This is a genomic window from Hymenobacter montanus (assembly GCF_014699115.1).
Taxonomy (GTDB): Bacteria; Bacteroidota; Bacteroidia; order Cytophagales; family Hymenobacteraceae; genus Hymenobacter; species Hymenobacter montanus.
Genome location: NZ_JACXAD010000030.1, coordinates 1 through 57,671 on the forward strand (window position 1 = coordinate 1; position 57,671 = coordinate 57,671).

Here is a 57,671-nt window from a genome sequence, read left to right on the forward strand (position 1 = left end):
TCCTGCGCGGGGATCCGGACAAGAAGTACTTCTTCGACCTGGCCACCGACCGCGTGGCCCAGGACATGGCCCAGCAGTTGGGCCAGATCAAGCAGGCCATGCGCTACAGCCAGGCGTTCGTCAAGGAGATGGACATCCAGAACGGCGTCATGAGCGAGAAAGGGCAGCGGCTCCTCGCCAAATACCAAAACGGCGACTTTAATGCCGTGCTCAACGAAAAGCCGCAGGCGCAGCCAGGCATCGTCGCCACTAGGAAAGCTTCCGATGATGCTTATTCCAGCCTGCTTGAGTAGCATCCTGGAGGTAGCGTAGGCCAATGCCTTGGCAACAATGTCCAATGTCCATGAGCTGAGCCGCTTGGCATGACAGACTGCAAGGCTGCCACAATCCACATTATCACTAAAACCTGCGCCCATAGGGCGTTCCACCCTCATTGTCTTAATTAAAATGACCACTCGCGGTAAAATATTAATCGGAGCACTTCTCGTAGTCGCTCTTTACTTCGGAATCAACAAGCTAATTTCCAGTGGCGCTATATTCAAGAAAGCGGCGACGGAGTCGGTGCTGCTCACCTCGATCGAGCTGCCGACGGCCAGCGGCACCTCCGGGGTGAACACCGTCGTGCCCCTGGCCCCGCTGCCCTCCGCCACCCCCGCCGCCACAGGCACCCCCCTGACTTGGGAAGTCATGGCCTGGAACAGCCAGATGGCCGCCATGCTCGCCAACGGCGGACCCCGCACCACCGCCGGCTCGGCCATGGCCGCCCACGGCATCGACCTGCGCATCCTGCGCCAGGACGACGTGAGCAAGATGCAGGCCGACCTGGTCAAAAACGCCCTCGACCTGCAACAAAACCCCAACACCCCCGGCCTGCTCGTCAGCATCATGGGCGACGGCCTGCCCGCCTTCTCCGCCGTCCAGCAACAGCTCCACAAAGCCGGCACCCAGCTCCAGCTCATCCCCTACAGCGTCGGCAAGTCCTTCGGCGAAGACAAGCTCATGGGTCCCAAACAATGGCTCGACAACCCCAAGCTGGCCCTGGGCAAAACCATCGCCTGCTACCTGCGCGACGGCGACCAGAACATCGCCCTGAAGTGGTGCGCCGACAACGGCCTCAAGGTCAACCCCGACGAAACCACCTATGACCCCCAGGCCGTCAACTTCATGGCCGCCGCTGACTTCCTCGTCGCCGCCGAAAAGTACATCCTGGGCAAACCCGAACAGCGCGCTAAGGTCGTCGAGGGCAAGAACACCGGCGTCATGGTCGACGTGGTGGCCGACGCCGTGGCTACCTGGACCCCGGGCGACGTGAACATCGCCCGCCAGAAGGGCGGGCTGGTGAGCATCGTCTCGACCAAGGACTACTCCAACCAGATGCCCAACATCCTGGTCACCACCAAGCGCTGGTACGACGCCCATCCCAAACAGGTCGAGGGCCTGATGCTGGCCTTCGCCCAGGCCGCCGACCAGGTCAAGGCCCACCCCGAGGCCCTGGCCCGCGCCGCCGACATCTCGGCCGCCGTGTATGGCGACGCCGACAAGCCGGGGGATTACTGGCGCAAGTACTACCTGGGCGTGGCCGAGGCCGACCGCACGGGCCAGGTCGTCGAGCTCGGGGGCAGCAAGGTGTTCAACTTTGCCGACAACCTGACCTTGTTCGGGCTCAACCCGGGGGGCACCAACATCTACGCGTCGGTCTACAAGGCTTTTGGGGATGTGCAGAGCAAGCTCTACCCCAAGGAGCTGCCGAGCTACGTGCCCCTGGAGCAGATGCTGGACCTGGCCCCGTTGCGCGCGCTGCAGGCCCGCTACCAGGGTAAGGCCGTGGCCCCGGCCGAGGGCCAGCCTTTCGCCGCGGGCGAGGAGATCCGCCGCCCGGTCAGCAAGCGCGCCTGGCACATCGCCTTCCACTCGGGCCAGAGCACCTTCACCCCCGAGGCCGAGCGGCAGCTGCGCAGCTTGTTTGACGACCTGGTCGTGGCCGGGGGCCTGAAGGTGGCCGTGCACGGGCACACCGACAACGCGGGCGACCCGCAGGCCAACCAGCAGCTGTCCGAGGACCGGGCGATGGCCGTGCGCCGCTGGCTGGAAGCCAAGAGCCCGAGTGCGTTCCCCGAGGGGCGGATCCAGGTCTATGCCCACGGGGCCAGCGAGCCGCTGGTCAGCAACGCCACTGCGGCCGGCAAGGCCCAGAACCGGCGCGTCGAAATCGTCCTCGGTAACTAAGCCCGCCGCCTTTCCCACCGTGGCTTCCGCTCCGCGGGCGAGAGCAGGAAGCCACGGCGGGAAAGACCAGCTTACCCCCGCCGTATTTTCACTAAGCAGGCTGACCATCCTTTAACATTCCCGTCCCGCTTCCCCGCTTGGTCGACTTCTCGGCCAGTAGCGAATGGAGACCGGGCGGTCCTCTTCGCCATGAAAGAGCTGTTCTCCCCTAATGCCAAGCCGCGCCCAGCGGTCTTCCTGCCCATGGTCGGGTGCCAGGTCCTGCTCTTGCTGCTGCTGTGGCTGTTCTACCCCCTGCAACTCTTCCCCAGCCTGGGCGAGGTCCTCGCCGCCCTGCAAGACCTGCTCACCACCCAGGGCCTGCTCCAAGAACTCTGGGCCAGCCTCACCTGCGCCCTCGGCGCCCTGGCCCTGGCCACCCTGCTGGCCCTGCTGCTGGCCTACCTCACCGCCCTGCCCTTCTTCCGCCCCCTGGCCTATGCCGCCTCCAAGATGCGCTACCTCACCCTGACCGGCCTGACCTTCTTCATGGCCCTGCTGCTCAGCTCCGGCCACCAGGTCAAGCTCGCCGTCCTCGTCTTCGCCGCCACCGTCTACCTGGTCACGGGCATGACCAGCGTCATGCTCAGCACCTCCCAGGAAGAAATGGACCACGCCCGCACCCTGGGCATGGGCGAGTGGCGCAGCTTTCTGGAAGTAGTTGTGCGTGGCAAGCTGGCCGACATGCTCGAGGTTGTGCGCCAGAACTTCGCCATCATCTGGACCCTGATCACGCTGGTCGAGACCCTGTATCAGTCCGAGGGCGGCATCGGCCTGCTGCTTTACAAGCAGAACCGCTACCTGCACCTGGACGGCGTGCTGGCCATTCAGCTCGTGATTCTGGCCACCGGCGCCACCCAGGACTATGTCTTCTCTCTGCTCCGACGCGTCTTCTTTCCCTACGCTCAACTTTCTGTGGCCAAGTAATGGCCTCTATTGAGGGCTGGGGTGGGCAGCAGTAGTTGAATTATCGTTTACTCGCGGACTCGCAAAGTCCGCGTTACGGGGCTAGGTACGTGTGCGGCCATTGCCCCCACTCATCTACTAAGCCGGCTTTCACTGGGTTCTCTAGCACGTAGTTGATGATGCGCTCTAACTCTCCCGGGCGGACTACATGGTCATAGCTCTCGGGCTGCCAAAATGTCCCGCTGCGGGCCAGCAGCTTGTTGGCTTGCGTGGCGGTATACCCCTTCAATCGCTGCATAGTCCTAATCAGGGGTGGGGCGGTCTCCGGCAACTCCACTACCATATGGACATGGTTTGGCATCAGGCAATAGCAGCGCAAGTCGTAGTTTTTCCATGAAAGTAATGCAGCGACTGCGCCACCAGCCCCGCGATAGCAGGGTGCCGCAGCCACGTCGGGCCGAACTCCCCCTTAGCCAGCTGTGTGTCGAAGCACCCGAAGTATTTTTTCTGCTCGGCGTAGGCCTGGGCGGAATCTAACGTGAGGCGATTTAGGCCCAAGTCCGTTTCGGCCTGAAGCTGGGCTATCACCTCGCGGGGCAGGCTGCCCGCTAGCCGAAACGTGAGAAAAATCGCCTCGCCCGCCGGCAAGCGATGAGGCAGATTCCGCTTATAGTAAATCAAGTTCGACACAAGGGCAAGATAGCCCCCGTAGCGTGGACTCTGCGAGTCCGCGCGTTGCACCACCCGTCTTCAATCCCTTTACTCGCGGACTCGCAGAGTCCACGCTACTGCTATGACTGCTCATACCTACGATTACAAAGACCCCATCCTCACTCTAAGCGGCATCTCCATGGCCTTCGAGGGCGAAGTCGTTCTGCGCGACATCAGCGCCCAAATCCTCGACGTAACCCGTCCGGGTATGAGCCAGGGCCAGGTATTGGGCTTCTACGGCCGCTCGGGCATCGGCAAGTCGGTGCTGTGCCGCATCATGGCGGGGCTGATTGCGCCCAGCGCGGGCACCGTGGCAGTGGGCCCGGCCCAGCAAGCCGTGCTGCCCGGAATGGTTGGCTTCGTGCAGCAGCGCTACCCGCTATTTAACCACCGCACCCTGTACGATAACCTGCTGCTGGCCGCCGCGCGTAAGCATGCCCCCGCGGCGGCCCGCCAGCACGTCGATGCCTACCTGGAGCGGTTCTGCCTCGCGCCCCACCGCCGGAAGTACCCGGCCCAGCTCTCGGGCGGGCAGCGGCAGCGGGCCGCCATTGCCCAGCAGCTGCTCTGCTCCGAACACCTGATTCTGCTCGATGAGCCCTTCTCCGGGCTCGACGTGGCCATGATTGACGAGGTGAAGAAAATAATAATCGAGGTGACAACCATGGACGAGCTGAACACCGTCATCATCGTCTCCCACGACATCGTGACCACCACCGCCCTGGCCGACCGCCTCTGGCTATTGGGCTACGAGCGCGACGCGGCCGGGGCCCTCGTGCCGGGCGCCACCATCAGCCCCCAGCACCAGTACAACCTGGCCGAAATGGGCCTCGCCTGGCACGAAAACGTGGAAGCCGAGCCGGTGTTTGGGCAGTTCGTGGAGCACATCAAGAATGAGATTCGGGGGAGTTAGCGAATCTCGCGTACTTGCCAATCAGGTGGAAGACGGTTGGAAAGATTGTAAAGAGTGAACAGCAGACCCCATCTATTCAAGGCCGCAGATAGCCGCTGGTCTAACGTGGTTTTGAGCTGTTGATGTACGAGTCGGCGCAACGTACGCTTGCTACCAACAATAGGAACTGGTTCTTCTGGTGGTTCAATTAAAAATAGAATCACCTCGATAGCTGGCTTCTGCGTCATACAAGCCATCGGCCGCAACGAATCATCGCCTAAACGCTCGGCCAAGGTCAGGCCAGCTAGCGTACCGACGGTTTTCAATAGGAGCGTTTTATAAAGCTCAGTCTCACGGTCACCCTTCGCTATTTTTCGCTTTCGGTCGTCCTTTACTTCAATAAGTTGAAGACGCTTAGGTTTACCAGGCAGTCGGCATACAATATCCATTGCCCGAATACCTTGTGCATCATCATCGGCCGATTCTTCTCCTAAGATAATGCGCCGATAAAAGCCCGCTTCTTCATCTATGGATGAATCTTCCTCTTGGTCATACTTTACTACCTTCCAATTTGATGGAAAATCAAATACCAAGCATTCACCCGTTTCCTTGTTTTTCTCAACGATTTTCGGCATGGCGCTCCTGGTCTTCCCGAACGAAAATCTCTTCTAAGTCATCGGCTTGTTCTAGCTCAACTTCTAGCGCAACCACATCAGGCAAATACTCAAAGTTATGGGCAGTAACAACGGTGGTAGAATACCCGGGCTGCGCGTTCAACCCAAAATACTTTATCGGCAGCAGCTTAGCGTCTTTCTGTCGCGACAGGATGTGAAATTCTTTTAGCAAACCCATACTGTGCGTGGCTAAAATTATTTGAAATCCTTGGCGTGCTAATTCAGCTAATACCGTTGCCATTTCTCGCAGCAGCTTAGGGTTTAAGTTAGCCTCGGGTTCATCCCAGAAAAGCACATTCTCAGGTGTTAATACACCATTGCGCAGTAACCTTTCCAACATTGCAAATTTGCGAATACCTTCAGCAACCATATTCATTTCTAAGCGCCCTGAATTGGAAATCAAATAAAATCTCTCCCCTTCCAATTCTATCCGACCACCTAAAATTCTCTCCAGCGATTTCAGGGCTTTTGAGGCAACTGGGTTTAACTCACGCAGAGGGATTTCATTTAGCAAATCTAGAAGCGAAGGATAAGTATCATCTATTGGTAGGAGACGCTTTTCATAAATTGCCCGTAACCATGCCAAAGTGAGTACCTCTTTAGGTGGAATAAAAATGGCACGAGATAAATCGGTTTGCTTCGGATATTTTTTTACGCTGACAGGCTGCTTACCGCCCGGGGTAGGATTTTTAGCAGTAGACAAAAAATTAAAAACAAGATTTTCAATAGAAGAGCCTTTGAATTCAGCAGTTATTGAAGCCGGATTCTTTTCCGTTCCCCATCGCACGAGCTTTCCTAGTTCTTCTGGTTGCAAAACGTCTTTCAGGCGTTGGGATAAGTAGACCTCCCAATTACGGGGCCCTGGTGCTAAGATTTCATCACCCAAAATTCTTGCCGTCACCCGAGCAGCTACATACCCTAGCTTCAGCACATGGCTTTTACCAGTGCCGTTAGTTCCGACAATCACATTCAGCCCCTGCACGAACTCAAAGTCGGCATCGGCGAAAACAGTAAAATTCTTGAGGTGGAGGCGCTTTAGCATAGCCAAAACTACGTAATTGCGGCCCCATTCGGCTAATCCTTCCTATAATAATGCCCACCGGTACCCTGCTCATCATCGACGACGAAACCCGCCTCCGCCAGCTGCTGGCCCAGGTGCTGGAGCTGGAAGGCTACACCGTGCTGCAAGCACCCGATGCCCACCGCGGCCTGGAGCTGCTCCAGCAACACGCCGACGACGTACTGCTGGTGCTTTCCGACGTGAAACTGCCCGATGGCCACGGCGTAGATCTGCTGCCCCGCTACAAAGCGGCCGCGCCCGATGCCGAGGTAGTGCTGCTCACCGCCTACGGCACCATTCCCGACGGCGTGAAGGCCATGAAGCTAGGGGCCTTTGATTACCTCACCAAGGGCGATTTTGAGCAACAGCTGGTGGTGGTAGTGGACCGCGCCGCCGAAAAATCCCGCCTGAAAAAGCGCGTGACCGAGCTGGAACGCCGCGTGGGCCAACACTATACGTTCGAGGCTATGATTGGCGAATCGCCGGAGCTCAAGCGGGTGCAGAAGCTGGCCCAGCAAGTGGCCCCCACCGACTCGACGGTGCTGCTGGAAGGGCCTACGGGCAGCGGCAAGGAGCTCTTTGCCCAGGCCATTCACCAGGCCAGCGGACGCCGGGGCAAGGCTTTCGTGGCCGTCAACTGCAGCGCCTTCCCGAAGGATTTGCTCGAGTCGGAGCTGTTTGGCTACAGGAAGGGGGCCTTCACCGGCGCGCTCACCGACAAGAAGGGCCTGCTGGAAGAAGCCAACGGCGGCACCCTGTTTCTGGACGAAATCGGCGAGTTGGAACTCAACGTACAGGCTAAATTTCTGCGGGTGCTCGAGATGCAGCAGTTCACCAAGCTCGGCGACACCAAACCCACCACGGTGAACATCCGCCTGGTGGCCGCCACCAACCGCAACCTCAAGCAGGAAGCAGCCGAGGGCCGGTTCCGGCCCGACTTGTACTACCGCTTGTCGGTGTTCACCATCAACGTGCCGCCGCTCAAAGACCGGCCCGCTGACGTGCTCCCGCTGGCCCGGCACTTCCTGCAGTACTTCGCCGCCCGGCTCAGTAAGCGCCTGCCCGGGCTTGCTCCCGAGTGCCTGCAGCTCTTACAGCACTACGCCTGGCCCGGCAACGTGCGCGAGCTGAAGAACGTGCTGGAGCGCGCCGCCATCCTGGCCCCCGCCGGGGAGCCGCTGGCCGCCGATTTCCTGCCCGATGAGTTCCACGCCCTCAACCGGCCGGCCCGCCCCGGCACCGCCGACGACAGCCTGCGGGCGCTGGAAGCCCGCCACATCGGCAAGCTGATGGGCGAGCTGGAGGGCAACAAGCCGGAAGTAGCCAAGCGCCTGGGCATCGGGCTGACGACCCTGTACCGCAAGCTGCAGGAATATGAGCTGGAGTAATGCTCCGGCAGCCTCACCCCCTAGCCCCCTCTCCAGTGGAGAGGGGGAACTAGTTTCTAGTTTCACGCAAGGTCTATTTTTTAACATAACCCTCTCATAGCTAGCTCCTAAAATTTAGAGCTAGTTCCCCCTCTCCCCGGAGAGGGGCTAGGGGGTGAGGCCCCTCGTTGCCATGTCTCTCAAACTAAAAATTCGCCTCAACATCCTGGTGCTGGTGCTACTGCTGCTGGGCCTAGGTGGTTATACCTTCTTCACTATCAGCCACCTGAAGCACGGCGCCCACGGCCTCGAGCCGGCCGATTTCACTTTGGCACGCTCGGTGGTGCTCGCTTTCCTGGCGGCTGGCACGGCAGTGGGGGTCACCGTGATGGTACGGCTCCCGCGCATGGTGGTGCGGCCCCTGCGCCGGCTCACCGTCGACATGGAGCGAGTGGCCGGCCCCGGCCCCGCCACCCGCGTGGCCGTGGGCGGGCGCGACGAAGTAGGCACGGTGGCCACGGCCGTGAACCGCGTCCTAAGTCAGGCGCAGGACGAGCGCCGCCGCACCCTGGCCGAGCTTTTCACCGAGCGCAACCGTATGGACAGCCTCGTGCGCAGCCTCGATGAGGGCCTGCTGCTGCTGGATGAGCAAAAAACCATCGTCCTGGCCAATCCTGTGGCTTGCGACCTGCTCGGATTGGCCCAAACCGAGTTGCTGGGCCACGCGGCCGAGACCGTGGCGCAGCACAATGAACTGCTGCGGGCGCTGCTGGTGCCCCTGGCCGAAGCCAACCTGGCTGGTGATGCCGTCCCCGATCCCGTCTTCACTTTCCCGCACAAGGGCGAGGCGCCGCACTACCAGCTCAGCATCAGCCCTATTACCGCCCTGGACCGCGCCAACCAGTCTGCTTCCGGGGGCCACATCCTCTGCTTACGCAACGTATCCGGGTTTAAGAAGCTGGACGAAGTGAAGTCGACTTTTCTGGCCACCATCTCGCACGAGTTGAAAACACCCCTGGCCAGCATCAAACTCAGCCTGCTGCTGCTGCAAGACGAGCGCACCGCCGCCGCGGAGCGCCAACGCCTGGCTGCCGGCATTGGGGAAGAAACCCAGCGGCTGCTCAGCATGGTGGGTCAGCTCATCGACGTGGCCCGCCTCGACGCGGGCGCGGGCATCAAGCTCAACGTGCAGCCCATGCGGCTGGCCGAAGTCATCCACTACGCCACCCAAACCGTACAGCCCCAGCTATCCGACAAGCAGCTACAGTTGGCCACTCACGTGCCGGAAGGGCTGCCCGAGGTCCACGGCGACGTGGAAAAAACCACCTGGGTCCTCATCAATCTGCTCTCAAATGCCATCCGGTATTCGCCCCTGGGGGCGCCCCTCACCATTCGGGTGCTGCAATGGGGCGAAATGGTGCGCGTGAGCGTGGAAGACTGCGGTCCCGGCATTCCGGTGGAGTACCACAAGCGCATTTTCCAGCGGTTTGCGAGCGTGCCGGGCCACCCGGCACCGGGGGGAAGCTCCGGCTTAGGGCTGAGTATTTCGCGCGAATTCATTGGCGCCCAAGGGGGCCAGCTGTGGGTCGAGAGTCAGCCGGCCAACGGCCGGGGCAGCCGCTTTTTGTTTACCCTGCCCCTGGCGGCAGTGGAGGCAGGGTAGTATACGAAAGCCAGCGCGGCTAAAAAAGCTGCCTATCAATAACTTACTAGACCAGCTATTCACCTCGTAGTCAGCTGGCCCCGATCTTTTGGAAGCGCAGTCAACCATTTGGGGGCTGAAGAGCGTAACGGCAGATAATAATTCGACTGTTTACGAAGTTATTAGGGCTGCGTATTAGCTGGACAGACGTCAAGTACGCCGATGCGTATAAAGCCTCTACGCCCGCCGACGAGGGGGCAGCGGCCGAGGCGTAATTCGCTGTTCGCAAGTGACGCACTGTCACCGGTCGGATTTTCGCGGGTGCTGTACTACTTTGCTTAACTGTGCGCAGCGGTATACCGCTGTTTAACTGGTGATAGCGGCACTATTCTATGAAACAGTTTCCTTTGCGACGAGTACTGGCACTGGGACTGCTGCTGGGGGTGCTGGGAGCAGCCCTGGGGGGGTGGGTGCTGGGCGGTGACTTTGTGCGTCGCCGGGTGGTGGAATTCATTCGCCGGGCGCTGACCCATAACTCGGCGCTGGTGCTGGCTCCTTTCGAGGTCGAGCTATCCCCTTGGCGCGACTTCCCGCACCTCACCGCTTCGATTCAACACCTGAGCCTGACTGACACCGCCTATCAGCAGCCCGTGCCGGTGCTGCGGGTGGGGCGCGCCGACCTGCGGCTGGACTTGCTTAACCTGCTGCGCGACCAGGTACGCGTTACCCGGCTGGTGATTACGGATGTTGATTTTCGGGAACGGGTCGATTCCCTCGGCCACTCCTGGGGCCTGCGAGGCAAGCGCCCCAAAGGCACGGGCGCCCCCCCAACCCTCAATCTGGAACTGGATGAGCTGCTGGTCAATAACTTTCGCATGAGTTCGCACAATGCGTACGCGCACAGCCAGTTTGGCGCTCAGGTACGGCAGGCGCGGCTCACGGCCGGGCTGCGGCAGGGCATCCTGCGGGTGGCCGGCACCCTCGACGGGCAACTGAGCTACCTGCGCACCAAGGCCGGCACTCTGTTTGAGCGCGAGCCGGTACGGGCCTGGGTGCACTACAAATACACGTTTGGCGAGCGGCAGGGTTTACTCTGGAACACCCGCGCCACCCTCAACGGCGACACCATTCGGGTTAGCGGCACCCACACCGTGGATCCCCAACAGCCGCGGGGCACCCTATTGAAACTGCGCTTCGTAGGCAACCAGCCGCTTACCGAAGTGCTGCGCGCGGCCCTACCCTCGCGCCTCGCGCCTTACCTGGCCGGCGCCACCAGCCCCAGCAAGGCGCACATTCACTATACCATTACGGGCTTGAGCGGCCCCACCATCAGCCCCCGCAACGTGCTGACGTTCGGGCTCCGCGGGGCCACCTTGCGCTGGTCGGACGCCCGCCGCATCAGCCGTTGGGATTTACAGGGCACCTACGACAACGGCCCCGCGCACAGCGTCCAATCCACGGTGCTGGCGCTGCAGCACTGCCGCATCTACTCCTCGGCGGGGCAGCTCGACGCGGCCCTGACCCTGCGCGATTTCACCCGCCCCTTCCTGATTGGACGCCTGCGGGGACGCACCGAGCTGCGCGAGTTAGCGGCAGTGGTTTCGCCCGGCCGCTGGCGGGCCCGGCAGGGCATTGCCGACATCAACGTGCGGCTGCGCGGCCTGCTGCCCGCAGCGGGTACCCGGTCGAACTTGCGCCGCCTGCAGAAAAGCTTGTCGGTGCGCGGAGTCGTGGCCCTGCACGGAGCCTCCCTGGTGCTGCCCGCGCGCGGAGCCGACATCTCCGAGCTGGATGTGCGGGTGGGTCTGCAAGACAGCTTCTGGCAACTGTCTAATGCCTCCGGGCTGCTCAACGGTATGCGGTTTAAGGCTTCGGCCGTGACCACCCACCTGGTTGATTACTTAACCGGCGAACAGCCCTCGGCTCGCATCAGCGGGGAGTTTGCTGTGGACGAGTTGCGCGTGGCCAGCCTGCGCACCCTCCTGCGGCCCGTGCCCCGGCCCGACCGGCCGGGGTTTTCGCCCTTGAGCGTCGCCAAGCCGGCCCGGGCGCCCCTCAACAAAGTCCAACTGGCCGCCACTTTGGGTAGCGAGCTGATTCCAGCGGGCCTGCTCCTGGACGTAGACCTGCGCTGCCAACGCCTGGTGCTGGCCACCGACACCCTCAGCCAGTTGGCCGTGACCGTACGCCACGATGGCCACCGGCTGCGGCTGCGCAACCTGGCCGGCCAAATGTGGGGGGGGGCGGTGCGCGGCTACCTGGAATGGCCCACGGACCCCGACAACCGGGTAGCGCCCGTGCAGTACCAGCTAGGGGTGCACTTCGCTGCCATCAACTACCGGCAGTTTATGGCCCGGCTGGCCCGCCCCTTGGCCACCCCCGAGCAGCAGGCCCGGCGGACGGGCAAGGCCCGAGCCGCCCTGCCAGCCCTCCACAATTTGCTGCTGGCCGCCAATGGTCGGCTCGACGTAACCATCGGCCGGGTGCAGCTGCCCACCGATGAAAGCTTGGACCAAGTGCAGCTGCGGCTGGAAAAAACGGGCTCAACGGTGCGCGTGCCGTTCTTTCGCTTTCAGACGCCGCAGGGGGGCCGCGGCGAGGCCACGGCCACGGCCCAGGTAGAAAACCTGCGCCTCGTGGCGGCCGATGCCGACGTGACCCTGCGCTACGCGAGCCTCGACGTACAAAGCCTGCTGGCCATGATTGCCGGCCTCACCACGACCGCCGACTCGCTATCGCCGGCTCAAACCGTGGCCCGGGCCACGCGCCGGGCCAGTCGCCAAGCCCTGCGGCTGCAATCGCCCACCAACACCTCCCTTATTTCGGGCGGGGTGCTCAGCGCCGTGCTGCGCGTCGAAGCCGACCAGGTGCACTACGGGGCCATCCGCGGCAGCCGGTTTCGGCTGGTGTCGCACCTGCTCGACGGCCAGGCCCGGCTCGATGATTGCACCCTGGACGCCCTGCAAGGACGACTGAGTTTACGCGGGCTGATCATCAACACGGCCGATCGTAACCACCACCCTACCCAGGCGGTGCTGCGCCTGGAAGGCGTGCAGCTGTCGGCCCTGTTTACCACCGCCACGGCTTTGGGCTTTACCGTACTGGGGGGCGACAACATCCGGGGTAGCCTGCACGGCGTGGCGGACATCCGCACCGACCTGGACGCGGCCTTCCTGCCCAGCTTGAAGCAAACGGTGGGTTACCTGAAAACGGACATTAGCGACCTGGAGCTGCTGAACGTGGAGGCCCTGATGGAGGCCCTGAAAATGATGAAGGCCGAGCGGACCAGCCACTTGTACTTCGAGCCCGTGAGCAGCGCGTTCATTCTGACGCAGGGGCAGCTGCTCATCCCCGGCTTGCGCCTGAACAGCAACCTCAGCAGCCTGGAGCTATGTGGCCGCTACAGCCTGGATGGAAGCACCAACCTGTTCGTTGGCTTGAAGCCCCTGCAGGCGCTGTTCGGCAACAACACCAAGCGCATCCAGCGTATTCAGGACGGCGAGCCGAAGCGCAACGCCAACCGCCGGCTCACCTACCTGAACCTGCGCCGCACGGCGCCCCACGAGAAATACAAAGTGCGCTTGTTTCAGAAAGAAGAGCAGCACCAGGAGCAGGCCGCCCTGCGCCAGGAGTGTCGCCACCTATTACTTACGCAGCGCCTCGACACCACCGTACGCCTGGGGCGCTGAACACCAGCCGGAAGCAGGGCACCCCGGCAGGTCGGGCTGCTCACAGAAACACCCGAAACGTCGTCCCCTCCCCTACTTCACTTTCCACCTCCAGGCGGCCGCCGTTGCTTTGCACGATGCGGTTAATAAGGTAGAGGCCTACGCCCGTGCCCTCGGTATGGTCGTGAAAACGGCGGAAGAGGTGAAACAGCTCGTTGCGGTGCCGCTGCACGTCGAAGCCCAGGCCGTTGTCTTCGACCAGCAGCACGGGGCGGTCTTCCTGCACCCACGTGGAGAGGTGCACCCGGGCGGGCCGGCTCGGGTCGGCGTACTTGAGGGCGTTGCTGAGCAGGTTGAGCAGGATGGTGCGCAGGCTGGCCCGGGCGTAGGTGATGGTGGGGCGGGCGGTGAAATCGGTGGTGACGCGCGCGCGCGCGGCGTACACCTGGGGATCGAGCGTGTGGAGCACCTCCTGGGTTAGTTCGTCCAGGGCCACGGTTTCGGCGGGCAGGCCGGGCAGGCGCTGCACCTGGCCCACGGCGGCTAGGTCGTTGATGGTGGTAGCGAGCTGCCGCAGGGCCTCGTCGACCATAGGCACCAGCACGGCCTCTTCGTCGGGGTCGCTGAAAACAGCGGCGTGGCGTAGCTCGTCGAAGAGCCCGGCCAGGTTGTTGACCGGCTGCTTAAGGTCGTGCGAGGCCGCGTACACAAAGTTGTCAAGGTCCTGGTTGGTGCGGGTCAGCTGCTGGTTGGCGGCGGCCAGCTCCTCGTTGCGGGCGCTCACGGCTTGGTTAGCCGCGGTGAGCTCGGCGTTGGCCAGGGCCAGGAGTTGGCGGGCCGCAACCTGCTCGCTTACGTCGGTGGCCACCACGGCCACGCCGGTAATCTGGCCTTCACTGTCGCGCAGGGGCTGGTACACGAAATTCAGGTACACAGTTTGCGACTGGCCGTTGCGCCGCAGCTGCGCGGGCTTTTCCTGGGTCGCGTAGGCCTCACCGGTGGCCAGTACGCCCTCCAGCAGCTGTTCGAAGCCCTGCCCCCGCAGCTCGGGCATGCCAACGAACATGGGCTTGCCCAGCACTTCCTCGCGGGTGTGCCCCCATAGGGCGCACATGGCGGGGTTGGCCAGCTCCACCATGAACTCAGAGCCGCGCAACACGGCAATAGCCACCGGGGCCTGCTCGAAGAAATCCTGCAGCTGGGCATCGCGGCGGCTCACCTCGGCCTGCAGGGCCGTGGCCTGCTGGCGGGCCTGCACCTGCTCACTCACGTCAAACGCAAAGGATGATACCCCCACGGTCACCCCATTTTCCTGGTAGGCCTGGTAGGTAAAGTTCAGGTAGCGGAGCGCCATTTGGTCTTCCGGGTCCGACGCGTTGGCCAGTACTTCGTTGCCATAATACGGCGTGTTGGTGGTGTACACCTGATCGAGCAAGGCAATGAACCCGTGTTCCACCGCCTCGGGAATGGCATCGGCAGTGGGCCGGCCCACCAGTTCACGGCCCGGGAACAGGGCCTGGTAGGCGGGGTTCACGTAGTCTATCCGGTGGTCGGGGCCGCGGGCGATGAACACCAGGGCCGGGGTCTGCTCAAATACCTGGTGCAGGGTTTCGCGCTGCCGCACCAGTTGCTCGGCCGCCAGCAAGGCCTGGGCCTGCATTTGCTCGGTGCGGCGACGAGCCAGCACCTGCTCGGTTACGTCGAAGGCAAAGATGGAAACGCCCACCGTGGCCCCGGCCTCCTGGTAGGCTTGGTAGGTGAAGGTGAAGTACGCTTCGGGCAAGCGGTTACCGGCTTCGTCGCGCACTTGCAAGGGCAGCTCGGTGCCAAAGAAGGGCTCGCCGGTCGCGTACACCCGGTCGAGCAAGGCCAAAAAACCGAACTCTGCGGCTTCGGGCAAGGCCGCAACCAAGGGCAACCCCAGCAGCGTGCGGCCCGGAAACAGGGCCTGGTAACCGGGATTCACGTAGTCGAAGCGATGCTCGGGCCCGCGCAGGATGGCCACGCTGGCGGGGGTTTGCTCGAATACCTGGTACAGGGTTTCGCGCTGTCGCACTAACTGCTCGGCATTCTGCAGGGCTTGGGCCTGCAAAGCCTCGCTACGGTGGCGGGCCCGCACCTGCTCGGTCACCTCAAAGGCAAAAACGAGGATGCCGTCAATCCGCCCGCTCTCGTCGTACCGCGCCTGCTGAATGTAGTTGAAGTAAAGCTCTTCGAGCGCCCCCCCTCGCGGCGGGCCACCGGAATCAGGATGCCTTCTTCGTAATGGGTGGCCCCCGTTTCGTATACCCGGTGCAGCGAACTCCACACGGCGTGGCCGGCTAGTTCAGGTAGGGCCTTCAGCAAGGGGCGGCCCGCCAGCTGGCGCCCCGGAAACAGGGCCTGATACCCGGGGTTCACCAGCTCAAACACCAGATCGGGCCCGTCGAGAATGCAGATGGCGGCCGGAGCCTGCATAAAAAACCGCTCCAGGCGGGCGCGTTGGCGCTCGGCCTCGGCCTGGGCCGAGCGCAGCCGCGAGGTGCGGTCGGCCACCCGGGCTTCAAGCTCCTGGTTTAGCTCCTGCAGCGTCAGCTGAGTGACGAACAAGTCGCCGTTGGCGGCCCGGAGTTCCTCGTTAGTGGCCTGCAGCTCTTCGTTGGCGGTGGCCAGCTCCTGGTTGGCGACGGTGGCTTGGCGCTTGCTCTCGGCGGCTTGCTGCTGCGCCCGCACCTGCTCGGTTACCTCGTAGGCCAGGACGATGATGGCGTCGACCTCTTCGCGGGCATCGCGCCGGGGCTGGTAGATAAAATTGTAATACCGCATTTCCAGCTCCTGGCACGGAGCGTGGTCGAACTGCACCGGCATTTCGTTGGCGCGAAAGGTTTCGCCAGTGGTGTACACCTGGTCGAGCAGCCCCAAAACCGGCTGGCCGGCCAGCTCGGGCAGGGCCTCACGAATGGGCTGGCCCAGCAACGGCCGGTTGCCCACGGCCTGCTGGTAGAGCGGGTTCACCAGCTCAAACACGTGCTGGGGCCCCGCCAGGATGCAAATCATGGCCGGGGCCTGCAGGAAGGTCTCGAGCAAAATGGTGCGTTGCCGTTCGGCTTCGGCCAAGGCCGCGTGCTCACGGGCCTGGCTCGCGCGCAGGGCCAGCTCCCCGGCCGAGCCCAACTCAGGGGCCGGGCCGGTAAAGCTTACCAGCAACCCCTGCCCCACCCGCCGCGCCGAAACCCAACAATAGTTTTCCAGCTGGTCGAGTGGGTACTTGAGCTCGCGTCGGCCCGGCTGCCCGGTCGCCAGTACCTCGCGGTAGAAATCGAGCCCACCGTTGGCAGCCAGGTTTGGAAACAGCTGCGTATGCGTCGAAGCCGGGCGGGCCGGCTGCCCCAGCATGCGCTGGGCCGCCTCGTTCAGCAGCGCCAGGGTGAAATCGGTAACCTCGCGGCCTCCCTCATCCCACACGGGCTGCAACAGTACCAGGGGCGCCGACGACGCATCCCAGACCATCGCCAGCAAGTCGTCAGCCGGAAAAGCTGCGTGAAGGTCAACGGGGAAAGAGGTAAGACTAGCGGCAGAATCAGGCATGCAACGAAAATAAGCACGAGGCCTAGGTTGGCGTAGTGCATACGAAACTTTCGCGTTGATGACTAGTGCGCGGCACTATCCCAGCCGCTCGGCAACCCTCCGAATGCCTGCCAACTGGGTGCCTGCTGGCTGGTACTCCGTAACGCTTGCTGCAGTCACTAGCCCTCATTAGTTAGGAACAGAACGGCTCTACCTAGGATCGGGGGTCTGAGGGCCGTTCCGGCTTTCGGCTCGCGCCACGGCTAATCGTAGCACGGGCCGGCACCCTGGTTCAGGCCCGTCAGATAGGCGAAGCCATAAAAATCCAGGGTGCCTGTAACGAAGCGACCAATCGCCGGTAACCTTATTCGCTTCGCGCAGTTTCCCCGCCCGAATAAGCCAACGAGTATCCCAACGGCTTTTTCTCACGGCTGATCTTTTCTCCTTTTTCAAACCTGGCTTTGCTGCACTATGACAATTCTACTCTTTCGGCGCCGCTCCCGACAACTTTGCCTCTGGCTGGGGGGCCTGGTCTGGTTGACCGGCATCCCAGTCTGGGCCCAAACCGGAGCCAACCTCGCGGGGGCCGTGCGCTCGGCGGCCGGGTCACCCATCGAATTTGCTACCGTCACCTTGCACCGGGCCGCCGATTCGACGGTGGTAAAAACGGAGTTCAGCGACAGCCAGGGCAGATTTCACTTCGAACGAGCCACTCCTGGGCGCTACCGGCTCTCGGCCGCACAGGTGGGCTTCGTGCGCTTCTGGAGCGAGCCCTTCGAGCTGCCGGCCGGGGGCCTGACGCTGCCGGCTTTTACCCTGCAAACCAGCGCGGCCACGGCCTTGAAAGAAGTAACCATCGTCGGCCAGAAACCGCTGTTCGAGCGCCTCGCCGACCGCACGGTGGTGAACGTGGAAGGCTCGACGCTGGCGGCCGGCAACTCCTCGCTCGACGTGCTGGCCCGCTCCCCGGGCGTGACCGTCGACGCCAGCGACAACCTTGCCCTGCGCGGCCGGCAGGGCTTACTGGTGCTCATTGACGGCAAGCGGCAGCCCATGACCGGCGCCGAGTTGGCCGACTACCTGCGCGCCCTGCCCGCCGACCAGCTCAAGAGCATCGAGCTCATCACCAACCCGCCGGCCAAGTACGATGCCCAGGGTGGGGCGGGCATCATCGCCATCAACCTCAAAAAAGACCAGCGCCTGGGTACCAACGGCAACCTGAACGCCAGCTATGGCCGCGGGGAATACGGTAAGTTCACCGGCAGCTTGTCGGCCAACCACCGCCGCGCCGGCGTTAACTTCTTTACTTCGGCCACTTACACCAACCGGCGGGGTTTTGGGGTGCGCAACACTTACCGCTCGTTCTACGAATCGCAAGGGGAAGCCTCGATTCTAAAGGGCACCAGCGACCAGCGTAACCGGGTAACTTCCACTGACCATTTTCTGATTTATAAGGCGGGGGCCGAGGTCAACCTCTCGAAAAATACCGTGCTGGGCGCCGTCGTGGCGGGGTTTGCGGTACCGAACCCGCATCCGCACGGCTCGGGTTCCAACACCAGCACTTTCTACGACGCGACGGGCCAAGTGACGGATTATTACACCGCGCCGAGCACCAGCGAGGGCAACAATCCGAATATCACGGGCAACGTCAACTTCAAGCACACCTTTGGCGCGGGCTCGCCGGGCAGCCCCGAGCTCACGGCCGACGCGGACTACGCCCGCTACTCCACGCACCGGACCCAGCGCCAGACCACCCTCTTTGAAATGTCGGGCCAGCCCGCCGCTACGCTGGCCAGCGACCAGACCAGCGAGCTGACCATTCAGGCGGTGAAGGCGGACTACACCCAGGCGCTCAGCCCCCAAACCCGCCTGGAAGCCGGTGCCAAAGCCAGCCGGGTGTACGCCGACAACGACGTGCGGTTTGAAGACACCCGCAACGGCATAACCACTCCCAATCGGAACCTGACCAACCGCTTCCAGTACGACGAGCTCATCTCCGCCGCTTACGTGAACCTGAGCCACACCGTCGACCAGCTGAACGTGCAGGCTGGCCTGCGCGGCGAGCAAACTCACGCCACCGGCCGGCAAGTGGTGGAAGCCGATAATTTCCAGCGCGACTATTACCAGCTGTTCCCCAGCGTGGCCCTGAAGTACACGCTCAGTAAGCAGAACGAAGTGGCCCTATCCCTGGGCCGGCGCATCAATCGGCCCAATTATCGGCAGCTCAACCCCTTCCGCTATCTCATCGACCCGGCTACTTCCGGCCGAGGCAATCCCAACCTGCTCCCCGAAACCAGCTACAACGCCGAGCTGAGCTACACCTTCAACCAGAAATTTACCGCCGGCCTCAGCTACAGCGTCACCCAGGACCCCATCACGGACGTGGCCTACCCCGAAACCGAGACCACGACGGTTTCGACCGACGTCAATCTGGACCGCCAACAGTACGCCGCCCTCACGCTCACGGCCCCCATCACCGTGGGCAAGTGGCTGAGCATCTACAACAACGCGGTGCTGTACTACATCCACTTCGAGGGCAACCTGGCCAACACCGCGCTGCAGGCCGGCCGGGCCGCCTACAACGTAAGCAGCAACAGCACGTTCACTTTCGGCCAGGGCTGGGGCGCGGAGCTGAATGCCCGCTATGACTCGCGGCAGCGCGTGGGTTTTTTCGAGTTTCAGCCCTTCGGCCAAGTCGGCGCAGGGCTGAAAAAAGAAGTGTGGGACCGCCGGGGCACGCTGAAGCTGGCCGCCACGGATATCTTCTACACCATGCCCTTACGGGCCACCTCGGTCTACAACAACTACCGGCAGGAGCTGTTCCTACGCCGCGATTCGCGGGTGGTGACGCTCTCCTTCGGCTGGCGGTTCGGCAACGACAAAGTTCCCGGCACCCCCCGCCGCAACAGCGGCGCCGAAGATGAGCGCCGCCGGGCGCAATAGCCGGGCCGCTACCGGTGCATCGAGCCAGCGCTACTCAGTCCAATTTCTTAAGTAGCACTGGCGCAATGCCTTCCAGTTGAGGCTCATAGTTTAGGCAATGTAAAATTTTAGTACATCACCAAAGTTGCGGCAAAGCCGCGTAGCGGCGACAGGTTTGTAGCACAACCAGCTGGTGATGGCACCAAGCCGCGTAGCGGTGACAGATTCGCTGGGCTGTCACCGCTACGCGGCTTGATCGGTGAAATAGCTCCAAGTACCTACAAACCTGTCGCCGCTACGCGGCTTCGACGCAGCTTGGGTTACATAGCAAAAACTGTCAACTGATCGCAAAGCACGTCGTGGGAGCAGATAACCTGAAGAGGCCAATAGCTGCTTGTACGAGCGGCTATTGGCCTCTTTGCTTTATGATGAGCAGCATTATTTAGCGTCAGGCAATCAGGCAGCTTCTCTCATCTCACTACACTCTACTTAAGCTGGTCGCCAATTACGGCCACGGCCTCGGCCAGGGCCGGGTCTCTGCGCAGGGGCTTGAAGAAACGGGCGACCCGCTTGTTCGCAGTCGAGTCGCCCACGGCCCGCGTGTCGGCCGAGAGCTGAGCGAGCTCGAGGGCCGGCAGGGCGTTTTGGGCGGCGGTCTGCTGCTTGTTGGCGTCGCGGGCCTGCTGCTGCAGGGTGCGGTAAGCAGCCAAGTTCAACGACAAGTTGGTTTGCTTACGGCGCTCAGTGGCGCGCTGCGCCGCTTCCGTGATGAGGCGGAAGCCGGGGCTGGCCGCTACCCGCGCGGCACTGGCGGCGCGCAGCTTGTCGATGGCGAGCACCGTGTTGGTGGGCTGGTAGGTAGCCGGGGTAATTTCATCCCATTGCAACGGGTAGTCCGACTCCTTTTCGCCCTTGGCGTAAGATGCCAGCACATCGGGCAGGGTAATGTCAGGCACTACGCCTTTAAACTGGGTCGAGCCGCCGTTTACCCGGTAAAACTTCTGGAGGGTAAGCTTAAGCGAGCCCAGGGGCTTGAGGGCCTTGAGCTCCGGCGAGACGGCATTGTCGAGGTCGAATACCTGTTGCACGGTTCCCTTGCCGTAGGTCGTGCTGCCCATTACCACGGCGCGGTGGTAGTCCTGCATGGCGGCGGCTAAAATCTCGGAAGCCGAGGCGCTGTACTTGTTCACCAGCACCACAAGCGGGCCCCCATACTGCACCTGGGGGTCTTTGTCGTCGAGGGCCTGCACCCGGCCGCGCCCGGGTTTTACTTGTACCATGGGGCCGCCGGGCACGAAAAGGCCGCCCATGGCCACGGCGTCCTGCAGCGAGCCGCCACCATTGTAGCGCAGGTCGAGTACCACGCCGGCTACGTTTTCCTTACTCAGCTTGGCCAGCTCGGTTTTCACGTCGTCGGCACTGCTCCGGCCGCCTTTGCCCCCGAAGTCGGCGTAGAAGCCGGGCAGGTGAATGTACCCGTAGTTGCGGCCATCGCGCTTAATAATAGCCGATTGGGCGTAGGTTTCCTCGATCACCACCACATCGCGGATGATGGGGATTACCACGACGGCGCCGTCGGGCTTGCGCACGGTCAGGCGCACTTCCGTGCCCTTGGGCCCCCGAATCAGCTTCACGGCTTTCTCGAAACGCATGCCTTCCACACTTACCGGCTCAGCGGCGCCCTGGGCCACCCGCAGGATAACGTCGCCCACCTTCAACTCCCCCTGCCGGAACGAAGCTGAGCCGGCCACAATGTCAGCTACCTTCAGCTGTCCTTCGTCTTGCTGGAGCTGAGCACCCGTGCCTTCCAACCGTCCTGAGATGGAAATGTCGAAGTTGTCGCGGGCAATGGGGGCCAGGTAGTCGGTGTGGGGGTCGTAGGCATTGGCAATGGCATTGGCAAACTCGGCCAGGCGGTCGTTGGCATCGGTTTGCAGCGCATCGGCGAAGGAATCATCGTAGTACTTCAGCACCCGCTTGCGAGCCTCGGCTTCGAGCTCGGTGGGGGTACGCGGACGCTCCGTGATGGTGATAGGCGTGGCACTGGCCGACGTTGCGGCCAGGGGCTTATCTTTCTTGCGGGCTTCTTCGTCCATCAACTCCGAGAGCTGGGCCAGCGTCTGATACTTGAGCAGCTTGCGCCACTGCTCGCGCTGGGCCGCCGGGTTGGCCGCAAAAGTTGCTTTGGCGGGGTCAGTTTCCCAGCTCTCCTGCACGGTGAAGTCGAAGGGCTTGGCCAGCAACTGGCGGTACAAGGCCTGCAATTCCACGGTCCGCTTGCTCAGCAGCTGGCTGGTCACGTCCAGAAACTCGTGGGTTCCCACCCGGAGCTCGTCGTCGATTTTGGTTTGAAACTGCCGGAGCTGCGCCACTTCGGGTGCCAGTAGCAGCTGCTTGTTCACGTCGACGCGCTTGAGGTACAGGTCGAACACCCGCTGCGAGAACTGGTCGTCAATCTTTTCGGGCTGGTAGTGAGCCAGGGAAAGGCCCTGCAACATCGTACCGAGCACCACCTGGTCGCGCGGCGGCGTGCCCTGATATACGGAATAAGAAGCCAGTCCGAGCAAGGCCAGCGTGGAGTATACTCCTATCTTGAAGGAAGAAAGCATGCGAATTAAGAATATCAAAAGAATGAAGAGTCACCTGGCCTTGAGCTATTAGCCCTTGGTAAGAAGGTAAAGATGCTGACTTACCAGAATCGAACCAGGAATTACGATGAAAGTCGGAATGTCGCTACTAAAGGTTGCGGAAGAGCAGAACTGAGTGACGCCGTATGGAATGGCGTGACTGGTCGCTCGGCTTTCCACATCAACGGCCTATCATAGGGGTGTTGAACAACAACGCTGAAGTGCTAGCCAGAGGTTCTCGGCGTAAAGAGGTCAGCAGCCTGTCTTGCACTCCAAGAACGATTTGATTGGCTGGTGGCTTGGCCACCCTATACACATCCTCATCAAAAAACCCCCTTGGCAGTGCCAAGGGGGTTTTGGTTAAACCGGTTGAGCGGACTATTGCACCTCTACGCGGCGAGCGAAGAGCTGGCCGTCAGCCGTCTGGCAGAGCACGGTGTAGAGGCCCGCGGCCAGGGGCATCGCCAACGTCCGCTGCACAGACCCTGTGCCGCTGAGCAGCCACTGCTGCTGGACGCTGGTGCGGCCCACCGCGTCGAGCACCCGCACCGTGGCCAGGCCCGCCACCGCGGGCAACTGCAGCGTCAGGGTGCCGCCGCTGACCACCGGGTTGGGGAACACCTGCAGCGCCGCCGCGTTAGCCTGGGCCCGCCCCGTGCTCAGCAGCGGGGCCGTGTCCACCCGCACATTGGTTAGGAACAGGTTGTTGCCGAACTGGTTGAAGGCCACGAACCGCAGGTACACCTGCTGACTAACGTAGGCCGTCAGGTCCACGTTCTCCTGCCGCCACTCCCCGGCCGCACTGGGCGTGAAGTACGCGTTGCGGGGCGTGACCGTGCCCAGGCCGGTCAGGGCGGACTTGAGGTAGGCCCGGCCCAGGCGCTGGTTGGTGCAGGCGGCGAACACGTCCACGGCCAGCGAGTCGTTGCCGTCGGCGGCCGGCGTGATCGGGGCATAGGCCAGGTCGAAGCGCAGCGTGGCCCGGGCCTGGCCGCGCAGGTCCAGCAGGGGCGACTGCAGCGAGTCGCGTTGGCCCGCGGCCTCGTAGGGACCGAACAGCAGCGAGAGGGCCGGACCGGGGGTGCCGTCTTTGCGCACGACGCTGGGCGTGTAGGCCCAGGTGATGCCTTTATCCGGGTTGAGCACGGTCCAGGGGGCGGGCAGGCCGCTGGCGAAGGTTTCGGCATAGGGCAGCGCCGCCCCGGCCTGAATCACCACGTTCTGCGTCTGGCTGGTCGAGCCATTGGCGTTGGTGGCCGTCAGCGTCACGGCATAGGTGCCGGCCGTGGCAAAGCTCACCGTCGGCGTCGGGCTGGTGCTCGTGGCCGGGCTGCCCCCGGCGAAGGTCCAGGCGTAGGTCGTGGCGCAGCGCGTGCCGGTGGTCTGGTTGGTGAAGGCCACAGTCGCCCCCGGGCACAAGGGCGTGCTGGGGCGGAAGGCGAAGGCTGCCTGGGGCACTTCGTTGGAGACGACGATGGCGCCGGGCACGGTGCGGAGGGCCGTCCCGCCAGCGGTGGTGACGATGAGTGTGACGTCGTAGCGACCGGCCGTGGGGTAGGTGACGCTGGGGCTGGCGGCGGTGCTGGTGGCGGGCGTGCCGCCGGGGAAGCTCCAGCTATAGCCCGTCACGGGCCCGAAGAGCGAGGCGTCGGTGAACTGCACGCTGCTGCCCGGGCAGATGGGGCTGGCCGGCGAGGCCGAGGCCGCGAACAGGGCCACGGGTTGCTGGGCGGCCAGCGGGCCGGTCACCGTCACGTCGTCGAAGGCCCGCCCGCCCTGCTGGGCGGGGGTGGCCGCATCGACCCGGGTGCGGCCCGAACGTTGAAAGCGAATGCGCACGTCGGGTCCCAGGGTCAGGCCGTTGGCCAGGGCGAAGGCGCTCAGGTCGACGGTGGCGGTTTGGTAGGCGGTGGTCGAGGTGCTGCCCGTCAGGTCGAGCAGACGGTACCAGGTCAGGCCGTCCACACTCAGGGCCACCCCGTCGGTGTTGCTGCTGCCGGCGAAGGTGGTGGGCATTTGCTGGTCGTCCTCATTGGCGAACTTCTTGTGGCGGAAGGTGAGGGTCCAGCCCCCGGCGGGTGCTGCTGTCAGGTTCAGGTGCAGCGTCGCCTCGCTCGTGCCGGTCCCAATGGTATAGTAGGGAAAGAAACCATCCTGAATAAGCTGCCCGGCGGCCGAGGCGGGAGCGAAGTCGCTGCGCACCAGCGAGCGGGCGGCCCCGCGGTCGGTCAGCTCCCAGCCGCGGGCCAGGCTGGGCGGGGCGTCGAAGGTCTCCGTCAGCGGCGGGGCGAGGGGGGTGGGCGGGCCAAAGATGGCGTCGTAGGCGTTGATGAGCCCGGCCCCGGTGACGTTGTCGAAACCGGGGGCGCCGAGGTCGCGGGCCGTGTTCTGCAGGCGGGTGCGCAGTTGCAGCGGCGAGAGGCTGGGCTCGGCCTGCCAGAGCAGGGCCGCGACGGCTGCCGCGTTGGGGGCAGCGGCCGACGTGCCAAAGAACAGGTACCCATCCTGCGGGTCGGGCAAAGCCCCCCCTGCGAAGAAAGTGGTGCTCACCCCATCCACGGCTGCCAGATCGGGCTTGGGCCGCGTGACGGGGGCGGGCAGCGGGGTGCCGTTCGGAGCAAACAAGATGGTGGGCGAGCCGAGAGAAGTGAATGTCTCGGGCACCAGCCGGTTGTACGAGGGCGTGGCGGCGACGGACGTCGAGTTGGTCGAGGCAGAATGCCCGTAAACAGTGCCCCCGCCAACGAAATACTCTTGCGGCAGAATAGCGTCAAGCAGCATATATTTCACCCGGGCGGGGGTAGCGGTACCCGACCGGCGAGCAATCACCAAATCGAAGAGCTCGTTGGTGGCACTGCTGGGGTTAGTGAAACGTAAAATTTCAACGGGCGTCTGAGAGGTCCGGTTATTATCGTTCGCACGGGCGACGGTGTCGCCGTTGGCCGCGAGGAAGTAGGCGTCAAGGTCGGTCTGCACCCCCGCCGTGGTGTAAAAAGGATCACTCCACTGCAAGACGATTTTAAGCGTACTGCCCTTGGGGATCCGAAACCGCTGGCGCGTATCCGAGGGGCTGCTGGCCGGCGCAAAGTTGAGGTCGGCCGAGCCATTGGCAGTGGGCAGAAACGTGGGCGTGAGGTACTCCGACGACTGATTGGCCCGGTTCCCGGCTGATGAGTAGTAGGCCACGCCGCGCTGGGTGGTTACCTCGTTCACGGCCTGTGCAATCACCCCATCCTGAAAGAAAGGCTCCGCAAAGTAGCTAACGTCATCGACGATGATTCGGCAGTTGCCACGAGCCGGATCGGCCAGGGCCCGAATGTTATCGGCAAACGAACCCTCGCCCCTGTTAGCCGTTGCGAAGGCCTGGGTGGCGCCCGGGGCGATGTCGTAAATGAGTTGCATCATGGCCCGCCCTTCATCGGTACCACCCTCGATGTCGTCGAGCACCTGCACGTTGGGGGGCAGGTCGCCCGAGGCCACATCCGCTCCGGCGCCCCCCAGCGCGTTATACGAGTCGCTGAGGGTACCAATGCGCAGCCCCTGGCCGGTATAGCTGGTGGGCCGCGCTCCCCGCACCCGGTTGGCGCCCAGTAGGAAGTCGGCTTGGCTTTGAACCTTGCCTACCTCATTATCGGGCCGCATGACGGCCAGCACGCCCAGTAGCCCCCGCTGGGCCAGCGCGCTCACGCCCGCTTGTTCAGGAGCTAGTTGAGTGAGGGGCAGGTAGCCCTCGACGAAGTGGAGCTGGGGATAGGAGCTCACCACCCGAAAGCCGCGGGCCGTGAGCTGAGGCAGCAGCGCGTTTACATCCTGGGCCGTCACGCGCACCAGCACGGCGGGCGCCGAGGCGGCAGCACCCCGTTGGGCCGCGCCAGCTTGGGGAGCGCTAACCGAAAGGTCCACGAACTCCCGCTGGAGTTGAGTGGCCGACCCCACCTGGCGTGAGCGCTGATACAGCTGCTGCAGCTCACCGCTGATGCGGGACTGGGGGTTGGGGCGGAAGCCGGGCGTGGGCCCCGGGCGCGAGACGGCGGCTTTGCGCCGCGGCGGTTGGAAATCAGGCAGGTCAGCCTGCGCCAGGGCGGAGGTTGCACTCAGTAGCGCAAGCCCCAGCAGGTAAGTTTTTTTCATAGATGGGAAAAGGCTTGGTACTATTATTATCTTAAAGGTAAATTAAAGCATCCCAGGGTAACCACACCTTGGCAGCCTAAGATCGTTTTTATGAACGGAAGGTTGCTCGATTTCCCCTCTATGTTAGTGATTTTCTATCCGCACCCCGCGTTTTTATGAACGAAAGGTTACTTCGACCTGCCTGATCGGCTGGCTAAGTGGGGCAGCTAACAGGGAACGGGCTTTGTTAAGTCCCGCTAAATAACTGCCGCGTACCGCACCCGGCCGTTATTTTACTGGCTCGGCCTGTTCCAATTAGAAATTTAGGGTCAGCTGCTGGCCTGCGGCTTGCTGGACACTGGTCAGGTTGGACAGCGACAGCCCCAGCAGCCGCACCCCCTTCGCCAGCGGAAACAACGACTCTACCAGCTCCCGACCAATGCGCTCCAGCTCGGCTCGGCTCGGAATAGGCCCCACACTGCTGCGGCTGCGCGTAATTTGTTTAAAATCAGAGAATTTTGCCTTCAGCGTGACGGTGCGGCCCAGGACGCCAGTGCGTTGGCAGTACTCCCATACTTCTTCCAGCGCGGGCCGCAACCCGGCCAGCAGCTCCGGAAAGAGGGTTAGGTCCTGAGCAAACGTGGTTTCTGAGCCCACCGACTTGCGCGGGCGGTCGGCTACTACGGGGCGCGAATCTTGAGCCTGGGCAATGGCGTGGTAGTAGTGCCCGGCCTTACCAAACTGCTGCTGCAAAAACTCGATGCTTTGCCGCCGCAAATCAGCTCCCGTGAAAATGCCCAGCTGATTCATTTTGGCCGCCGTAACCGGCCCCACCCCGTGAAACTGACCCACCGCCAGCCCCTCCACGAACGCCACACCCTGCTCGGGCCGAATCACAAATTGCCCATTGGGCTTGCGGTAATCAGACGCCAGCTTGGCTAAGAACTTATTGTAGGAGATGCCCGCCGAAGCCGTCAGCTGCGTTTGGGCGAAGATTCGGGTCCGAATTTCCTGAGCTACCTGGGTGGCCGAAGCCAGCTGCTTCAGGTTGTGGGTCACGTCGAGGTAGGCCTCATCCAATGAAACGGGCTCTACCAGTGGCGTGTACTCGGCGAAGATGGCCCGAATTTGCCGCGACACCTCTTTGTAGACCGCAAACCGGGGCGAAACGAACACTAGCTCCGGGCACTTGCGCAGCGCCGTGGCCGAGGGCATAGCCGACCGTACCCCGTACTGGCGGGCCTCGTAGCTGGCCGCGGCTACCACGCCCCGTTCCCGAGCGCCCCCAACCGCTACGGGGCGCCCTCGCAGCTCCGGTTGGTCGCGCTGCTCCACCGAAGCATAAAAAGCATCCATATCTAAATGAATGATTTTGCGAATGAGCGGTTCAACCACTATTTTTGCTATTTGTTCCGACAAAGATAAATGCGCGCCTGGCCGCCGCGCATTTTGCGTTTGCAGCGAATTGAGAGGGGGTGCTGATTTTTTAGAAATTAATTTTTAGGGCTCAACGCTCACATTTCTTGAAAGTTAATATAAACATAATCTTGAGGTTTATTTCTTAAACCGCAATTGTTTTGCTTACCTTTGCGGCAGATAACCTTGTGGGGTGGCGGAATTGGCAGACGCGCTAGCCTATCTCGCTAGTACAATTAGAGGTTCGAGTCCTCTCTTCACAGCACAAGCCCCGGTCGCATTTCGCGCCGGGGCTTTTTGCTTACCAGCGGCCGGGACACCCTTATGTAACAGCCTCGTTACCCAGGCTGAAGGTCCTCGGCTGTTCGTCCTTTTTGCTACCCAGTTCAGTTACCGGCTGACCCTTGCCCGTAGATTACCCGAGGCGGACCGGGGCCTTTCTGCGCGACAGGGAGCGTTTACGTTTGGCCCTCGGCGGGCGGCGCTCGGCTTTGCGCTCGGCCCGCATCAGCAGGCGCTCGGGCAGGCGGGCAATCAGGCGGTCGCGCACGTACTGGGCCAAGCAGGAAAGTGGTACCGTGCGCGTGGTACGCAGGAACTGGGCCACCTCCCGGCCCCGCAGCGTGCTGGCCCCAGCCAGGCCCCTGGCCAGCAGAAACTGCTTCACCTCTTCGAGCAGCAGCAGCTTGGCGATGGGAGCGGGCTCCACCCTGGCGTTGTACCCAGCGGCGCGGTAGACACGCAACCCCGCGGCCGTGGCGACCAGCACGCCCACCCACTCGGGAAGCCGGGGCAGCAGCTTGGGCAGGTGCTTTTCGGTTACCACGAAGGTGACGAAATCGTACACTTCGCCGTAGCAGCGCAGTTGGTTGGCCACCCGCTGCAGGGTGTCGCCGTCGCCCTTTACCTCGTAGCCGTGCATGAAATCGGACGTGATGTGCACTACATCGGCGCGAGTGGTGCCGGTGGGCAGCTCATCGATGTACACGCCACCCGTGAGCAAGGGGTAAAGCAGGGCGCGGATTTCCGGATCGTTCATGGCAGCTCCAAAAGTAAGCCGGTTGGCGGCTGGCGGCAACTCCGACTGGGGGCCAACAGCACCTCTACCCTGGGGGTCAGTGGGTTGGGCAGCAAGCAGTAGCCGGCTTATTGGGGGCTGGCCAGACGAGGTACGGGCCGGGGCGCGATTTGTGCGGAACTGGTTTCTCAGTAAGAACTCCCATCACAAGCCGTGTTTATTGGGATAAACTGCGTGAAACCCAAACTGAACTTTGTGTAGAGTGCAGGAGTCTCGCAATGGGACCAGCTCTTTCTTCTGGCTACGAGGCTGGGCAAAATGCACCTTTTCTGTTTCTGATAGATTCTAGCATTAATTCTACAGTGCTCCACGGGGCCCCTGGCGACATTCCAAGCTCAAGCAAGCGGGCCTCGTTACAAGCAAGACTATTAGGCGTTCTTCTTGAGTAATTCCACCCTCCCCTCCTTCTGCTCGTCCGGCTATGGTTCGTATTTTTTTAGTTGATGACCATCCCATAGTTCGGGATGGCATTCGGTCGTTGCTGGAACGCGAGCTGACTCTGCAAGTAGTGGGCTCGGCCAGCAATGGGCAGGAACTGCTCGACCAGCTACCCGATACCCCCACCGACCTGGTCTTGGTCGACATCAACATGCCCGTGCTGGACGGCTATGCCACGACCCTGCGGCTGCGTGAGGAGTATCCTGACGTGCGTATCCTGGCCCTTTCCATGCTGGCGGAAGAACTCTACATCGGACGCATGTTCGAGGCTGGCGCCAGCGGCTACGTGCTCAAGAGCGCTGGCAAAGAAGAGATCCTGCACGCTATTCGGCAGGTGATGGATGGCAAGCACTTCTTATCGTCGGAGGTGGGCTTGGCCATGCTGCACAAAGTACTGGAGTGGACTACTAGCAGCGGGCCGGCGGCAACTACCCCAAAAGCCCCGCTGCTGTCGAAACGCGAGATGGAGGTGCTACAGCTAATTGCCGAAGGCTTAACCAACGCGGAAATTGCCGACCAGCTCTTCACCAGCAAGCGCACCATGGAGACTCACCGCCAGAACATCCTGGAAAAAACCCAGGCCAAAAACACGGCCGCGCTCATTAAGCTGGCCCTGGCGGAAGGGTGGATTAAGTAGCAGGGCAGCGAACTTCCGCCCGCTGGGCCACTCCAACAGCAAATAGAGCCGTTTCCTAGTGAGTATACCCGACGTCTGGCTCCCTCTCCTGCGGCTTCGCGCCTCCAGCGAACCGGAGTCGTACCCGGGAGGGTTTCTCGCCTGCGCCTGGTACACGGAGTTGAATCCCGCTATAAAACAGCATGATTTAGTAACAAATTAGCTCTGGCCGGTGAAAAAAGCTCCGGTGCTAATGCTAATCTGACAGTCCTTGAGCCGGCCTTGCCCAGCCCTATGCCGCTACTAGCTTCCATCGCTTACTCATGCTGGTGACGGCTCGAGCCAACAATATTTTCACGCTCCCTACGGTTGAATAAAGTGGTGAAAATCTTTTGCCATTCGGTAATATTCCCTTCTTGAGAAGGCAACCCTGACCCACGTACTTTGCCCTTTCCTCTGTACCTTGCCGTGAGTCTGATTTACCCCTCGGCCGCGAGCGAAGCTGCACCAACCAGCAGCAAACCCTGCGCGACGAGGCCGAAAACAAGGTCCACATTAGTGGTTCAGTTGCTTCGTTGCACCTCTTTGCATGTCCCGAAAAAAGGTTTTGTTTCTCATCGGCTCGCCCAACCAAACCACGCAGATGCACCAAATCGCGCAGCTGCTGGAAGACGAGTTTGAGCCCTACTTCAGCCAACTGTACTACGATGGCTGGCAGCGCGGCTTCTACCGGTTTCTGCTCTGGACCGGCGGGCTGGATCGGACCATCGTTACCGGTCCCATCAAGGCCAAGGCTGATAAGTACTTGGCCGAGCATGGCTTGAACAACGATTTTGAGGCCCGGCAGTTCGGCAATACCTATGATCTACTCGTGTGTTGCTCCGACGTCATCGTGCCTTGGCCACTAGTGCGCACCACCAAAACCGTGTTTGTGCAGGAAGGAATGACTGACCCGCTCAACTGGTGGTGCCGCCTCATCCGCAAGCTCAATTGGATGCCGATTCTGGCTATTGGCACCGCTCTCAACGGCCTGGCGAACTGCTGCGACGTGTACTGCGTGGCTTCGGAGGGCTACAAAGAGCATTTTGCCTACGTGGGTGTCGACCGTGACAAGCTCATCGTGACGGGCATTCCCAACTTCGATAACGTGGAGCAAGTGCGCCACAACGACTTCCCGCACCGCGACTACGTACTGGTGGCCACCTCTGACTTACGGGAGACCTACACCCCCGAGAACCGGCCGAAGTTCATCCGGCAGTGTGCCCGCATCGCCGCGGGCCGGCCGATGATTTTTAAGCTCCACCCCAATGAGAAGCTGCCCCGCGCGGTGGAGGAAATTAAGCAGCACGCCCCGCCCGGCACGCTCATCTACACCGAAGGCAACACCGACCACATGATTGCCAACTGCGCCGAGCTCATCACCCAATATTCGACCGTGGTGTATGTTGGCCTGATTTTGGGTAAGCCCGTGCATTCCTATTTCGACGTGGAAGACCTCAAACGCAAGCAGCCGTGGCAGAACGGTGGTACCTCAGCGCGGCGCATCGCGGCTATTTGCCGGGGCTTCAGCAACTTCGAAGGCAGCGGGCCGGAGTTTCTGCGCCAGTACCGGCCCGAGGAGTTTGCCCCTTCTGCAGCGGGCAACGGCTCCTTAGCGGTCCATTAGCCTGTTTTTAGAAGATTAGTAGCAACGAACACCCTGCTTTTTTGGCTGATTCACTCTCATTTTTCCGCATATTCCAAGCTGCTCCCCGACTACGGCATACCACCCTTTTCTAAAACATGGCCGCTCCCTCCATCCTGACCGTTGTACAAGCCCGCGTGGGCTCCTCGCGGCTGCCCGGCAAGGTGTTGCTGCCGCTGGCCGGTGAGCCGCTGCTCGTGCGCATGGTGCAGCGGGTGCAGCGGGCCCGCCATGCGGGTACCGTGGTGGTAGCCACCACCACCGACGACCGCGACGACGCTGTTGCCGCCTGCTGCGCAACTCACGGCTTGCCTTGCTTTCGCGGCCACGCCCTCGACCTGCTCGACCGCCATTACCAGGCGGCCCGTCACTACCGGGCCGGGGTCGTAGTGAAAATTCCTTCCGACTGCTCCCTCATCGACCCCGCCGTGATTGACCAGGTGCTGGCCGTTTACCTGGAAAGCCCCGACCGCTACGACTTCGTGAGCAACCTGCACCCCGCCACGTTCCCCGATGGCAACGACGTGGAGGTAATGCGCTTTGAAGCGCTGGAAACGGCTTGGTGCGAAGCTAGTCGGCCCTTGGAGCGCGAGCACACCACGCCCTTTTTCTGGGAAAACCCCGACCGCTTCCGCCTGGCCAACGTGCCCTACGAAACCGGCCAGGACTTGTCGATGAGCCACCGCTGGACCATCGACTACCCCGAAGACTATGCCTTCATTAAGGCTGTGTACGAGGCGCTTTACCCGGGCAACCCGACGTTCGGGCTGTCCGACATCCTTAATCTCCTCAACCAGCGCCCCGACATTGCCCAGCTCAATGCTCACCTGACCGGCGTGAACTGGTACCGCAACCACCTCGATGAGCTGAAAACCATCGACGCCTCCCAAACAAGAAAAATATAGCGGCTCATAGATGGTTCGTTGTTTAATGCGGGCTATCCACGAGCCGCTATTATTTTAGTTACATTATACCGAACCAGCTGTTAGCAACCAACCACGGCCCACCAGCAACTTAACAGCTATCAACCAACAATCCGCCCCCATGACCCCTGAGAAACGACAGAATCTGGAAGCGCTGGCCCTGCGGGTGCGCGAGCACATTGTGCGCCTAAGCACCGATGGCGGCTGCTTCACGGGCGCCTCGCTTTCCTGCGCCGACTTACTGGTATACCTCTACGCCGACTACCTGAACGTGCGCCCCGACAACCTGACGGACCCCGGGCGGGACTACCTCTTCCTATCGAAGGGCCACGACGTGCCGGCCCTGTACGGCACCTTCGTGGAGTTGGGCTTGCTGGACAAGGACCGCCTGGCCCGGCACCTGAGCACCGACGACCACATTTACTGGCACCCCAACCGCCACGTGCCGGGGGTGGAGTTCCACTCGGGCTCGCTCGGCCACCTGCCCAGCGTAGCCCTGGGGGTGGCCCTGGACTGCCGGCTGCGCGGCCAGGACAACAAGATTATCGTCGTCACCGGCGACGGGGAGCTTAACGAGGGCTCAGTGTGGGAAGCCCTGCTGGTGGCCAGCGCCCACCGGGTGAACAACCTCACGCTGGTGGTCGACCGCAACCAGTTCCAGGCCAACGTGGCAACCGAAGACCTGATTCCCCTGGAGCCGCTGGCCCCCAAGTTTGAGGCTTTTGGCGCCGTCGTACGCCGCATCGATGGGCACGATTTTGACCAACTGGCCACGGCCTTTTCGGCCCTGCCCTTCTCGGAAGATAAGCCCTCGGTTATCATCTGCGACACGGTGCGCGGCCGGGGCCTACCCAGCATCGAGGCCCGGGCCGACCGCTGGTTCTGTAACTTCTCGGCCGAGGAAGTGGAGGAGCTGCTACGCGAGCTGCACAGCCAGGAAGCAACTTCTTTAACCAGCGAAACGCTCACCGTACGCTAAAAATCACCTATATAGATCGTCCTGCTCACCCGGCGGCCGCGCCACCGCAGCAGGAGGTTTCCCGAACAGAATCCATGACTTACGAAGAACTTATCAAGCAAACTGCCTTGGCCGATGACCGCCTGGTGGTGATGACGGCCGAAAACCGCGCCCTTATTCGCAACCTGCCGCCGGTGCTCGGCCCCCGCTTTATCGACACCGGCATCACCGAGCAAACCCTGATCGGCGCGGCGGCGGGCCTGGCGCTGCGCGGGCGGGTGCCGGTGGTACACGCGCTGGCGACTTTCCTCACGCTGCGGGCCTTCGAGTTCATTCGCACCGACGTGGGCATCGCCCACCTGCCCGTGAAGCTCAGCGGCTTCGTACCCGGCTTTTTGTCTGATGGCAACGGCCCTACTCACCAGGCCATTGAGGACGTGAGCCTGATGCGGGGCATCCCCGGCATGACGGTTTTCGCGCCGGCCGACGAAGCCGACATGCTCGCCATGCTGCCGGCCATCTGGGCCTCGCCCGATCCGGCTTACGTGCGCATCAACACGCGCCCGGCTACTTACGAGCACGCCCCGTTTGAGCTGGGCAAGGCCGAAATTGTAGCGGAGGGCCGCGACGTAATCATCCTCACCTACGGCATGCTGTTCGAGCAAACGCTGGTGGCCCGCGAGCTGCTGCAAGCTCAAGGCAAGTCGGTGGGTCTCATCAACCTGCGCAGCCTCAAGCCCGTGGACGAAGCCGCCCTGCTGGCGGCGGCCCGGAGCGGCGCACTCCTGGTTACGGTAGAGGATCATTTCATTACCGGAGGGCTGTACTCGATTCTGGCCGAAGTGCTGCTACGCCACCAGCTCACGGCGCGGGTACTGCCCCTGGCCCTGGAAGAGCGCTGGTACCGCCCCGGCCGGCTGGGCGCCGTGCTGGAGCACGAAGGCTTCACGGGCCAGCACCTTGCCCGCCGCATCGCCACCGCCCTGGGCGAGGCCAGCGAAGACATTGCCGCTGGCCCGGCCGTGTTGGAAACCCAGTTTGCCGAATAGTTAGCCGTTGTGCCGGCCATGCCCGCTACCCTGCCGGGTAGGTGGCGCAGCAAGCCCAAGCCGAAGTATTTCGTGAGCCGCAACCGACCTATTCGTTGGATGAGGTCAACGAGGCCTCCGCTCGGCTTAACGGTGCTTCCCGCTGCTCGGCACAACGGCTCTGGTTACCTGGCACGACCGTTGTTACTGCTCGGCCCGACTGCCTCTTATTGCTTTTCTTACTCAGTCTTTTTCCGTGATGCCCAATACCGTTTCCTTCAACCAGAACTACCCCAACATTACGCAGTCGGATGCCTTGTACGCCCGCGCCAGCCGCATCATGACGCCCGTGACCCAGACCCTGGCTAAGGGCCCGGGCCAGTACACTAAAGGCGTTTCGCCCAAGTACGTGAAGCGCGGGCAAGGCTCCCACATCTGGGATGTGGACGGCAACGAGTTTATCGATTACCAAATGGGCATCGGCCCGATTTCGCTCGGGTACGCCTACCCGCGCGTTGACGACGCCATTCGGGCCCAGCTACAGGATGGCATCACCTTCTCGATGATGCACGAGCTGGAAGTCCAGTTGGCGGAGCTGATTCACGACATTATCCCCAACGCGGAAAGTATTCGCATCAGCAAGACGGGGGCGGATGTGTGCTCGGCCGCGGTGCGCGTGGCCCGCGCCTTCACCGGCCGCGACAAGGTGCTCTGCTGCGGCTACCACGGCTGGCACGACTGGTACATCGGCACCACCAGCCGCGACCAGGGCATTCCATCGGGAGTGAAAGAATTGACGGCAGCCTTTGAGTACAACAACCTCGACTCGCTGAAAGCCCTGCTCGATGCCGACGTGGCCTGCGTGATTCTGGAGCCCTTTATTTTCGACGCACCCAAGGACAACTTCCTGCACGAAGTGGCCCGCCTCTGCCGGGAAAATGGTACGCTGCTGATTTTTGATGAGATGTGGACCGGATTCCGCATCGCCGTGGGCGGCGCGCAGGAGTATTTCGGCATCACCCCCGATCTGGCCGTGTACTCCAAAGCCTTCGCCAACGGCATGCCCATTGCCCTACTTACCGGCCGGCGCGATGTTATGGAGCTGTTTGAGCAGGACGTTTTCTTCTTTACCACCTTCGGCGGCGAAGCCCTCAGCATGGCCGCCGCCCTGGCCACCATCGCCGAAATGCGCGAGCAGAACGTGCCCGCCCGCCTCGCCGAGCAAGGCAAAAAGCTCAAGGACGGCTACAACGAGATTGCCGCCGAGCTGGGGCTGAGCGCCTACACCAAGTGCTACGGCTACGACTGCCGCACGATTGTCACATTCGACGCTTCGGCCGGCAACCCATTGGAGATAAAAGCCTTTATGCAGCAGGAGCTGTTTAAGCGCGGCATTCTGTGGGGTGGTTTTCACAACATGTGCTTCTCGCATTCGGATGAGGACGTGGCCCACACGCTGGCCGCGTACCGCGACGTGCTGCCCCTGCTAAAAGAAGCCATTACCGCGGGCGACGTGGCCAGCCGGTTGCTGGGCGAGCCCGTGGAAGCCGTATTCCGCAAAGTGACGAATGCCGCACCGGTGAAGGCGAAGTAATTGTGCCGCGCCGTCGGAGCGTTTCTACGGGCAACGGCGAGGACTAATGAGGACTAGGCCGCTTACTTGAACTATTAATCAATCTCAAATCTCCTTCGCCGCTACGGGGCGGAACGCGCCGTGAAGGCGGCGCGCCACAGTATGGACTTATTCTCCCTAACGAACAAAACCGCCATTGTTACTGGTGCCTGTGGGCTCATTGGCCAGCAGCACTGCGCGGCGCTTGCCGCGGCCGGGGCCAACGTTGTGGTGGCTGACCTCAACGGCGAAGCCTGCGCCGCGGTGGCGGCCCAGCTGCCCGGCGGCCCCCACCTGCCCCTGGCAGTTAACGTGGTCAGCCCCGAGTCGCTGGCGGCGGCGCGCGACCAGATTTTAGCCCAGTTTGGGCACATTGACGTGCTGGTGAACAATGCCGCCATCAACGACATGTTCGAGAACCCGGCGCTGGCAGCCGACTTGTCGAAGTTCGAAAACTTTCCGCTGAGCACTTGGCAGCAGTCGCTGGAAGTAAACGTAACCGGCGTTTTCCTGGCCGCTCAGGTCTTTGGCACACCCATGGCGGGGCAGGGCCACGGCAGCATCATCAATGTGGCCAGCACCTACGGACTGGTGGGGCCGGACCAGAGCATTTACGTGAACGCCCAGGGCGAGCAGACCTTTTTCAAATCGCCTTCGTATCCGGCCACCAAGGGGGCGGTTATCAGCTTCACCCGGTACCTGGCGGCTTACTGGGGCAAGCGCGGTGTGCGCGTCAATACCCTTTCGCCGGGGGGAGTGGAGAATAACCAGGATAATTTTTTCATTCAGCAGTACAGCGCCAAGACCCCTTTGGGCCGGATGGCCTCGGCCTCGGATTATCAAGGCGCTGTGGTATTTCTGGCCTCGGATGCTTCTGCTTATATGACGGGCGCCAATTTAGTGGTCGACGGGGGCTGGACGGCCATCTGATTTTTATGGCTTGGCTACCAGGCGCTACTTGGTAACTATTTCATAAACTTACTAATTGGGTCCGGTCAAGCGCATCCTGCATCTTTATTGCTCACCTACTTTCTGTTTCTCTTTCGTGCTGGAAATGACCTAAATAAATCGGTAAACCTGCCGCGTGGCCCACTGTAGCACGAATTGGCCGCACTCTTCGTTGCCAGCTCCCCATTCTACCGGCCGGCAATGGATAGCCAACGCCGGGCAGCAAGCGCCGGAGTCGCTTTTTCTCCTTCTCCACCTTTTTTCGAACATTAAATTTTCCTTTATGAACGCCATTGAAATTCGCAAAAACCGGTTTATTGGTGCCGGCCATCCTGCTTACATCATTGCTGAAATCGGTATCAATCACAATGGTTCGCTGGACCTGGCCAAGCAGCTCATCGCCGAGGCGGTGCGCGCCGGCTGCGACGCGGTAAAGTTCCAGAAGCGTACTCCGGAGCTGTGCGTGCCCAAAGACCAGTGGGAGAAAGAGCGCGACACTCCCTGGGGCCGCATGACTTACATCGACTACAAGCGGCGCACCGAGTTCGGGCTGGCCGAATACACGGCCATTGACGACTACTGCCGCGCGCTGGGCGTGGATTGGTTTGCCTCGTGCTGGGACGAGCCATCGGTGGATTTCATTGAGCAGTTCCAACCCGTGCTCTACAAGATGGCTTCTGCCTCCCTCACCGACCGGCCCCTGCTGGAGCGTGTGCGCGCCACCGGCCGCCCCCTGATGCTGAGCACGGGTATGTCGACCCTGAATGAAATTACCCAGGCCGTCGACTGGGTAGGTACCGAGAACCTGCTCATCGCCCATTCCACGTCCGCTTACCCCTGCCCGCCGCAGGAGCTGAACCTCCGCATGGTGCCAGCCCTGCAGGCTATGTTTCCCGGCTTGCCCATTGGCTATTCAGGCCACGAAACCGGCCTGGCCACCACCGTGGCGGCCGTGGCCCTGGGTGCTTGCTTCATCGAGCGTCACTTCACCCTCGACCGGGCCATGTGGGGCTCCGACCACGCCGCCTCCGTGGAGCCGGGTGGCATGGCCAAGCTGGTGCGCGACATCCGGGACGTGGAAGAGTCGCTGGGCGACGGCCAAAAGCGGGTGTACGACAGCGAGCTGGAGCCCCGCCGCCGCCTGCGCCGCGAGTTAGCACCGGCCGCAGTGACGCCGTCGTTAACTTGAGCGCCGCCGAAACCTGGGCGGCGGGGCCGGGGTTTAGCAGGCGGCCGGCTTACGGGCAGCAAGGCCCCGCCCGCCGGCTAGCCGCCCTCCCCCGCTCACCACTACTACGAACTGCTGCCTGCTGAACCATGAAACACGTTGAGGTCATCACCACGGTCATCCTGCTGAGCTGGGTGGCCGTGGTGATTTTACTGGAAAAGTGCTTTCCCTACCGCAAGGGGCTCCCTTTTTTCCGCGAGGGCTTCTGGACCGACTTGGTGCTCTACACCTTGGTGCAGAGCTACGCGCTGAAAATCGTCATTTTCGACCTGATTATTCAGCCGCTCGACCAGCACTTTGGCTTTTCGAAGCTGCACCTTGTAACCGGCTGGCCGGTGTGGGGGCAGGTGCTGTTTTTTGTGGTGACCCATGATTTTTACATCTACTGGTTTCACCGCTTTCAGCACCACAATCCGTTCTTCTGGCGCACCCACGAGGCGCACCACTCGGGCAAGCAGGTTGATTGGCTGGCGGGTTCGCGTTCCCACGCAGTCGAAATTCTCATCAACCAGACCATTGAGTTTGCGCCCATTATCCTGCTCGGAGCCGACCCCGTGGTGGTTCCCATCAAGGCGCTGATCGACGCGGTGTGGGGCATCTACATTCACGCCAACATCGACGTGAAATCGGGGCGCTTACAGTACTTCATTAACGGCCCGGAAATGCACCTCTGGCACCACGCCGACCACCAGGAGGTCTTCCATGCTAACTTCTCGACCAAGTTTGCCTTCTGGGACTGGCTGTTTGGCACGGCGTATCTACCCGGCCATAAGCCCGCGAAGTGGGGGCTGTATTACGCCTTTCCGAAGGACTATTTCCTGCAGCACGTGTTCTCCGTGAAGCGCTTCGATGAGCGCCGGCTGCTGCGTTATTCCCTCTTTCGGCGCTATTATTATCTACGCCCAGCCCTGTGGCGGTGGCTGCGCACGGTTCTGTTCCGTAGAAAGCCGGCTACGACTCCCGTAGCTTCACGGCTTTCCACCTGAGCACGAATTGCTCTTTTACTTTCCCGCCAATGCCCTGGATTTATCTGGTTGTGGCCTCGCTGTTTGAAGTGGCCTGGACCTACAGCCTCAAAAGCCTTAGTATCCAAAAGATTCGCGCCCTCGACTGGCTGCACCTGCACCAGCAGCCCGGCGAATTGCTGACACTGGTGCCCCTGCTGGGCTACATCGCTTTCGGAGTGGGCAACGTCGTGTTTCTATCGCTGGCCATGCGCCAGATTCCCACGGCCACGGCCTACGCCACCTGGATGGCCCTGGCCGTCGTGGGCCTGCGAATAGTCGACAGCGTAATTCTCAAACAGCCTTTTTCGCTGATGCATCTGCTGTACACTTCCATGATTATCGCGGGAGTACTGGGCCTACGGCGCCTGGAGTAAGGGCCGATAAACCAGGCAGCGCTCGTCTCACCAGCCAAAGGCTATTCCCCGGTGCCCCCTGCATCGTTATTACAGCGATTCTGAGGTTACAGGAGCATTTCTCGTCTGACTCCCCTCTCCCCCACTGCGCATAAAGCAGATGCGATGCGGGTCCGGCCCTGTGGGGGTCAGGTGAGGTTCCAGCAGAACGCCCCTGATACCAACCACCGCTAAGCGCCCGGCATAGGTGACCGGCGGACAAGCGACCCACCGGGCCCGGGTTCGCGGCGCTTCGGCATGACGGCAATTATTTATGCACCGTCTCGAAGCTCCTGTGCAGCCAGGGACCTACTGTAGCCTGCCGCTCCGAAGTATGACGCGCTTCCATAATGCCCTGGGCCCGCGGGGCCGCTAGGCTACCCGCCGGCGGCTCAACCACTCCACCAACGAGTGGCGCGGCATGGCGGCGAGCCTGGTTGATGGCTTGCTACCTGACCAGTAGCACCTTCTTGCGGTTTCGCGCCGGGTAGTTCACGCAGGCCATTCTACTCGCTCGTGCACCGCGTAGCCGGTAGCCACTACGATCCCGTCCTCGGTGAGCGTCGCCACCGACAGCCACTTAGCTTCGTCGAGGTGCAGGATGCGCACGGGAAAGAGCTTCTTAAACCACGGAAAGCGCTGGAACACGGTCTTCCCTACCAGGCCTGCGCGCAGCGAATGTTTGGCTTCAAAGGCCAGCCGAAACGGTCCAACCCGCACCTCGTCGTCGCCAATGTGCCCGGTGTCGACGTAGCGAGTGCCGTTGTGAAACACCAGGTGTCGGGGTTCGGGGCCCTCCCATTTTATCCACACCAGGTAGTGTCCCGGCGCCACTAAGCGGCCCCAGCGAAGCGTCTGCAGGGGTAGGTGCCAGGGCGGCAGGGTCAGCGTTAGCTTCTCCACATAGCCCAGCCCGTGCAGCACGGTTTCTCCCATCACCACCTGCGCCGTGGCCGCGGGCAAGCAGCATTCCCACAGCACGCTGCCGTGGGCAGTTTCCAGCAGCAGCTCGCGCAGGGCCGGTGCCTGCTGTTGCCAGGTGCCTCGCACACCCCGCTGTTTTAAGGTAAACAGCGCCTGGTCTTCACTCAGCCCGGCCTGGGCCGGTTGCCCGAAGCTGGCGGAAGCGAAGCGCGTACCGGGCGGCTCAAACCGCAGCAGGTTCGTGAAGCGAAAGGTCAGCCCTTTCCACCGCAGCTCACTATCGTAACAAATGGCGAGGTGGCCGGTCGTTGGGTCCACCACATCGGCGTACCACTTATGGAGTTGGAAGGCGGGCATATGCGCCCCAAGATAGGACCCGCCCGGCGCTTCCGGCCCCTGCTCCTTACGGCCGGGCCATCCGGCAAGCCGGGCGCGCCGCCCCCGCGGCTCCTGCTGAATGGACCGGCCGCAGGCCATAAAGGCTCAGAGGCTGTTTGCCTTAGCCGATTCGCCGGTTCCTGCATTAGAACTTAGAGCTTAGAACTCAAAACTTAGAATATCGCCTTTCTTTAGCCCTAAGCCAACTCCTTCCTTTCTCAGTTCTCCGCTCTAGGTTCTAGGTTCTAAGTTCTAAGTTCTAGGTTCTAAGCTCTAAGTTCTAAAAGCTAATTCAAACAGCTTCTCCGTTCCGACTATATCCGTCTTTGCTTCGTTCCTACTTTGTCCGTAACCAGAAACCCTGTACCTTTGCGGGCCCGTAGCAAATGGCAACGGGTGCTCATATGCGGATATGGCGAAATTGGTAGACGTGCCAGACTTAGGATCTGGTGCCGCAAGGCGTGTGGGTTCGAGTCCCTCTATCCGCACTTTTTTGATGTTAGGCCTTCAGTCGCATAGGCTGAAGGCTTTTTTTTCAACTTTTCAACCTGGCCAGCGGAAGCCGGCTCCCTTGTTTTGAACATTACCCTGGATAAGAACGACGAGCAGCTGACTGGGCTGCTGACGGTGCAGCTGACCGAAGCCGACTACGCGCCGACGGTTGACAAGCAAATCAAAGACTACACCAAGCGCGCCCAGGTGAAAGGCTTCCGGCCGGGCATGGTGCCGGTGGGGATGGTGCGCAAGATGTACGGCAAAGGCATTCTGGCCGAGGAAATCAACAAAATCCTGGGCAAGGCCGTGGATTCCTACATCAAGGAAAACAACATCCGGCTGCTGGGAGAGCCGCTGCCGGTACCAAGCAACGTCGATTTTGATACCGACAAAGACTTCGACTTTCAGTTTGAGCTGGGCCTGCTGCCCGACTTTCAGCTGCCCGCCGACGGGGCTTTGCAGGTGGAGCGCCACCAGGTGACCATCGACGAGGAAACCCTGGCGCAAACCAACGAGCAGATTGCCCGTCAGTACGGCGAGACGACTAACCCCGAGGCGTCGGAAGCGGGCGACTACCTCTTCGGCAAGCTGAAGAAGGCCGATGAGGAAGGCGAAGGCCGGACCGTGCTGCTGCCCATTAAGAAAGTAACCGGCGACGTTGCTCCGTTCATCGGCAAGAAGGCGGGCGACTCGATTACGTTTGATCTGCAAGCAGCCTTCAGCAACGACGCGGCTTCGATTTCGAACTTTTCGGGCTTGAGCAAGGAGGAAGCCGCGGCGGCCACCGGCGACTACGTGCTGAACGTGGAAAAAGTGAATCGCACGGCCGCGCCCGAGTTTAACCAGGAGCTGTTCGATAAGGTGTTCGGCCCCGAGGCCGTTTCCTCGCCGGAAGAGTTCGACGCCAAGGTGCGCGAGACCATTCAATCGAACTACGACCGCGAGAGCGAGGGTGCCCTGAACAACCGCATTGTGGAGCAGCTTGTGAGCACGGTGGACATTCGGGTACCCACGGAGTTTTTTAAGAAGTGGCTGGTGCGCGCCAACGAAGGCAAGCTGACGCCCGAGAAAGTGGAAGAGCACTACAGCGACTACGAGAAAGAGCTGAAGTGGAGCATGATTCGCAACAAGGTGGTGGAAGAAGCCGGCCTGAAGGTGAGCAACGACGAGATTGTGAACCGCACCCTCGACAAAATCATGGGCCAGTTCAACATGCCGAACATGCCCGACGAGATGCGCGAGTCGATGCGCAGCTACGCCGACAGCTACCTCAAGCAAGACAATGGCAAGAACTACATCAACGAGTACGAGGCCATTCTGGCAGAGAAAGTGCTGGCAAACCTGCGCGGCAAAGTTGTTGTTACCGACAAGCCCGTAACGGCCGAAGAATTCCGGACGCTGCACAGCTAGTTGCTGCGCGGCCCCGTCTTTTGGAAAAGCCCTTACGGTAGCGTAGGGGCTTTTTTAATTGATTTCCCAACAACCTTTGCTTACTTCGGCCGTCTTTCTAACCTCACCTGCGCACGCCTAAAGCACGCATCACTATTCCTTACAAATGCTGAATAAACAAGAGTTTCGCAAGTTCGCCGTGAAGGGCCAGGGCCTCAGTGGCCTGGGCGTGGACCAGTACCTGAACCATATGGAGGGCCTGGCCCGCCAGAACTTCACCGGCATGACCCGCTCGGTAATCGAGGAGCGCCCCACCCGCTTCGCCGAAATCGACGTGTTTTCGCGCCTTATCATGGATCGGATTGTCTTTCTGGGCACGGCCGTGGACGACTACATCGCCAACATCCTGACGGCGCAGATGCTGTTCCTGGAATCGGCCGACGCGAAGAAGGACATCCTGCTCTACATCAACTCGCCCGGGGGCTCGGTGTACGCCGGCTTGGGTATTTACGACACCATGCAGTACGTGAACCCGGACGTGGCCACGATCTGTACCGGCCTGGCCGCTTCGATGGGGGCCGTGCTGCTGGCCGGGGGAGCCGCAAACAAGCGCTCGGCCCTCCCCCACGCCCGGGTGATGATTCACCAGCCTTCGGGGGGCGCGCAGGGACAGTCGTCGGACATTGAAATCACGGCCCGCGAGATTCTTAAGCTGAAGAAAGAGCTGTATGACATTCTGGCGCAGCACACCGGCAAAACCTACCAGGAAATCCACGATAACTCGGACCGCGACTACTGGATGCGGGCGGATGAGGCCAAAGAATACGGCCTGATTGACGAGGTGCTGGAGAAGAAAAAAGCCTAATTGCGGGTTTAACCCACTTGCTTTTACAAAAAACCTCTGCTGGCTTAGCAGAGGTTTTTTGTGGAGGCGTCAGGAAGCAAACGCAGTGAGAACCTGACGCAATATTCTTTTATCCAGTCTATTCGTGCTATATCACCAGCGAAAGCGCTTATTGACTCACCTGCGATTAATTTGTGGACAGCCGCACTAGCCCTGCGCTGCGAGCCGTGGCGGGCTGCTGAATCTCATCTGCTCGCCCCGACTCTGCCAGCTCAGAATTTGGCCGTGAGCCCTGCCTTCAGGTAAGTTTGATCGTAGCCAAGTTCGGCGAAAGCACCTATGTTTTCGCTGAAAAAGTAGCGCCCGCCCGCAAACAGGCCCGAGGCAAGCTCATTGGCACTGGCCGTACCCGTATTGTAGAAGCTGCTGCCTTCAAAAGAAACGCCGGCGTGCCGCAAACCAAGGCCTAGCCCGCCGTAGGCATCCAACTGTGGCAACACCGGGTAATGGAATGCTCCGCGCACCATTATGGTAACGTCGGTGTACTTCCATTTATCGCCAATAAAACTGTAGGTGGCTCCCTGGTAGCCCACAAAACCGCCCACGCCCAACACCCCCGGGCCCAGCGGCATGATGCCCCGCTCGTAGGACAGGCTGATGGCGGGCCCCACCGATGTACTACCACCCAAAAACCCCACGCCATAGCTGTAGCGGTTGCCTAGCCCAATACCTAGGTTTACGACATTGGTGCCCACTTCAAAAGTTCCGCCACCGGCAGCGACAGAGTTGGGGCGCGCTGCCGGCGCCGGAGCCGGCGCCGGCCTTGGCGCGGGGGCTGGCGCCGCAGTGCCAGTAGGAGGTGCGGCGGGCTTGGCTGCTGGCTTCACGGGAGGCTTTGCGGCGGGTTTGGCCGCGGGCTTGCGGGTGGTTTGCGCCTGGGCAGCAGCCAGTGGTAAAGCAGCCAGCGACGTGAGTGCCAGCAGAGAGCAGAAGTACTTTTTCATCAGCGATAAGAAAAGAAGTGGTGTAGGAAAGGTGAATACTGGGCTGTTAGCCAGTATTGGAGGAACAAGATTGTGGTGTGGCCCCACCGGGCGGCTCACGGCAGCTTCGGTAGAGTGGATGGCGGGAGCAGCAGCCCGAGCGGCGAATTCATCGCCACCCTTGCTAGCCCGTTGGTGAGGGTGCCCGCTACGGTTGCGGTGGTGGACCATACGGCCGGGGTGGTAAGTCCACTAGCAGCTTTTCCAGAGGCAGAGGGCCATACCAGTTGTGCTTTGCCCACCGGATGCTCTCATGGCACAGCGGCCGGGGCCTTGGGAGCAGGCAGCACGGTGCCCTTATTGGGGAGCCGCTCAAATCCGCCGGGACCTCCTTGTTAGCGGGGCCTCCCATGCTAACAGTAGTATAAGCCGGCACCACAGCCTATCATAGTAGCCGCGCCCAAGAACGTCGAGCCCGCACTATTAAGGCCAGTAGCTCACACCAAAGTAGGTGAACAGGAACGCCGCGTAGGGTTTTTCATAGCGTCAGCGAAAAGGGAAAAAGAGGTAATGGCGGTTGGTAAGGTCATAAAAGCGGTAGTCCCGTCCAGATGCTATTCACTTGCATTGCAAATCATTCGCGGACTTTAAACGGCTTCCATACTCGTTGGTTACTCATTAGCCTTTGTTGTCGTCCTCTGAATTTACTTTAAATAAATAGGCTCAAAAGCCTAATTGGTTGCAAATAGATACTTTATCATCTGCTTAGCTTGTAAGAAGTGCTTTAAACAGTTACTGGGTTGCTTGCGAGCCGTCGGGTTTTCCGCGGCAAGTCTTCGATGAGACTGGGGGCAGGCAACCCTCCGTTCAATATCAGCGTCCTTAACTGCCCGACGGAGGAGCCGAAAACAAAGTGCTACTCCATGAACTTTGTGCGAGGCGAAGTTTTTAAAGGCTACGCCTCTATCGGTCAAGGGCAGTATTCAGGCTTTTGCTGAATCACACGCTTTTCCCAACGCGGACGTCAGCCCTGTTGTACCTTTGAGCCCGCTTGTTTAAAAAAGAGCCCCTTCCACCCCTACTCTATTCCTCATTCCGTGGCCGAAATATCCTGTTCCTTTTGCAATAAGAGCAAGCGCGAAGTCGCCGTTATGATTTCGGGTATCAACGCCCATATCTGCGAGAAATGCGTGGGTCAGGCCCAGCACATCCTCAACGAAGAGGCCAAGGCTCAGGACGCAAGCAAGCAGCCCAAGTTTAACCTCATTAAGCCCCGCGCCATCAAGGAGCACCTTGACCAATACGTGGTGGGCCAGGACGAAGCCAAGCGCGTGATGTCGGTGGCCGTGTACAACCACTACAAGCGCCTGATGCAAAAGCCCCAGGACGACGAGGTGCAGATCGAGAAGTCGAACATCATTATGGTGGGCGAAACGGGCACCGGCAAAACTTTCCTGGCCCGCATGCTGGCCAAGATTCTGCAAGTGCCTTTCTGCATCGCCGACGCGACCGTGCTGACGGAAGCCGGCTACGTGGGCGAAGATGTAGAGAGCATTCTTACCCGCCTGCTCCAAGCGGCCGACTACAACCTCGAAGCGGCCGAGCGCGGCATCGTGTACATCGACGAAATCGACAAGATTGCCCGCAAGAGCGACAACCCCAGCATCACGCGCGACGTGAGCGGCGAAGGCGTACAGCAGGCCCTGCTGAAGCTGCTCGAAGGCACGGCCATCAACGTGCCGCCCCAAGGGGGCCGCAAGCACCCCGAGCAAAAAATGATTTCGGTGAACACCGAAAACATTCTCTTCATCTGCGGCGGTGCCTTTTCGGGCCTCGACCGCATCATCAAAAGCCGCTTGAACACCAAGCCGCTGGGCTTCGCCAAAACCAACCTGGAAGAGCAGATCGACACCGAGAACTTCCTGCGCTACGTGTCGGCTCAGGACATCAAGAGCTTCGGCCTCATCCCGGAGCTCATCGGCCGCCTGCCCGTGCTTACCCACCTCAACCCGCTGGACCGCACTACGCTGCGCATGATTCTGACCGAGCCCAAAAACTCGCTCGTGAAGCAGTACAAGCGCCTGTTCAACATGGAAAACATTAAGCTCGACTTCACGGAAGAAGCGCTCGAATACATCGTGGAGAAGGCCGATGAGTACCGCCTCGGGGCCCGGGGCCTGCGCTCGATCTGCGAGAGCATCATGACCGATGCCATGTTCGAGATGCCCTCGCAGGACGGGGCCGACGAGCTACTGATTAACCTGAGCTACTGCCGCAGCAAGTTCGAGAAGTCGACGCTACGACATATGCGGGCCGCTTAGGCTGAGACCGCCTCGCTGGCGGAGCAGTGCTTTGACCAGCTAAAGGGAAGCTTGACCAGGGTCCGGCTTCCCTTTTTTTATTGCCTCGAATTGCGGACCAGTTCGATGAGTTCTCATTGCGGTTGACGAGGGCACCTCCGGTAGGGACCAAGTATTCCGTTGGTTCAGAGCGGGGTCATTCAGCCGGTGTAGGTACTGGCAGACCCAGTTTGGCACGGAGAAGCTGTTAGTCATTATGACAAGGCTCAAGATTCTCGTAATTATCTTTATTTTAATAATATATAGTACTTGATTAGGATTAAGCTGGTCGTTTAAAACGTCGCAAGAGCGCAACCATGTGTTGATGCTGGATATATTGACGACATTTCCAGGACCAAGCTTGTGCCTGGTAGCCGGGAGCCTATCTGTTTCACTGATTTATGCACTTGCGTATTTCGATTTTAGCCGGGCTGCTAGTGGGCACGACCCTGGCCGCGTGCCAGCCAGAATTGCCCTTGCGAGTGAGTGTGGTGGGCGACGTGCTGCTGGCCCGCAGCGTGCCCACGGCCCTGGCGCGCGACAGCAGCGCGCTGGCTCACCGCGCCCGCACCTGGTGGGCCGACAGCCGCTACGTTATTGGCAACCTGGAGTGCCCGCTCACAACCACCCACCAGCCAGTGGCGAAGCCGTTTGTATTTCGGGGGGCTCCGAGCTGGGCCGGGTGGCTGCGCCGGTTAGGATTCACCCACGTTTCGCTAGCCAATAACCACACGCTCGACCAGCACCTGACCGGCTTACGCGATACCTACCAGGCCGTGCGCGCCACCAATGTGGGGGCCTTGGGCTACCAGCCCGACTCGACGGCTGGGTGCCTGCCAACCCTGCTGGGTGCTGATAGCAGCGTGGCCGTGCTGGCCTATTCCGCATTCCGGGGAACAATGGCCGGCGAGAGCTGCGTGTGCGGCGGACACTTCAGGGCCCTGTGCGAGCGGTTGGCTACCTACAAAACCCTGTTTCCCAAGCGGGCGGTCCTGGTCTACCTGCACTGGGGCACCGAATACGCCGGCCTGCCCACCCGGGAGCAGCGGCAACAGGCGCGCACGCTCATCGACTGCGGGGCGGCGGCCGTAGTCGGCGCCCACCCCCACGTGGTGCAAACCGTGGAATATTATCGTGGCCGCCCCATTCTCTACAGTCTCGGCAACTTTCTGTTCGATCAGCAGGGCTCGGCGACGGACCTGGCGGTGCAAGCCGACTTCGACCTGCGCGACGGGCGCGTAGTGGGCACGTTCATCCGACCGCTACAATTGGTGGGAGCCGTACCCCAAACAGCTAATGCTCCCGCTCAAGCCGGGCTGGCGGCTCGTATTCGGCGCTATTCGCCGGCGGTACGGCTGGTGCCCGACGGGACCGGGAGCGGCTGGCGGCTACAACCCGTCGGGGCCGGTGCTGAGTTCGATTCGGTGGCCGGCTTCTTTGAGCGGCGAGTAGCCGTGGCAGGTCCGGCCGGGCCCACCACGGCACGGCTGCGCTACCTGCCTTACGCCCGGCAGTCGCAGGTGTGGGTGCCGACTGCTAACGGGGGTTACTCGACCCTCACTTTTCGGTTTCCCGTTTACGCTTTCGGCACGGGGGATGTGGACAACGACGGCTATGCCGACGTGCTTATTGGCCCCATTAAGCCCACCCGCTTTGATGGGGCCCGGCACCGGCGGCTGTTCGTGTATTTCCTCGATTCGACGGGCCAGCTACAGCCGCGCTGGCGGGGCTCACGGCTGAGCTACCGGCTGCTTTACTTCAAGACGGTGCGGACGCCGCCCGGCCCGACATATGTTCGCACGCTTGAACAAGCCCCCAATGGGCGCTACTGCGTGGGACGTTACCACTGGCAGGGCTTTGGCCTGACCCTGGATGGCTTTTTGGCCCCGCGACAGTCGCTGGACGCGGCTTATCGGGACTTCGTTTTATGACCTCCTCTTTTTTCTCCTTATCAGCATGAACCGCAAACTTACCCTGTCCCTTTGCGGGATTATCCTCGCCTTGGCGCTCGGCGCGGGCTACTTTTTCTGGCAACGCAAGGCGCCACCCCGGCCAGGTTCCGGAGCCCAGGCGCCACTTGCTGCCGACGCACCCAGCGACGCTGCTTTACCCGAGAGCAATGGTGCGGGGCACGCCAACGGGTTTGGCGAACGGGTGCCGGTGGTGTTCACCGAAGACAAAGCCATGCTGGCCCAGGTGCATGCCCGGCCGTACATCAAAGAGTACTACACGTACGAGAAGCGAGGCCCGCTGCCAACCTTCGACTATAACCAGCCTTTGGCCGGCAAATCCTACCTCGACCTGGTGTTGCTCCGCAATACCCTCTACGCGCGTAACGGCTACTGCTTCATGAACGCCACGCTACGGCGCTACTTTGACAAGACAACTTGGTATACCCCCCTCTGGAGCGAAACCACCGACTCGAAGGGCGAGCCTATTGCCGCCGCTGTTATTCCGGTGCCGCTCAACCAGCAGGAAGCCGCGTTTGAGCGCAAGCTGCAAGCGCTCGAAGCCAAGCTGCTGGCCGGCCGCATAGCGCCGCAGGGCGGCTACCCCATGATTAACCTTGATTTTGTGACTAATCAGCGCGAGTTTGAGCTTCCGGCCGCGCTACGCACTGCGCTCACCCGCCAAAACTTTGCCATCGTACCCACCGAGGAGGAACAATTGTTCTACCTCTACGACAAGGGCGAGTATGCCTTCACGCCGGCCTTTGTCACCACCGATTTATTCCTGCAACTGCTCCACAAGTACTTCAACGGCATTCTCAGCGACGTGGAGGAAGAGCGCCTTCTGCCCGTGGTAAGTACCATGCTGAGCCAGGGCAACACCCAGGCCCGCACCCTGGCCCAGCGGAGCCAGCAGCCCGAAGCGCGCGCCGCTGCTGAGTGGGCCGCCGCCTACTATGCCGTGGGCCAAAGCCTGCTCACCGGCCGTTCGGGCGCGGTACCCGAAGCCTACACGACCCTGGTCGCGGCCGAAATTGCCGCGGCCAACCAAGCCGAGGGTAAAGGCTCGGTGCTGCTGCAAGACTCGCTGTTTCAATACAGCGCCCTCAAACCCCGCGGCATGTACACCCGCAACGATACCACGCGCCGCTACTTCCGCACGGTGAAGTGGCTGAACACGGCGCCGGTTTTTCTGGATACCGACGCCGGCTTGCTGCGCGCCGTGGCCCTGGCCAAAGCCGTCGCGGCCAGCCCAACGGCCACGCGGGGCTTCCAGACCTTCACCCAGGTGCTCGATGTGCTGGCGGGTGAGGAAGACAACCGCTCGCTCACCAACCTGCTCAAGCTGCTGGCGAGCCCGGACTACGCCGGCAAAACCCTGGATGAGCTGGCCGCGCCGGCCGTGCTGGCCCGCTTGCGGCCCGCGCTGGTAGCGACCGGCACCGACCGCATTCATGCCAAGGGCATCACCGCGCATGCTCAAGAGGCCCTCGACCGTCCTACCCTGCTCTTCACCGCCGGCCGCTACTCGTTCGACGGCGAAATCTTCTCCCGGCTGATTGAAGTGCGCAACCAAAGGCGTCCGTTTCCGAAGGGCCTGGACGTCTTTGCCACCTTTGGCAACCGCACCGCCCAGGACGTGCTGCTGAACCACTACCGCGAAGCCACCCAGTGGCCCGCCTACCCCGACACGTTGCGGCAACTGCAAAAGCAGTTCGCCGCTGCTCCAGTCTGGGACCGCAACCTGTACACCAAAACCTTGCAGACGCTACTCAGCCTGAGCGCGCCCGCACCGGTGGCTGGCACGCCGCTCTTTACCCGCACGCCGGCCTGGCAGAAGCGCAACTTGAGCTCGGCCCTCGGCGGATGGGCCGAGCTCAAGCACGATCTGCTGCTGTATTCTGAGCAGCCGATGGCTGCCGAGATGGGTGGTGGTGGTGACGGCGGACCACCCGAGCCCGAAATTCTTGCCTACGTCGAACCCAATCTGCCCTTCTGGAACGCGGCCCTCAGTCTGCTGGCTTTTCAGGACCGGGCCCTCACCCGTCTGCAAGCCAATACGCCGCACCTGAGCGGCTTAAACAAGGAGCTCCGCGAGAAGATTGAAGCTATGCGCACGGTTGCCCAGCAAGAACTACGGGGCGAGAAAGTTAGCCAAGCAACTATGCGGGATCTGTCCGAGATTGGCGGCTGGGCCGAGCAGCTCACCTTCAACATTCTCAAAACCGACCGGCTGCCCGAACGCGAACGGCACCTGGGCGTAGTGGCCGACGTGTACGCTTACAACTCCTTCATGCTGGAAGAAGCAGTGGGCGCGGTGGATGCCCTGTACACGGTGGTCGAAATCAACGGTATTGCAGTAACCGCGGTGGGCCCCGTGTTCAGCTACTATGAATTTAAAAGCCCCACCCGCCTCACCGATGAGGAATGGCAGACCAAGCTGAAGACCGCTCCGCCGGCCCGGCCCACCTGGCTGCGCGAACTTATCGTACCAGGACCTAAATTCCCCAAGGCGGAGCACTACTAAGCAACAGCGAGGTGTTTCGGACGCTGCCACCACCTCCAAAACAACAAGGCCCGCCGATTGGCGGGCCTTGTTGTTAGCAGCGGGAGCAGTCACTCCCAGGGGCAGTGGCTATTCCACCACCACGCGCTGGATGCTGGGGCTGCGCTCGCCTACCTGCACGGTGAGCAAGTAGGTACCAGTGGGCAAGCCAGTAGTGGCCAGCTCGGCGGTCTTGCCGCTGAAAGTGCGGGTGCTTATCAGCTGGCCCAGCAAGTTGTGTACGGTAAGAACGGCCGTGGGCGCGGGGGCGGCCAGGGTCACGTGCAGAATCCCTTTACCAGCAACCGGGTTGGGCCACACGCTGAACTCGCTCTTGGTAGCATTAGCGGTGGCCGAAGCTATGGTAACCGTGAAAGTTACTCCGGAGCTGGTGCCGCCGGGGGTAGTCACCACGATGTTACCGGTAGTGGCACCAGTGGGTACGGTAAAGGTGATGGTGGTAGCATTCACCACGGTGAAGCCCGTGATTGGGCTGCCGTTCAGGCTCACTCCCGTAGCACCGGTGAAGTTGGTTCCGGTGATGGTTACAACGGTGCCAACTGGCCCACTGGTGGGGCTCAGCGAGGAAATAGCCGGCAGAATCGCGGTACAGGTAGCACTCAGGCTAAAGGCACCCTTCGAAACTTCCCAGCCGGTAACGAACACCTTGTAAGCGGTGCCAGGTACCGAAGTGAACGTCACGTTCGACGCCACCGAGTTGGCGCTACACGAGGCGGCGTCGTCGTTGCCGCCTACGCAGGTGTAGCTGCCGCAAGTGCCCGAAAACACAAACAGCTTGGTATCGAAGTCCGTAGCGGGGCTGCAAGTGGAAACGGTAATGCGTTGGCCGTTGCCCATGATCGTATAGAACATTCCTCCGGCATCAACGACCTCGTCGCAGGTTTCGGTCGGGTCACCAGTAGCAGTGACGTCCTCGGTAGAACCGGTTACGGTTTGGCCGCAGAGTAGCGGCAGGGCATTGGCGCAAAGGTCGTTGACGGGGGGAACCCGGAAGTTAGTGGAGGAGCTGCCGGGGCCGCCCGCAGCCTGTACCGTGATGGGCCCGGTGGTAGCGCCGGCCGGCACTGTCACGGTAATCTGGGTGGGCGAGTTTACCGTGAACGTGGGAGCTACCGTGCCGTTGAACGTCACCTGCGTGGTACCCGTGAAATTGTTACCGGTGAGCACCACCGCTGTTCCGGCGGGGCCAATTGTCGGCGTAAAGGAGCTAATAACCGGAGCTGGAATAACCGTAAAGCTGGCTACCGAGACGCCAGTACCTGCCGCCGTAGTTACGGTAATGGGCCCGCTAGTGGCTCCGGGAGGTACCACTACGGTGATCTGAGTAGCCGAATTCACGGTGAATACGGGCGCGTAGGTACCGTTGAACTGTACCCCAGTGACGGCGGTGAAGCCCGTACCCGTAATTACCACGCTGGTGCCGGCCCCACCCGTACTAGGCGTGAAGCTGACGACGACGGGCGGGCTCGCAACCACGAAGGGCGTAGCCGAAGTGCCCGTGCCGGTGGGGGTCGTTACCGTAATGGGGCCCGTGGTCGTCCCCGGGGCTACCGTAGCCGTAATCTGGGTGGGCGAGTTCACCGTGAAGCTCGCGGCGGGCTGGCCGTTGAAGGCCACGGCGGTGGCTCCGGTGAAGTTGGTACCAGTGATAACGACTACCGTGCCCACCAAGCCGCCCGCGGGCGAGAAGCTCGTGATAGTGGGCCCAGGCACGGGTATCACGGTAAAATCTACGTTCGAAATATCGAAGAAATAATTATCGGCTGCTTCCACCATTACCCGGGCTTGGGTGGTGGCTACGTTAGGAGCGGCAATCACCGCCGAGCCGTCGTTGGCCTCGTTTAGGGCCAGTACCACGGGGTAGGTCAGGCCCCCATCGAGGCTCATACGCAAGTTCACGCGGGCGCAGCTTACGGGCGGCGCGGTGGTGTTAGCCACGTCCCAGGTAATGGTTTGGGCCGATCCCCCGCTCCATGACTGGGCCGTGTTTGGAGCGGTCAGCACGAACGGGCCGGCGGTGCTGCTCACGTTTAAATTCACTAAGGAGCTGAAATTCACGCCTCCGACTACACCCAGCGGGCCTGAGTGCTCGTCGCGGACGGTGCAGCGGAACTTCAGCGTACGCGTTACCGTAGGCAGCCGCTCTCCGATCACCGTTGTGTTCGCCACCAAATTGCTCAACCGGGGGAAATAGCGGGTGCCGGAAGCAGAGGGCACAAACGAGCGGAACAGCGGCACTGTGCTGCCCGGAACCTGGGCCGTGGTCGGCGAGCCGACGGGCCCCAGGTCCAACTCCTCCCATAAATAGGTCAGCGCGTCGTTTTGGGTGTCGGTACCAGTGGCCGTCAGCTTAAAGGGCGTGCCGATGGGCAAGGTTTTGCCGCTGGCCGGAACCGTGACGCTGGGGGGCGTATTGTCGGTGGGCTGGCGGGTGCCGCAGGGCGTGCTTTCAATAAAAGTGCGCATCTGCTCGTAGCTGCCGGTGTGGAAGAAGGCATCGGAATTGGGCTGCAAATCGTGGGCCGCTCCGCAAATACCGGCGTACGCCATGATGGTCGACCCCGAGCCCGGCTCCCAGGCGGTAGTGGCTTCACGGTTGCCGCCGCCGCAGTTGACTCCGTTTCCGTTGAAGGTGTGGCTGCCCCCGAACTGGTGCCCCATCTCGTGCGCTACATAGTCGATATCGAAAGCATCGCCCACCGGGTTGGGCGATCCGGTAACTCCCTGGGCCTTGCGAGTAGCCACGCAAACCGACCCGAGGGAAGCAATTCCACCGCCCCCGGTGCTGAACACGTGGCCAATGTCGTAATTGGCCGAGCCAATGATATTATCTATCCTGGTTTGGTTCTGCCGCAGCATGGCTGAGCCGTCGTTATTGGTATAGGGCGAAGGAGTGCCCGTCCCGCTCAGGATAGTCAGCAGGTCGTTGTTGGGCACCAGCACCATGCGAACGGCCAGCTCTCTTTCGTATACGCCCACCACGCGGTTGACAGAGCTGACTTCCGCCGCCATCACGCTGGCCATCGTGTTCCCTCGGGCTAGGGAGTACTCGGGGGTGCAGGCCAGGGCCAGACGGTAGGTGGTTAGCTGCGAGCCGCTCGCGAGAGCCCTGGCAACCCCAGTGGCGGGCCGCCCATTCGCACTACCACCCCGCTGGGCGAGGGTCGTTTTCGATTCAGCATCGGGCCGAAAGCCGCAGGTGGGGGCCGGAGCGCCCTCCCAGTTCATGTCCCGCTTGTAAAAACCGAGGTAATGCCGGGTATCGGTTGGAACCACGGGGTCGATATAAAAGCTATTGCCCTCGGCCGTAAGCACCTGGGCGTGAAATCCCCGCGGCGTCAGGTCGAGCCGCACCGAGGCGGAGGCGTCGTCCAGGCCTACGCCAGCGTACGTCTTGATTTCAGGAAACCGGGCCGCCAAGGTGGGCGCCATCACTGGAGCCTCGTGGATGGCAAACCGGCCGGTGGTTCCGTTGGGCAGGGGCAGGGCCAGCACCAGCGGAGCGGTAGCCGACCGGGCCGCGAGGGCCTTTTCCGCCGGGGCCGTGGCCAGGGCCGCGCGCAGGCCCGTCAGGTCCAGGGTAAGCGCCTGGGCGCGGGGCAGCGTGTTCAGCCGCCGGGCGGCAATGGCCGCACCCCGGGCCTCGTCATCGGCCCGGAAGAACTGCGGAACCGGCTTGTTCTGGGCGTTTGCCGCCGGGGCCAAGCCAAGCGCGAGTGCCAGCAGAGCTCCGACGCGACGCAGGCCGGTCACGGCCCCCGAAGCCGCTGCTGAAAGATGAGTGGCCGAGCGGCCCTGGTACCGTTGTTTCATAGTAACTGTTTAAATGTAGTTTGATGTGGAAATGGTAAAGCTAAGAAAAACTCTGGCAGTAGCAGTAACGTGACGTGGTATTCTGAACCTCTCGTTAGCATGATAGCGACCAAGCTCTCCATCCTGCGAACAAGACCAGCAGAGGAGGCATGATAAAATAAGGTGCCATGGCCTAAATTAAGACCCATGCTAGCAACTAAATACTGTCCTCCCAGGAAACCAAATAAGGGTGCTCCCGGCGGCATTACAAGAATCCGCAACCCGATTATTCAACAAATGCTCGTCAGTTGCAATTGAATAAAAACCGGTCATCGGTAAGCAGAGCCCTCTAAAGAACTTTCGGCTCCGCATAGGAAACCGAAGCCAATTCTCAACCTGCTTGCAGGTACTTCACCATTAGCTCGGCCGTTTTCTTAGCCGCCTGATGCTGCCCCAGCTTCTCTCGCAGCTCCGCGTAGCCGGCCTTGATGCGCGCCAGATAATCCGCATCGGTGAGCATAGCTCGCAGCTCGTCGAGCAGGTTACGGGCGGTGAAGTCGCCTTGAATGAGCTCTTTTACGATGACGCGGCCCGCAATTAGGTTCACCAGCGAAATGTAGGGCACCTTAATCACCATTTTGCCAATGGCGTAGCTTAGGGTGCTGGTGCGATAGCACACGATTTGAGGCACGCCAAACAGCGCGGTTTCGAGCGTGGCCGTGCCGCTGGTGACCAGGGCCGCCGTGGCGTGGCTCAGCAGGTCGAACGTTTGGTCGAACACGAACCGGATGCCATTGCGGTGAAAATGCCGGTAGTAGTTGGGGTCCAGGTTGTTTACGCCGGCCACCACGAACTGGTACTCCTGAAAGCCCGGCAGGATGGCGACCATTTCGTGCAGCATCTCCTCGATCTCCTGCTTGCGCGAGCCCGGCAGCACCGCGATGATGGGCCGCTCGGGGTCGAGGCGGTTGCGCTCAAAAAAATCGGGAGTGGGCTGAAATTCCGCAATCGAGTCGGCCGTGGGGTTGCCAGTATAATCTACGCCGTAGCCGAATTTCTGGTAGAACTCCTCCTCAAAGGGCAGGATGACGAACATCTTGTCCACGTGGGCCTTCACCTTCTCAACCCGGCTCTGGTTCCAGGCCCAGATTTTGGGCGAGATATAGTAAAACACCTTGATGCCATGCTCCTTGGCTACTTTGGCCATCCGCAAGTTGAACCCCGCGTAGTCCACCAGAATCAATACATCGGGCTTATAAGCGAGCAAGTCCTGCTGGCACTGCTTGAGGTAGGCCCGGAATTTGAGGATGCTGGTGGCCGCTTCCACAAACCCCATAATGGCCAAATCCTGGTAATGGCGCACCAGCTCGCCGCCTTGGGCTTGCATTTGGTCGCCGCCCCAGTAGCGAAACTGCGCCGCCGCATCCTGTTGGCGCAGCTCGCGCATGAGGTTGGCCGCGTGGAAGTCGCCCGACCGCTCGCCGGCAATGAGATAGTACTTCAACCTAATTATGTCATCCTGAGCGCAGCGCCAGACCTTATCACGTCCGCACCGCAAGGGTTAGTAGTTCTGACGAAAGCGCCCGTGATAGATTGCTTCCTTCGTCAGCATGGCCAGTGAGCAGACTTACCCGCCGTAGTACTCCACAAAATTGCGCGGCGTCTCGTAAAGTTTCACGCAGTGCAGCTTGGCTGCAGTGATGGCTGGTAGTTCCCGTTCCAGAATTTGCCAGAAGGCAATGGCCAGGTTCTCGGTGCTAGCCATTTGGCCCGCCATGAAGGGGACGTCGAGGTTGAGGTTCTTGTGGTCGACCTGCTCGGTAATGTGGGTGCGCAGCAGGTCGGAAAGCGCTTTCAAATCAACGACAAACCCCGTTTCGGGGTCGGGCTCACCTTTCACGGTCACGATGAGATCGTAGTTATGGCCGTGCCAGTTGGTGTTGGCACAGGGGCCGAACACTTCGCGGTTGCGCTCCTCACTCCACTTCGGGTTGTGGAGCTTGTGCGCCGCGTTGAAGTGTTCCTGCCGGCTGATGTAGATCATTTTCTGAGGGGGTGATGGGCTGGCGGGTTGATGGGCTGATTGAAAAGCTAGTTGGCCTGCGGCACGTGTTCAACGGGTACGAAGCCTTGATAAGCTGGCGGCCACGACTAGCAATCATTCTCTACGAACCGGCCGCCATCGGGCCGCTAGATACTCAGCCTCCCAAAGGCACATCAACCCTTAATTTTCGCAGCAAATATACGAAGAGCGATACGCTGCATTACGCTCTAGCCTGCCTATCAGGTGGGTC

37 protein-coding genes, 2 tRNA genes and 1 pseudogene are annotated in these 57,671 nt (G+C 61.3%); 25 read left to right on the forward strand and 15 right to left on the reverse strand.

Going from position 1 to position 57,671, the window contains the following annotated elements; genetic code table 11:
* The 3 genes and pseudogenes from IC235_RS19945 to IC235_RS19955 form a co-directional block, all read left to right on the forward strand.
* Positions 1 to 293, forward strand: a pseudogene (locus IC235_RS19945) (hypothetical protein); the annotation flags it as partial.
* A gap of 154 nt (positions 294 to 447) precedes the next feature.
* Positions 448 to 2,226, forward strand: coding sequence for an OmpA family protein (locus IC235_RS19950; RefSeq protein WP_191006976.1), 1,779 nt, complete (start codon positions 448 to 450; stop codon positions 2,224 to 2,226).
* Between the two features lie 189 nt (positions 2,227 to 2,415).
* Entirely contained in the window at positions 2,416 to 3,192 is a 777-nt protein-coding gene (locus tag IC235_RS19955) for a nitrate ABC transporter permease (protein WP_191006977.1), read from the forward strand.
* A 73-nt stretch (positions 3,193 to 3,265) separates the two neighbouring features.
* On the opposite strand, the gene IC235_RS22295 is transcribed toward IC235_RS19955, so the two are convergent.
* Together IC235_RS22295 and IC235_RS22300 are read right to left on the reverse strand one after the other, a co-directional pair.
* Positions 3,266 to 3,532, reverse strand: coding sequence for a transposase (locus IC235_RS22295; RefSeq protein WP_240540755.1), 267 nt, complete (start codon positions 3,530 to 3,532; stop codon positions 3,266 to 3,268).
* Positions 3,532 to 3,861 (reverse strand): hypothetical protein, encoded by a 330-nt coding sequence (locus IC235_RS22300; RefSeq protein ID WP_223847442.1) that lies wholly within the window; start codon positions 3,859 to 3,861, stop codon positions 3,532 to 3,534. Before IC235_RS22300 ends, IC235_RS22295 begins: the two co-directional genes overlap by 1 nt.
* Positions 3,862 to 3,964: 103 nt before the next feature.
* Here IC235_RS22300 and IC235_RS19965 point away from each other — a divergent pair, with 103 nt between their 5' ends.
* Entirely contained in the window at positions 3,965 to 4,795 is an 831-nt protein-coding gene (locus IC235_RS19965; protein ID WP_191006978.1) for an ATP-binding cassette domain-containing protein, read from the forward strand.
* Here IC235_RS19965 and IC235_RS19970 read toward each other — a convergent pair.
* Positions 4,792 to 5,409 carry a hypothetical protein gene (locus IC235_RS19970; RefSeq protein WP_191006979.1) on the reverse strand — a complete coding sequence of 206 codons (618 nt, stop codon included), beginning with the start codon at positions 5,407 to 5,409 and terminating at the stop codon, positions 4,792 to 4,794. The two genes, IC235_RS19965 and IC235_RS19970, sit on opposite strands and share 4 nt — an antisense overlap.
* Complete coding sequence (locus IC235_RS19975; protein WP_191006980.1) at positions 5,393 to 6,490, reverse strand: AAA family ATPase; 1,098 nt, start codon at positions 6,488 to 6,490, stop codon at positions 5,393 to 5,395. Before IC235_RS19975 ends, IC235_RS19970 begins: the two co-directional genes overlap by 17 nt.
* A gap of 50 nt (positions 6,491 to 6,540) precedes the next feature.
* Here IC235_RS19975 and IC235_RS19980 point away from each other — a divergent pair, with 50 nt between their 5' ends.
* The 3 genes from IC235_RS19980 (at position 6,541) to IC235_RS19990 (ending at position 13,206) form a co-directional block, all read left to right on the forward strand.
* A complete protein-coding gene (locus IC235_RS19980; RefSeq protein ID WP_191006981.1) occupies positions 6,541 to 7,896 on the forward strand; it encodes a sigma-54-dependent transcriptional regulator in 1,356 nt (451 codons plus the stop codon).
* A 172-nt stretch (positions 7,897 to 8,068) separates the two neighbouring features.
* The gene (locus IC235_RS19985; protein WP_191006982.1) at positions 8,069 to 9,538 is read left to right on the forward strand and encodes a sensor histidine kinase; all 1,470 of its coding nucleotides are present in this window, start codon (positions 8,069 to 8,071) and stop codon (positions 9,536 to 9,538) included.
* Positions 9,539 to 9,909: 371 nt separating this feature from the next.
* Positions 9,910 to 13,206: an AsmA-like C-terminal region-containing protein gene (locus tag IC235_RS19990; protein WP_191006983.1), complete on the forward strand. Its 3,297-nt coding sequence runs from the start codon at positions 9,910 to 9,912 to the stop codon at positions 13,204 to 13,206.
* A 40-nt stretch (positions 13,207 to 13,246) separates the two neighbouring features.
* Here the strand turns inward: IC235_RS19990 and IC235_RS19995 are convergent, their stop codons facing one another.
* Positions 13,247 to 15,316, reverse strand: coding sequence for a PAS domain-containing sensor histidine kinase (locus tag IC235_RS19995; RefSeq protein WP_191006984.1), 2,070 nt, complete (start codon positions 15,314 to 15,316; stop codon positions 13,247 to 13,249).
* A complete protein-coding gene (locus IC235_RS20000; protein ID WP_191006985.1) occupies positions 15,313 to 16,752 on the reverse strand; it encodes a PAS domain-containing protein in 1,440 nt (479 codons plus the stop codon). The genes IC235_RS19995 and IC235_RS20000 overlap by 4 nt, the downstream gene beginning before the upstream one ends.
* A gap of 450 nt (positions 16,753 to 17,202) precedes the next feature.
* Between IC235_RS20000 and IC235_RS20005 the strand changes: the two genes are divergently transcribed.
* The gene (locus tag IC235_RS20005) at positions 17,203 to 19,674 is read left to right on the forward strand and encodes a TonB-dependent receptor domain-containing protein (protein ID WP_191006986.1); all 2,472 of its coding nucleotides are present in this window, start codon (positions 17,203 to 17,205) and stop codon (positions 19,672 to 19,674) included.
* Between the two features lie 464 nt (positions 19,675 to 20,138).
* Here IC235_RS20005 and IC235_RS20010 read toward each other — a convergent pair whose 3' ends face one another.
* From IC235_RS20010 to dinB, 3 genes are all read right to left on the reverse strand, one after another.
* The gene (locus IC235_RS20010; RefSeq protein WP_191006987.1) at positions 20,139 to 22,262 is read right to left on the reverse strand and encodes a carboxy terminal-processing peptidase; all 2,124 of its coding nucleotides are present in this window, start codon (positions 22,260 to 22,262) and stop codon (positions 20,139 to 20,141) included.
* Between the two features lie 396 nt (positions 22,263 to 22,658).
* On the reverse strand, positions 22,659 to 26,411 hold the full coding sequence (locus IC235_RS20015; RefSeq protein ID WP_191006988.1) for a PKD domain-containing protein: 3,753 nt from the start codon (positions 26,409 to 26,411) through the stop codon (positions 22,659 to 22,661).
* 294 nt (positions 26,412 to 26,705) lie between these two features.
* Positions 26,706 to 27,785: a DNA polymerase IV gene (gene dinB, locus IC235_RS20020; RefSeq protein WP_191006989.1), complete on the reverse strand. Its 1,080-nt coding sequence runs from the start codon at positions 27,783 to 27,785 to the stop codon at positions 26,706 to 26,708.
* 208 nt (positions 27,786 to 27,993) lie between these two features.
* Between dinB and IC235_RS20025 the strand changes: the two genes are divergently transcribed.
* A tRNA-Asp gene (locus IC235_RS20025) sits at positions 27,994 to 28,069 on the forward strand.
* 152 nt (positions 28,070 to 28,221) lie between these two features.
* Here IC235_RS20025 and IC235_RS20030 read toward each other — a convergent pair.
* Entirely contained in the window at positions 28,222 to 28,845 is a 624-nt protein-coding gene (locus tag IC235_RS20030; RefSeq protein WP_191006990.1) for a sce7726 family protein, read from the reverse strand.
* Between the two features lie 460 nt (positions 28,846 to 29,305).
* Here IC235_RS20030 and IC235_RS20035 point away from each other — a divergent pair, with 460 nt between their 5' ends.
* From IC235_RS20035 to IC235_RS20080, 10 genes are all read left to right on the forward strand, one after another.
* The gene (locus IC235_RS20035) at positions 29,306 to 29,959 is read left to right on the forward strand and encodes a response regulator (protein WP_191006991.1); all 654 of its coding nucleotides are present in this window, start codon (positions 29,306 to 29,308) and stop codon (positions 29,957 to 29,959) included.
* Positions 29,960 to 30,527: 568 nt separating this feature from the next.
* On the forward strand, positions 30,528 to 31,604 hold the full coding sequence (locus tag IC235_RS20040) for a hypothetical protein (protein ID WP_191006992.1): 1,077 nt from the start codon (positions 30,528 to 30,530) through the stop codon (positions 31,602 to 31,604).
* 116 nt (positions 31,605 to 31,720) lie between these two features.
* Complete coding sequence (locus IC235_RS20045; protein ID WP_191006993.1) at positions 31,721 to 32,527, forward strand: cytidylyltransferase domain-containing protein; 807 nt, start codon at positions 31,721 to 31,723, stop codon at positions 32,525 to 32,527.
* A 139-nt stretch (positions 32,528 to 32,666) separates the two neighbouring features.
* Positions 32,667 to 33,524, forward strand: coding sequence for a transketolase (locus tag IC235_RS20050; RefSeq protein WP_191006994.1), 858 nt, complete (start codon positions 32,667 to 32,669; stop codon positions 33,522 to 33,524).
* Positions 33,525 to 33,598: 74 nt separating this feature from the next.
* Positions 33,599 to 34,552, forward strand: coding sequence for a transketolase family protein (locus tag IC235_RS20055; protein ID WP_191006995.1), 954 nt, complete (start codon positions 33,599 to 33,601; stop codon positions 34,550 to 34,552).
* 238 nt (positions 34,553 to 34,790) lie between these two features.
* The gene (locus IC235_RS20060) at positions 34,791 to 36,125 is read left to right on the forward strand and encodes an aminotransferase class III-fold pyridoxal phosphate-dependent enzyme (protein WP_191006996.1); all 1,335 of its coding nucleotides are present in this window, start codon (positions 34,791 to 34,793) and stop codon (positions 36,123 to 36,125) included.
* A 141-nt stretch (positions 36,126 to 36,266) separates the two neighbouring features.
* The gene (locus IC235_RS20065) at positions 36,267 to 37,073 is read left to right on the forward strand and encodes an SDR family oxidoreductase (RefSeq protein ID WP_191006997.1); all 807 of its coding nucleotides are present in this window, start codon (positions 36,267 to 36,269) and stop codon (positions 37,071 to 37,073) included.
* A 301-nt stretch (positions 37,074 to 37,374) separates the two neighbouring features.
* Positions 37,375 to 38,280 carry an N-acetylneuraminate synthase family protein gene (locus tag IC235_RS20070; protein WP_191006998.1) on the forward strand — a complete coding sequence of 302 codons (906 nt, stop codon included), beginning with the start codon at positions 37,375 to 37,377 and terminating at the stop codon, positions 38,278 to 38,280.
* A 128-nt stretch (positions 38,281 to 38,408) separates the two neighbouring features.
* A complete protein-coding gene (locus IC235_RS20075; RefSeq protein WP_191006999.1) occupies positions 38,409 to 39,305 on the forward strand; it encodes a sterol desaturase family protein in 897 nt (298 codons plus the stop codon).
* 29 nt (positions 39,306 to 39,334) lie between these two features.
* On the forward strand, positions 39,335 to 39,700 hold the full coding sequence (locus tag IC235_RS20080; RefSeq protein ID WP_191007000.1) for a DMT family transporter: 366 nt from the start codon (positions 39,335 to 39,337) through the stop codon (positions 39,698 to 39,700).
* 510 nt (positions 39,701 to 40,210) lie between these two features.
* On the opposite strand, the gene IC235_RS20085 is transcribed toward IC235_RS20080, so the two are convergent.
* A complete protein-coding gene (locus tag IC235_RS20085) occupies positions 40,211 to 40,999 on the reverse strand; it encodes a hypothetical protein (protein WP_191007001.1) in 789 nt (262 codons plus the stop codon).
* A 427-nt stretch (positions 41,000 to 41,426) separates the two neighbouring features.
* On the opposite strand from IC235_RS20085, the gene IC235_RS20090 reads away from it, so the two are divergent.
* The 3 genes from IC235_RS20090 (at position 41,427) to IC235_RS20100 (ending at position 43,769) form a co-directional block, all read left to right on the forward strand.
* Positions 41,427 to 41,508 (forward strand) — tRNA-Leu (locus tag IC235_RS20090).
* Positions 41,509 to 41,596: 88 nt separating this feature from the next.
* Positions 41,597 to 42,925, forward strand: a complete 1,329-nt coding sequence (gene tig / locus IC235_RS20095) for a trigger factor (RefSeq protein ID WP_191007002.1) — start codon at positions 41,597 to 41,599, stop codon at positions 42,923 to 42,925.
* Positions 42,926 to 43,070: 145 nt separating this feature from the next.
* A complete protein-coding gene (locus tag IC235_RS20100) occupies positions 43,071 to 43,769 on the forward strand; it encodes a ClpP family protease (protein WP_191007003.1) in 699 nt (232 codons plus the stop codon).
* A gap of 251 nt (positions 43,770 to 44,020) precedes the next feature.
* On the opposite strand, the gene IC235_RS20105 is transcribed toward IC235_RS20100, so the two are convergent.
* Positions 44,021 to 44,752, reverse strand: coding sequence for a hypothetical protein (locus IC235_RS20105; protein WP_191007004.1), 732 nt, complete (start codon positions 44,750 to 44,752; stop codon positions 44,021 to 44,023).
* A gap of 1,076 nt (positions 44,753 to 45,828) precedes the next feature.
* On the opposite strand from IC235_RS20105, the gene clpX reads away from it, so the two are divergent.
* The 3 genes from clpX to IC235_RS20120 all read left to right on the forward strand — a co-directional run bounded on the left by clpX (position 45,829) and on the right by IC235_RS20120 (position 51,546).
* A complete protein-coding gene (clpX, locus tag IC235_RS20110; RefSeq protein WP_191007005.1) occupies positions 45,829 to 47,052 on the forward strand; it encodes an ATP-dependent Clp protease ATP-binding subunit ClpX in 1,224 nt (407 codons plus the stop codon).
* A 419-nt stretch (positions 47,053 to 47,471) separates the two neighbouring features.
* On the forward strand, positions 47,472 to 49,001 hold the full coding sequence (locus IC235_RS20115) for a CapA family protein (RefSeq protein WP_191007006.1): 1,530 nt from the start codon (positions 47,472 to 47,474) through the stop codon (positions 48,999 to 49,001).
* 25 nt (positions 49,002 to 49,026) lie between these two features.
* On the forward strand, positions 49,027 to 51,546 hold the full coding sequence (locus IC235_RS20120) for a DUF3160 domain-containing protein (protein WP_191007007.1): 2,520 nt from the start codon (positions 49,027 to 49,029) through the stop codon (positions 51,544 to 51,546).
* A 108-nt stretch (positions 51,547 to 51,654) separates the two neighbouring features.
* On the opposite strand, the gene IC235_RS20125 is transcribed toward IC235_RS20120, so the two are convergent.
* The 3 genes from IC235_RS20125 to IC235_RS20135 form a co-directional block, all read right to left on the reverse strand.
* The gene (locus IC235_RS20125) at positions 51,655 to 55,398 is read right to left on the reverse strand and encodes an IPT/TIG domain-containing protein (RefSeq protein ID WP_191007008.1); all 3,744 of its coding nucleotides are present in this window, start codon (positions 55,396 to 55,398) and stop codon (positions 51,655 to 51,657) included.
* A 370-nt stretch (positions 55,399 to 55,768) separates the two neighbouring features.
* Positions 55,769 to 56,881, reverse strand: coding sequence for a lipid-A-disaccharide synthase (gene lpxB / locus IC235_RS20130; RefSeq protein WP_191007009.1), 1,113 nt, complete (start codon positions 56,879 to 56,881; stop codon positions 55,769 to 55,771).
* Positions 56,882 to 57,004: 123 nt separating this feature from the next.
* A complete protein-coding gene (locus tag IC235_RS20135) occupies positions 57,005 to 57,421 on the reverse strand; it encodes a 6-pyruvoyl trahydropterin synthase family protein (protein WP_191007010.1) in 417 nt (138 codons plus the stop codon).
* Positions 57,422 to 57,671: the final 250 nt, after the last annotated feature.

What these genes read in the sequence shown, in the direction of transcription:
- IC235_RS19950 (WP_191006976.1), top strand. Translation starts at nt 448, where the DNA reads ATGACCACTCGCGGTAAAATATTAATCGGAGCACTTCTCGTAGTCGCT.
- IC235_RS19955 (WP_191006977.1), top strand. Translation starts at nt 2,416, where the DNA reads ATGAAAGAGCTGTTCTCCCCTAATGCCAAGCCGCGCCCAGCGGTCTTC.
- IC235_RS22295 (WP_240540755.1), bottom strand. Translation starts at nt 3,532, where the DNA reads ATGCCAAACCATGTCCATATGGTAGTGGAGTTGCCGGAGACCGCCCCA.
- IC235_RS19965 (WP_191006978.1), top strand. Translation starts at nt 3,965, where the DNA reads ATGACTGCTCATACCTACGATTACAAAGACCCCATCCTCACTCTAAGC.
- IC235_RS19970 (WP_191006979.1), bottom strand. Translation starts at nt 5,409, where the DNA reads ATGCCGAAAATCGTTGAGAAAAACAAGGAAACGGGTGAATGCTTGGTA.
- IC235_RS19975 (WP_191006980.1), bottom strand. Translation starts at nt 6,490, where the DNA reads ATGCTAAAGCGCCTCCACCTCAAGAATTTTACTGTTTTCGCCGATGCC.
- IC235_RS19980 (WP_191006981.1), top strand. Translation starts at nt 6,541, where the DNA reads ATGCCCACCGGTACCCTGCTCATCATCGACGACGAAACCCGCCTCCGC.
- IC235_RS19985 (WP_191006982.1), top strand. Translation starts at nt 8,069, where the DNA reads ATGTCTCTCAAACTAAAAATTCGCCTCAACATCCTGGTGCTGGTGCTA.
- IC235_RS19990 (WP_191006983.1), top strand. Translation starts at nt 9,910, where the DNA reads ATGAAACAGTTTCCTTTGCGACGAGTACTGGCACTGGGACTGCTGCTG.
- IC235_RS20000 (WP_191006985.1), bottom strand. Translation starts at nt 16,752, where the DNA reads ATGCCTGATTCTGCCGCTAGTCTTACCTCTTTCCCCGTTGACCTTCAC.
- IC235_RS20005 (WP_191006986.1), top strand. Translation starts at nt 17,203, where the DNA reads ATGACAATTCTACTCTTTCGGCGCCGCTCCCGACAACTTTGCCTCTGG.
- IC235_RS20010 (WP_191006987.1), bottom strand. Translation starts at nt 22,262, where the DNA reads ATGCTTTCTTCCTTCAAGATAGGAGTATACTCCACGCTGGCCTTGCTC.
- IC235_RS20015 (WP_191006988.1), bottom strand. Translation starts at nt 26,411, where the DNA reads ATGAAAAAAACTTACCTGCTGGGGCTTGCGCTACTGAGTGCAACCTCC.
- IC235_RS20030 (WP_191006990.1), bottom strand. Translation starts at nt 28,845, where the DNA reads ATGAACGATCCGGAAATCCGCGCCCTGCTTTACCCCTTGCTCACGGGT.
- IC235_RS20035 (WP_191006991.1), top strand. Translation starts at nt 29,306, where the DNA reads ATGGTTCGTATTTTTTTAGTTGATGACCATCCCATAGTTCGGGATGGC.
- IC235_RS20040 (WP_191006992.1), top strand. Translation starts at nt 30,528, where the DNA reads ATGTCCCGAAAAAAGGTTTTGTTTCTCATCGGCTCGCCCAACCAAACC.
- IC235_RS20045 (WP_191006993.1), top strand. Translation starts at nt 31,721, where the DNA reads ATGGCCGCTCCCTCCATCCTGACCGTTGTACAAGCCCGCGTGGGCTCC.
- IC235_RS20050 (WP_191006994.1), top strand. Translation starts at nt 32,667, where the DNA reads ATGACCCCTGAGAAACGACAGAATCTGGAAGCGCTGGCCCTGCGGGTG.
- IC235_RS20055 (WP_191006995.1), top strand. Translation starts at nt 33,599, where the DNA reads ATGACTTACGAAGAACTTATCAAGCAAACTGCCTTGGCCGATGACCGC.
- IC235_RS20060 (WP_191006996.1), top strand. Translation starts at nt 34,791, where the DNA reads ATGCCCAATACCGTTTCCTTCAACCAGAACTACCCCAACATTACGCAG.
- IC235_RS20065 (WP_191006997.1), top strand. Translation starts at nt 36,267, where the DNA reads ATGGACTTATTCTCCCTAACGAACAAAACCGCCATTGTTACTGGTGCC.
- IC235_RS20070 (WP_191006998.1), top strand. Translation starts at nt 37,375, where the DNA reads ATGAACGCCATTGAAATTCGCAAAAACCGGTTTATTGGTGCCGGCCAT.
- IC235_RS20075 (WP_191006999.1), top strand. Translation starts at nt 38,409, where the DNA reads ATGAAACACGTTGAGGTCATCACCACGGTCATCCTGCTGAGCTGGGTG.
- IC235_RS20080 (WP_191007000.1), top strand. Translation starts at nt 39,335, where the DNA reads ATGCCCTGGATTTATCTGGTTGTGGCCTCGCTGTTTGAAGTGGCCTGG.
- IC235_RS20085 (WP_191007001.1), bottom strand. Translation starts at nt 40,999, where the DNA reads ATGCCCGCCTTCCAACTCCATAAGTGGTACGCCGATGTGGTGGACCCA.
- IC235_RS20100 (WP_191007003.1), top strand. Translation starts at nt 43,071, where the DNA reads ATGCTGAATAAACAAGAGTTTCGCAAGTTCGCCGTGAAGGGCCAGGGC.
- IC235_RS20105 (WP_191007004.1), bottom strand. Translation starts at nt 44,752, where the DNA reads ATGAAAAAGTACTTCTGCTCTCTGCTGGCACTCACGTCGCTGGCTGCT.
- IC235_RS20115 (WP_191007006.1), top strand. Translation starts at nt 47,472, where the DNA reads ATGCACTTGCGTATTTCGATTTTAGCCGGGCTGCTAGTGGGCACGACC.
- IC235_RS20120 (WP_191007007.1), top strand. Translation starts at nt 49,027, where the DNA reads ATGAACCGCAAACTTACCCTGTCCCTTTGCGGGATTATCCTCGCCTTG.
- IC235_RS20125 (WP_191007008.1), bottom strand. Translation starts at nt 55,398, where the DNA reads ATGAAACAACGGTACCAGGGCCGCTCGGCCACTCATCTTTCAGCAGCG.
- IC235_RS20135 (WP_191007010.1), bottom strand. Translation starts at nt 57,421, where the DNA reads ATGATCTACATCAGCCGGCAGGAACACTTCAACGCGGCGCACAAGCTC.